The organism is Leucobacter rhizosphaerae (assembly GCF_022919175.1).
GTDB lineage: Bacteria > Actinomycetota > Actinomycetes > Actinomycetales > Microbacteriaceae > Leucobacter > Leucobacter rhizosphaerae.
In genome coordinates this window covers 3,198,595-3,255,714 of the sequence record NZ_CP095043.1, presented here as the reverse complement: position 1 = coordinate 3,255,714, position 57,120 = coordinate 3,198,595, and the positions used below count along the sequence as shown (strand labels likewise).

Sequence of the window (57,120 nt, the reverse complement as noted above, 5' to 3'; positions counted from 1 at the left end):
GCCGTCGCCGATCTTCGTGTTCTTCGTCTCGACGAAGGCGCCGAGCTTGCCGCCGTCGCCGAGTTCGGTGCCGGGACGGATGTACGTGAACGGCCCGATCTCCGCGCCCGCGCCGAACACGGCGAGCGTCGCCTCGCTCCGGCGCACGCGCACGCGCTCCCCCACTTCGCAGTCGACGAGGGTGGTGTCGGGGCCGATGATCGCGCCGGTGGCGATCGACGTCGCGCCGTGCAGAGTGGTGCCGGGCAGGATCTCCACGTCGGGTTCGATGGAGACGTCCGCATCGATCCAGGTGGTTGCGGGATCCTGGATCGTCACCCCCGCGCGCTGGTGGTCGCGGACGATACGCGCGTTCAGCTCACGACCCGCCTCGGCGAGCTGCACGCGATCATTGACCCCCGCGATGAGCCACGGATCATTCGTCGCCACGGCCTCGACGGCGCCGCCGCCCGCGAGGATCCGCGCGGCCGCGTCCGTGAGGTACTTCTCACCCTGCGCATTGTTGGTGTCGATCTCGGAGAGCGCCTGCTCGATGGCGCGGCGTGCGAAGACGTAGATGCCGCCGTTGATCTCGGTGATCCGGCGCTGCGCGTCGGTGGCGTCCTTCTCCTCGACGATGCCGGTGACGGCGCCGTCGGGATCGCGCAGGATGCGGCCGAGACCCGTCGGGTTGTCGAAGATCGCCGACAGCATCGTCATGGCGCGACCGCCCTCGAGATGCCCGCGCACGAGGCGTTCGATCGTGACGGCGTCGATCAGCGGCACATCGCCGGACAGCACGACGACCGTGCCGTCGAAGTCACCGGGCAGCGCTGCGACCGCCTGCTCGACCGCGCGGCCGGTGCCGGGCACCTCGTCCTGCCCGACGATGATCGTGTCGGGGGCGTGATCGATGATCGCTTCAGAGACGCGCTCGCGCTCGTGACGCACCACGGCAATCACCTGTTGCGGCGACACCCCCGCCGCGGTGTCGAGCACGTGGGCGATCAGGGACCTGCCGCCGATCCGGTGCAGCACCTTCGGCAGCGACGACTTCATGCGGGTGCCTTGGCCCGCCGCGAGGATGACGACCGCGAGTGAACGTTCTGTCATGTGCTGTTCTCCTTCTTGCATTCGGTCGGCCCACCTCGCTCCCAACACACTGAGAGGCTGCGCCTCCTCATTTCTCGGCGCCGTGGACGCCGTTTTCGGAGCGGTTTAACGGAGCATGGCTCCGCGAAGACCGCTCCGCCCCCAGGACTCGAACCTGGACCTCACAGCTCCAAAGGCTGTCGTGCTGCCATTACACCAAGGCGGATCGTGCCGATTTCGCACGCCTTACAGTCTGCCAGATCGACCGGGCTCGCGCGGACGCCCGCGGCTCCCCGATAATGGGGGGATGAAGCACGAGGACGAGGTCGACCGGATCATCGCGGACTGGAGCAACGCCCGCCCGGATCTCGACCTCGCTCCGCTCGCGGTGTTCTCGCGCCTCTCCCGGATCGGCAAGCACCTGGATCGCGCCCGCGCCCACGCCTTCGAGCGATCGGGCCTCAGCTCGTGGGAGTTCGACGTGCTCGCCGTGCTGCGTCGCAGCGGCGCCCCGTACCGGCAGAGTCCGAAGACGCTCGTGCAGCAGACCATGGTCTCGAGCGGCACGATGACGAACCGGATCGACCGCATGGCCGAGCGCGAACTCGTGCGGCGCCTGACGGACCCGAACGACGGTCGCGGGGTGCTCGTCGAGATGACCCCGCTCGGTCAGACGCTCGTCGACGCCGCCATGACCCGGCTGAGCGACGCCGAGGAGCGCCTCCTCGGCGGCTTGCCCCGATCCGAGCGGGATCGCCTCGCGGCACTGCTGCGTCGACTCGCCATCAGCGTCGACCGCTTCGAGCAGCCGATCACCGAGCCGATCATCCTGCCCGACCTGAGCTGACCCGAGCTGACCCGGCCTGACCGGACCAGAAGAGGTGAGGGGCGGCCGGCCCGAGCGCGCCGGCGAGACTACGCCGCGGGGCGATCCTCCGGCAGCGCGGGTGTGGATGCCGACGGCACCCGCAGCGTGCCCGAGCCGCCGCGCTCGAACGCGTCCGCGAACGCGAGCAGCGCGGGATCGCTGTAGGCCGCGCCGGCGAACGTCAGCCCGATCGGCATGCCGATGTCCGACATCAGCCCCATGGACACCGTCACGGTCGGGATCCCGAGGTGGCGGAGCGCGTAGTTGCCGTTCGAGAAGAAGACGCCGTTCGCCCAGGCGCGATCCGCGGCTGCGAGGTCGACGTCGGCATTCGCGGCCCCGACGTCGGCGTTCGCCGGGAACACCACCGCGTCGAAGCCCTGCTCCGCCAGCCAGGCTTCGAAGAGCTCCTCACGAAGCCGCACCAGGGCGCGCAGTCCGTCGGCGAAGTCCGCGCGCTCCCGCGGGTCCGAGATCCCGGCCTGCGCCGCCGCCACCGTCGCGCGGTAGCGATTCTCGTAGTCGTCGATCTCCTCGTAGCGGTCGGGCAGCGCACCGGGCGGCTGCGGGAAGATCTGATCGGGGTCGACCACGCCGAGATTCGGGATCGCGGGGTCGCCGTTCGCGCGGAGGAAGTCGTCCCAGCCGAACCCGAGGAAGTGCGTGAACTCGGTGTCCATCCAACCTTCGGGCAGCACACCCAGCGCGCCCACGTTCTCCTGGCCCGGGCGAGTGCCCTCGTAGCGCTCGATCAGCGGGAAGTCGGTGACGACGACCTCGGCGCCCAGCGCCTCGAGTCGCTCGGTCGCGAGCGCGAACTGCTCCAGCACCGAGGGGCGGACGTCGATCGGGAAGTTCGGTTCCTGGCCGAGGTACATCGCCGGCACGGCGAACCGCTTACCGCGGAGCGCTTCGGGGTCCCGGATGTCGAGGTACGACGCGGGCCGGTGCGCGCTCGGCGCCGGGAGCGCGACGACCTGCTGGTTGCGCCAGAAGTCGCCCCGAGTGATGGGATCGTCCTGCACGAGCACGTCGAGGAGCCGCAGCATGTCGGGCATCGAGCGGGTGTGCGGCACGACGACGTCCCGTGCCGGGAACAGCGGCCAGTTGCCGCGGATGCTGAGGATGCCCCAGCTCGGCGTGTACGCGCAGAGGCCGTTGTTCGAGGCGGGGCTACGGCCCGAGGACACCGTCTCCTCCCCCATCCCGAAGACCGCGAGGTTCGCCGCGGTGGAGACACCGGAGCCGTTCGAGGACCCGGAGGCGTAGGCGGCGGCGAGGAAGTCTCGGTTATACGGGCTCTCGGCGCGGCCGTAGACGCCGCGCTGCATGCCGCCGTCGGCCATCGGGGGCATGTTCGTCTTGCCGATCAGCACCGCCCCCGCCTCGCGGAGCATCGCGACCGAGAACGCGTCCCACTGCGCGATCAGGTGCTGGAACGCCGGAGAGCCTGAGGCGACCGTGAGCCCCGCGACCATGTACGAGTCCTTCACCGTGAACGGCACACCCTCGAGCGGCCGCGCGGTGCCGTCGCGCCAGCGACGGTCCGACTCGGCGGCCTGGGCGAGCGCCTCCGGGTTCGGCACGGGCACCGCGTGCAGCCCCTGCTCGCCGACATCGTAGGCGGCGATGCGCGCGAGATAGCGCTCGGTGAGCCAGGTGCTCGTGATCTCACCGCGCCGGAACGCGTCGAGCACCGCATCGATGCTCGTCTCGATCAGTTCGAACTCCGCCGCGCGATCCACCATGTCGTCCTCGATTCCGTGCCCAAAACGTCGTATCCTGAAAATAGTTTCAGTTCTCGGAGCCCCGGCTGTCAAGTGCGGGTTCCGGATCGACGCGCGAGAGGAGCACCGACGTGGCGGAGGACACGAAGGACCGGATCCTGCAGGCGTGCGCACGCACCATTGCGCGCGCGGGCCTGCATCGGTTCCGTATGCAGGACGTCGCGCGCGAAGCAGGCGTCTCCATCGGGCTGCTCTCCTACCATTTCGGCGATCGGGAGGGCCTCCTCCAGGCGGCCCTCGACCACGTGAACGCCAGCACCGCCGCACGCGCCGACCTGGCCGCCCAGCCGGGCTCGGAAGATCAATCGACGACGGCCGCCGAGCGTCTGAGCCTGCTGCTGTGCTCAGAGTTCGGCGACGAGACCGGGATCCGCGAGGGCTCGATCGCCTGGAACGAGCTGCGCGCGGTCGCCGTGTTCGAGCCCCCGAGCGCCGCGGCGCTCGCGCGGTCGACGGCGGATTGGCAGGCCTCGGTGCACAGCCTCATCGCGGAGGCGGATCCGACCCTCGGCGCGCAACGGGCCACGCACCTCGCGCTGATTCTGACCTCGCTGGTCGAGGGGCTCTCCGGCCGCTGGCTGACCGGCCAGCTCACGGCCGCCGACGCGCAGGCCGCAGTCCGGGACGCCCTGGTCGGGCTCGGGATCGCCGCGCCGCACCGGCCCGGAACCCGCACGTCGGGTCGCTGATCCGTTCAGCCCCGCGCCAGGCCGCGCTCCGCGACGATGCCGCGCAGGATCTCGCCGAGCCACGCCGCCGCGGGCGGGACCGTGCCCTTGCGGGTCGCGAACGAGACGTGCCGCTCTCCCAGGTCCTGCACCGCCGGGCGCAGCACCACGTCGTAGTCGGTGTCGACCGCCGCGGCGGTGCTCAGCGCGCATCCGAGCCCCTCCGCCACGAGGCCGTGGATCATGTAGAGGTCGTCGGTCCGCATGAGCTCCCGAACGGAGTACCCGAGGCTGTGGCAGACCCGCCGCAGCACCCGGTCGGAGGCCTCGCCGTCGCTGCGGCTGCAGACCCAGGCCACATCCGAGAGCGCCGCGAAGTCGACCGTCTCCTGGGCGGCCCACGGGCTGTCCCGCGACACCATCACCCGGTACGGTTCCGCGATGAGCGTCTCGAGCGCGAGATCCGGCGCGACGAAGACGGGTTCCTCGGACACGTCGTAGATGAGCCCCGCGTGCACCTCTCCGCTCCGGATCATGCGGACCACGTCCGTCGGTTCCGCTTCGATCACCTCGACCCGCACCGAGGTGCGCTGCTGGAGCTGCGCGATCGCCGCGGGGAGGAGCCGTGATCCGATCGACGCGAACGTCCCGACTCTGAGCGTCACCACCCCGGCATCGCGCTGATCGGCGACCGCCTGCTCGGCCCGCGCGATGCGGGTCAGCACGGGTGCGATCTCATCGGCGAATGATTCCCCGAGCGGCGTCAGCCGGGTGCCGCTCCGACTCGGCTCGACGAGCCGAACCCGCAGGTGCGCTTCGAGTCCGCGCAGGTGGTGCGTCACCGTGGGCACCCCGTAGTGGAGCGCGTCCGCGGCACGGGTCAGGCTGCCGGTCTCCCGCACGGCGAGCAGCACGCGGAACTGCTGCAGGGTCATCATGCGCCGAGTCTATGTCATAGTGCCTATGTTAGATGAACCGAATTCCTGATATAGCGACGGTGATGGGCGCTCCCTACGCTGGTCACCATGCCTGTGCCCCACACCCCCGTCGACCCCGCGCAGCTCGAGGCCCCGTACGCCGATGCACTCAGGTCGCTCTCGACCCACGACTGGCAGCGGATCCATGTGCCCGCCCACCAGGCGCACGCGGAGAACGCGCCCGGCGTCGCGAGCCTCGTGGGCGCCGACGCCCTGCGGATGGACTTCCCGATGCTCTTCAGCGGCGTGGACCAGCAAACCTGGCGGCTCGTGACACCCGGCCGAGTCACCCCGATCATGCGCGCCCAGCAGCTCGCCGCGGACGCGTGGGGCGCGAGCCGCACCTGGTTCCTCACGAACGGCGCATCCGGCGGCAACCACATCGCCACGACGGTCGCGCGCGGCCTCGGCGCCGAGCTCGTTGTGCAGCGCAGCGTGCACTCGAGTGTGATCGACGGCATCACCCACGTCGGGATCACACCGCACTTCGTCACCGGCGCCGTGGACACTGGGCTCGGATCCGCGCACGGGGTCACGGCCGCCCAGATCGAGGCGGCGCTCACCGAGCACCCCGCCAGCGCCGCCGTGTACATCGTCACGCCGAGCTACTTCGGCGCGGTCGCCGACGTCGCCGCGATCGCGGACGTCGCGCATCGCCACGGGGTGCCGCTCATCGTCGACGAGGCCTGGGGATCCCACTTCGGCATGCACCCGGCGCTGCCGACGAACGCCGCCCGGCTCGGCGCCGACCTCGTCGTCTCCAGCACGCACAAGGCTGCGGGATCCCTCACGCAGTCGGCGATGCTCCACCTCGGCCACGGCCCGTTCGCCGAGGATCTCGAGTCCCTCGTCGACCGGGTCATGCGCTCGTACCAGTCGACGAGCAGCAGCTCGCTCCTCCTCGCCTCGCTCGACGAGGCGCGGCGCCACCTCGCCACTCGACCCGACGCGATCGAGCGCGCGCTCGCCTCCGCCGAGGACGTCCGCGCCCGGGTGCGCGGCGATCGCCGATTCCGCGACGCGACGCCCGATATCCTGGCGAGTCCCGACGCCATCGCCAACGACCCCTTCAAAATCGCCATCGACACCCGCGGAGCCGGGATCACGGGCAGCGACGCCCACTACGAGCTGCTGCGCGACCACCGGATCTACTGCGAGCTCTCGACGCCGTCGGCCCTGCTGCTGCTCGTCGGCGCGACGTCGCCGCTCGATGTCGACCGGTTCTGGAACGCGCTCCAGGCGCTTCCGGAGGCCGAGATCGAGCCGGAGCGGCCCATCGCGCTCCCCGGCAACTGCAAGCGCGCCATGGGGCTCGGCGAGGCGTTCTTCAGCGGCGTCGAGACCGTCTCCGCCACGGAGGCCGTCGGCCGGGTCTCGGCCGACTCGCTCGCCGCGTACCCGCCGGGTGTGCCGAACGTGCTGCCGGGTGAGATCCTGAATGCCGAGGTCGTCTCCTTCCTGCGCGCCACCGCCGCAGCCCCGTCCGGGTACGTCCGAGGCGCGAGCGATCCCGCACTCGACACCTTCCGCGTCGTCGCCTGAACCCGCCCGATCCATCGCATCCGAACACTCGGCCGGACCCGGCCGCCACACGAGGGAGTGTCATGTCCACCACCGAGACCACCGCGCCGCACGGCGAGATGCAGCGCGGTCTCAAGAACCGGCATCTGCAGCTGATCGCCATCGGGGGTGCGATCGGCACCGGGTTGTTTCTCGGCTCCGGCAAACTCATCAGCGTCTCCGGCCCGTCGATCATCTTCGTCTACATGGTGATCGGATTCTTCGTCTTCTTCATCATGCGCGCGCTCGGTGAGCTGCTGCTCTCGAACCTGCACTACAAGACCTTCGGCGACATCGCGAAGGACATGCTCGGCCCGTGGGCCGGCTTCTTCGTGTCCTGGAACTACTGGTTCTCGTGGGTCATCGCCTGCGTCGCCGACATCGTGGCCATCACGGCGTACGTGCAGTGGTTCAACCCGGCGATCCCGAGCTGGCTGCCCGCCCTCATCACCGCGGTCGTGCTGACCGTGCTGAACCTGCAGCCGGTCAAGATCTTCGGGGAGACCGAATTCTGGTTCGCGATCATCAAGATCGTCGCGATCCTCGGGCTCATCGCGGTCGGCCTGATCCTCATCGTGACGCGATTCCAGAGCCCGGACGGCGACGTGGCCTCGATCGCGAACCTCTGGGAGCACGGCGGCATGTTCCCGATGGGGGCGAGCGGGTTCGTACTCGGCTTCCAGATGGGCATCTTCTCCTTCATCGGCGTCGAGCTCGTCGGCACCGCGGCCGCCGAGACCGAGAACCCGCGGAAGACGCTCCCGAAGGCGATCAACTCGATCGTCATCCGCATCCTCATCTTCTACGTGGGTGCCCTCGTGGTCATCATGAGCGTCACCCCGTGGCAGAAGATCGCACCGGATCAGAGCCCCTTCGTCTCCACCCTCGCGGTCGCGGGCTTCGGACTCGCGGCGTTCGCGATCCAGCTCGTGGTGCTCACCTCCGCCGCGTCGAGCGCGAACTCCGGCCTGTACTCGGGCACGCGCATGCTCTTCGGGCTGTCGAAGGACGGCCACGCGCCGCGTGCGTTCGCGTGGACGAACAACCGGGGCGTGCCGAGCAAGGCCGTGTTCTTCACTTGCGTGTTCCTGTTCTCCGCGATCCCGCTGCTCTTCGCGGGCGACGGGGTGATCGCGGCGTTCACCTTCGTGTCGTCGATGTGCGCCACGCTCATCCTCTTCACCTGGGGGTCGATCGTCGTGAGCTACATCGTCTACCGCCGACGCCACCCGGAGCGCCACGCGGCCTCGCAGTTCAAGATGCCGCTCGCGACCATCGCCCCGTGGCTCGTGCTCGGATTCTTCGTGTTCATCGCCGGCACGCTGCTCTACGGCGACGACACCCGCGCCCCGTTCCTCGCGGCTCCCGTCTGGTTCCTGATCCTGACCGCACTGTGGCAGCTGCGGAAGCGCCGGCTGCTCCGCGACGGACGCCCGCTGACCGCGGCGGTGCCGACGATCCCGCACCCGCTCGACGAGGACTGAGCTTCCGGGTGCGGCCGACGTTTGCGTTGCCGCACCCGGTTCGCTACGGTTCACAGGTCGGATGACATCGGAGGGGACGAGATCATGACACAGCACACGCCTGCCGGCGCGGGAACGAGCGCGCCCGGCGAGGAGCTCCAGCGCGGGCTCTCGAACCGGCACCTGCAGCTGATCGCGATCGGCGGGGCCATCGGCACCGGCCTCTTCCTCGGCTCCGGCAAGGTCATCTCCCTCACCGGCCCCTCGGTGCTCTTCATCTACGCGGTCATTGGCTGCATGATGTTCTTCCTGATGCGTGCGCTCGGCGAGCTGCTGCTGTCGAACCTCAACTACAAGACCTTCGGCGACATCGCGAAGGACCTCATCGGCCCGTGGGCCGGCTACTTCGTGTCGTGGACGTACTGGATCACCTGGGTCGTGATCTGCGTCGCCGACATCATCGCGATCACGAGCTACGTCGCCTACATCAACGCATCGATCCCCGCGTGGGTACCCGCGCTCATCACGGCCGCCGTGCTCACGATCCTGAACCTGCAGCCGGTGCGCTTCTTCGGCGAGTTCGAGTTCTGGTTCTCGATCATCAAGATCGTGGCGATTCTCGCGCTCATCGTGACCGGCATCGTCCTGCTCATGATCGGGTTCGAGAACCCCGACACGGGCACCCGCTCCTCGCTCGCGCACCTCTGGGATCACGGCGGCATGTTCCCGTTCGGCCTCGGCGGTTTTGTGCTCGGCTTCCAGCTCGGGATCTTCTCGTTCATCGGCGTCGAGCTCGTCGGCACGGCCGCGGCCGAAACCAAGGATCCGCACAAGAATCTGCCGCGGGCCATCAACTCGATCGTCGTGCGGGTGCTCATCTTCTACATCGGTGCGCTCACCGTGATCATGGCGATCACCCCGTGGGACAAGCTCGATCCGGATCAGAGCCCGTTCGTGACCACCTTCGCCTACGCCGGCTTCGGGGCCGCGGCATTCGCGATCAACATCGTGGTGCTCACCTCTGCGGCTTCCAGCGCGAACTCCGGGTTCTACTCGGGCACGCGCATGATGCACGCGCTCGCTCACGATGGGCACGCGCCCGGCGGATTCGCGCTGACCGACAGCCGCGGCGTGCCTCGCCGGGCCGTGTTCTTCTCCGCGGTGTTCGTCTTCTCGTCGGTGCCGATCCTGCTGCTCGGCGAGAGCGTGATCGAGGCCTTCACGTTCGTGACATCGGTCGCGTCGACCTTCATCCTGTTCATCTGGAGCATGATCGCGATCAGCTTCATCCAGTACCTGCGCAAGCACCCGGAGCGGCACGCGGGATCGAAATTCAAGACCCCGCTCCCCCGGATCGTGCCGTGGGCGGTGCTCGTGTTCTTCGCGTTCATCCTCGTGACGCTCGCCCTCGCCGACGACACTCGGATGCCGCTCGTCTTCACGCCGATCTGGTTCGTGGCGCTCGCCATCATGTGGCAGGTCACGAAGCGCCGGCTGACGCGGGAGGGCAAGCCCCTCACCGCCGCCGTCGCGATCCCGGGCACCGGCGAGGACGCCTAGGCGCCGTCGCTGCGCGTGGCGGCCCACCAGCCGCCACGCGCAGCGCGACGCGAGACCGCGCCCTAGGCGAACGCCGAGAGCCCGGTGATCTCGCGCCCGATGATCAGCGCCTGCACGGTCTCCGTGCCCTCGTAGGTGTGCAGCGCCTCGATGTCGGCGAAGTGGCGGGCCACCCGATTCTCGAGCAGGATCCCGTTGCCGCCGAGCAGATCGCGGGCGTTCGCCGCCATCGACCGCGCCGTGCGGGTCGCCGTGAACTTGCCGAGCGACGCCCCCGGCCCCGAGAGATCCCCCCGCTCCTCCGCGCGGGTGAGCTGCATGAGCAGCGTCTGCAGCGACGTGAGCTGGCTCAGCATCTCAGCGAGCCGCGCCTGGACGATCTGCGACGCGGCGAGGGGCCGCCCGAACTGGATCCGCTGCGCGGCGTAGTGCACCGAGGTCTCGTACACGGCGAGCGCGTGGCCGAGCGCCGACCAGGCCACCCCGAGCCGGGTCGCCTGGAGCACCCGTGCCGTGTCCGCGAACGAGTTCGCCCCCGGCATCTTCGCGTCGGCGGGCAGCCGCACCCCGTCGAACGCGATGTGCGCCTGCCAGATCGCACGCAGCGAGACCTTGCCCTCGATGGTCGTCGCGCGATAGCCCTCGCTGTCCTGCGGTACGAGGAACCCCTGGACCTTGCCGTCGTCGCCGCGCGCCCACACCACGGAGATCTGCCCGACGCTGCCCGAGCCGATCCACTTCTTGTGCCCGGTCAGCACGTAGCCCTCCGGCACCGTCTCGGCGCGGGTCTCGAGGCTCACGGAGTCGGAGCCGTGCGTCGGCTCGGTCAGGGCGAACGCGCCGAGTTCGGTGCCGCGGGCGAGCGGACCGAGCCAGCGCTCCCGCTGCGCGTCCGAACCGCAGAGCGCGATCGAGCGGAGTGCGAGTCCGCCCTGCACTCCGGCGATCGTGGCCACCGACCCGTCGCCGCGAGCAAGCTCCATCATGGTGAGGCTCGCCGCCAGGAGGCTCTGGTGCGGGAACCCCGGGACGTCGATGCCGTCGCGGAGGAGGTCGAGGTCGCCGAGGCGGCGCGCGAGATCCAGCGGGTACTCCGCGCGATCCCAGATGTCGGCGATCACCGGCCGGACCTCGTCCTGCACGAACGCCCGCGCGCGATCGCGGTACGCCGTATCCTCGGCGGAGATGTCGCGGAACACCCCGGCGACATCGGGGTCGAGCGGCTCCCACAGCCGGTACTCCGGCTCCTCGGTGCCCTGCGCTGTCGGCCGCGGCGAGTCCTTCGACATGGGTGATCCTCTCTCGAGTGGAAGCGTGCTCCCTCGAGCATGACTGAGACGCAGTCTCACGTCAAGTCACCGAAGCGCTCCGAATCTCTCAAGATCGCAGTACCCGACAGCCGCTGCGCCAATGAAACCCGGTGCCATTCTCCGAGATATGCTAGCTTCGGCGTATGCCCTCGACATCCGCTCGCGCCCGCCCGGCGCCCGAGAACTCGATCGCCGCGATCCGTCGCCTCTCGGAGCAGGGCTACGATGCCACCACCGCAGGCGACCTCGCGGACGCAATCGGCATGAGCCGCAGCACCTTCTTCCGCCGGTACGGCAGCAAGGACGACGTGGTGTTCGCCGACCACGATCACGCCCTCGCTCAGCTCGAAGCATTCCTCGGAGGCACGGCGCTCCCGGCACCCGACGCCCTGGTCGAGGGCACCTGCGACGTGCTGCGCCTCCTCACCCGTGATCCCGAGGCGGCGCGTTTGCGCTTCGAGCTCATGCGGCACACCCCGGCGCTGCGCGATCGCGAGCTGGTCATCACGCACCGCTACGAGCGAGTGTTCGCCCGGTACCTCCGCGCGGTGCTGCCCGAGGGATCGGTCTCGGCCTCGTGGCTTCCACCGGCGCTCTCCGCGGGGCTCGTCGCCGTGCACAACGCCACCCTGCGCGACTGGCTGAAGGGTGGCACCGCCGACGCCGTGCACACGCTCGGCCGGGATCTGCGCCAGCTCGTGGCCCTCTACCGCGCGTGGCTCACACCCGACGCCGATCCCGCGGCGCACCGCGTGGTCGTCGCCGTCTACGACGCGGCCGCGTCGCCCGAGTCGGTGCTCGAGTCGATCGCGGCCACGCTCCCCTAGTTCGGCCTAGTGCCCGCGGCCGATCCACTCCTGCAGGTGCGGCGCCTCGGCACCGATCGTCGTGGTGTCGCCGTGCCCGGTGTAGACCACGGTCTCCTCCGGCAGCGCGAGCAGGCGGTCCCGGATCGACGTGATGATCGTCGGGAAGTCGCTGTACGAGCGGCCGGTCGCCCCGGGTCCCCCCTGGAACAGGGTGTCGCCCGAGAACACCGCGTCGAGCCGAGGGGCCACGAACGAGGTGGACCCGGGCGAGTGCCCCGGGGTGTGCAGCGCCTGCAGGTCCACGTCGGCGACGGTGATCCGAGTACCGTCCGCGAGCTCGACGTCGGGGGCGGCGTCGTGCACGCTGTCCCAGAGCATGCGATCGGCGGGATGCAGGTGGATCGGCGCCCTGAGCAGCTCGGCCGTCTCGCGCGCGGCGCGGACGTGATCGTCATGCCCGTGCGTGAGCAGGATCGCCCGAACAATGCGGTCCCCCACCGCGGCGGCGATGGCGGCGGGATCGTGCGCGGGGTCGATCACCACGACCTCGGTGTCGTCCCCCACGATCCACACGTTGTTGTCGACGTCCCACGTGCCGCCGTCGAGCGAGAAGGTGCCGCTCGTGACGAGGCGTTCGATGCGCGCTGCCGGCTCGACCCCGCTCACAGCACGACCACCGATCGGAGCACGGTGCCCTCGCCCATGCGGGCGAACGCGGCCTCCACGTCGCCGAGGCCGATGCGCTCGGTGACGAACCCGTCGAGGTCGAGGCGGCCGAGCTTGTACTGGTCGATCAGCATGGAGAAGTCGCGGCTGGGCAGGCAGTCGCCGTACCAGGAGGACTTCAGCGATCCTCCGCGCCCGAAGACGTCGAGGAGCGGCAGCTGGAGCTGCATGTCGGGCGTCGGCACTCCGACGAGCACCACACGACCCGCGAGATCACGCGCGTAGAAGGCCTGCGTGTAGGTCTCGGGCCGGCCGACCGCGTCGATGACGACGTCGGCGCCGTGGCCACCGGTCAGCTCGCGGATCGCCTCGACCGCGTCCTGCTGCCGCGAGTTCACGGTGTGGGTCGCGCCGAAGCGCTTCGCCTGCTCGAGCTTCGCGTCGTCGATATCCACGGCGATGATCGTGGTCGCCCCCGCGAGCTGCGCGCCCGCGATCGCGGCCGTGCCGACGCCGCCGCACCCGATGACCGCCACCGACTCGCCGCGCTGCACCTCGCCCGTGTTGATCGCCGCGCCGATCCCGGCCATCACCCCGCAGCCGAGCAGCCCCACGGCCGCCGCGTCCGACTCCTCGTCGATCTTCGTGCACTGGCCGGCAGCGACGAGCGTCTTCTCGATGAAGGCACCGATCCCGAGCGCCGGCGACAGCACGGTGCCGTCCTCCAGGGTCATCTTCTGCGTCGCGTTGTGCGTCGCGAAGCAGTACTGGGGCTGGCCCTTCGCGCACGCGCGGCAGGTGCCGCAGACGGCGCGCCAGTTGAGGATGACGCGATCCCCCACCGCGACCTCGGTCACGCCCTCGCCGACCGCGGCGACGCGGCCCGTCGCCTCGTGGCCGAGGAGGAAGGGGAAGTCGTCGTTGATGCCGCCCTGCTGGTAGTGCAGGTCGGTGTGGCAGACGCCGCTCGTGAGCACGTCGACGACGGCCTCGCCCGGGCCCGGATCCGGCACGATCACCGTTTCGATGGTCGCGGGGGCGTTCTTCTCGCGAACGACAACACCCTGAACTCGGTACACCATGTGGATTCCTTTCGTGACGCGGCTGCGCAGCGGGAGTGCCGCCGCGCAGGAGGATCTGTCTCCAGGCTATCGATGATCGATGGCCATCGGGAGGCGTGTCAGCCGACCCGCGCTGGATCGTGGGCTGGGGATCCCTGCTCGTCCACGGCGCCCAGCACACCCTCGAGCCACTCGACCGCGGCATCGGAGGCGTCCGTCGAGCCGCCGGCGTCGTGACGGCCGTACTCCCCGACCCGCTGAGCGCCGCGCTCGGCGAGCGCCGCGTCGAGCAGCTCGCTGCCGCGGGAGTAGGTGTGGGCGTAGCTGCGATCGCCCATGCCGAAGACGGCATATGCAAGGCCGGCGAGGTCCAGTTCGCTCTTGAGAAGCGCCGCGTGCAGCGCTCGCGCGCCCGTCGGCAGCTCTCCGTCGCCGTACGTCGAGCAGAGCACGAGGTGCAGGCGGTCGGGATCGAGGTCGTGCGGTTCCGTCTCGGACGCGTCGAGCACCCGGACGTCGGCACCCGGAGCGAACTGGCGCCGCAGGTCCTCGGACGCGAGCTCGGCGCCGCCCGACTCGGTGGCGAAGAGGATCGTGACCGGCCGTTCCCAGGCGTGCGCGCTGCCACGGTGCGCGGGTGCGGGCGGCAGCTCCAGGTCCGTGCGGCCTGCCGCCGCGACCTGCTCCGCGCGGCTCGGCAGTTTGGCGCGCACGCGGCCCGGGGCGGCTCCGAGGCGTTCGAGCACGTCGATGCGCCGCCAGCCGGTGAAGTCGACGGCGTGCGCGGGCGGCGTGAACCCGCCGGGGTCGGCCGTGCCCCGCAGCGTCGGCGCCAGTTCCTCGGCGATGAGGCGCGCCAGCTGCCTGGCGTCGTCGCGCTGATCCGGGATCGTTCCCCGCGGTCCGCGGCGCAGCCATCCCGCGGTGTAGCGCCGGTCGCCGGCGCGGCCGTCGGGGTGCGCGCCCGCCGCGACCGGGATCGCCGCCACCTGCGCAGCCGTGGCCGCGAAGCCGGTCGCCGTGATCACCGCGTCGACCCCGAGGGTCCGCTCCCCGTCGGCGGTCGCGATCCGCACCCCGGTGACGCTATCGCCGCCGAGCACCTCGACCGGTCGGGCCCCGAACCACCACTCCACCCGCAGCGTCGGCGATGCCGGATCGGGCTGCTCGGCAAGATCCCGGATCGCGTCGAGCCGGGCGTGCTTGCCGACCGGGGCGGCGCCGAAATCGACGCCGTGCACCGTGTGGGCGACGCCCGGCAATGACGCGAGCTCCCGCACCATGACCGGGTCGAACTTCGCCTCGTCGGGAGCGCTCCGCCCGATGAGGTGGAGTTCGCGGAGCCCCTGCGCCAACCGCTCGTGCGCGGCGTCATCGATGTCGCTGCCCGTGAAGTCTCGTCTCGCCGTCAGGCGCGCGAGGTCCATCGCCACGTTGCCGTGGCCGATGATCGCGGCGGAGCGGCCGAGCGGCTCGGCGGGCGGGGCATCGGGGTGTCCGTTCAGCCGGCGCGTCAGCTCTCCGGCGCAGCGCACGCCCGGCGTGTCGATGCCGGGGATCTCGGGCACCCGGTCACCCGCGAGCCCGGTTGCCACCACCACCGCGTCACTGCACGCGGCGAGCTGCTCCAGAGTGGCGTCTCCTGAGCCGTCGGCGGCGACCCGCACATTGCCGTGGAAGCGCACGTCGGGGTCGTCGAACACGCGCTCGAATTGCCGCGCGACCGACTTGGTGCCCTGGTGATCGGCGGCGACGCCGTAGCGCACGAGACCAAACGGAACCGGCTGCTCGTCGATGAGGTCGATCCGGGCGTTCGGCAGCGCCCGCCGCACCGCCTGGGCGGTGAAGCATCCCGAAGGCCCCGCGCCCACGATCGTGATGCGCGCTGCGCGCTCCGGTGCGGCCTCGACCGCGGCGGCCGCCCGCGGTGCCGAGCCGGCCGTGACCGCGTCCCAGGTGACCGGGAGCTTCGTCATGCCGCGGAACACCCACCCCGCGATCTCCGCGGGATCCTGCTCCCGCAACGCGAGCCCGGAGAAGCGCCCGAAGAGCTCGGGGAGCCCGACCGCGGCGACCTCGGCCTTCGCCACCCAGGCGCCGAGGCAGACGTGCACTCCCTTGCCGAAGGCCAGGTGCGGGGCGACCTCGCGGTGGATGTCGAAGCGGTCCGGGTCCGGCCAGATACGCTCGTCGCGGTTGGCCGAGAGGATGCAGATCCCGAGACGCGCACCGGCAGGGAGGTGCACACCCGCGAGCTCGGTGTCCCGCGTCACCTGGCGCGAGTAGAGCCCGATCGGGGCGACCCACCGGATCGTCTCCTCGAACACGGCGGGCCACAGACCCGCGTCCGCGAGCACGGCGTCCCGCTGCTCCGGGTGGCTCAGCAGCGCCCAGGCCGCCACCCCGATGGCATCGCGGGGCTCGTTGAGGCCGCCCCCGATCGACATCTTCATGTTCGCGCGGATCCGTTCGAGCGGCATCGTCTCACCCGGGGCGCGGAGGAGCTGCGCGATGAGTGTCGGGTTGTCGTCGAGGTGCGCGGCGTGCCAGGCCAGCATCTCGTCGAGCGCGATGTCGACCTCGTCGAACGACGCCTTGCCGAGCGCCCACACCTCGGGGTCGTCCGCGTAGTTGCCGGTCGCGTCGATCATGGTCTGCGACCAGCGCTGCAGGTCCGACTGATCGGCGTTGTGCAGACCGAGCAGTTGCCGCAGGTTCTCGGCGGCGTAGGGAGCGGCGAAGTCCCAGATGAGATCGGCCCCGGGTCCCTTCTCGGCGAGCTCCGAGAGGTACCGGTCGGCGTTGCGCTCGAAGACCCCGGTCCACGTGCGCTTCACGATGCCGGGGCGCAGCGCGGGCTGCCAGGCGCGACGCTCGACGTAGTGCTCGGGATCGTCCCGCCGCAGCATCGAGTGTCCCATCGCCCGAATCTGGAGGGACCCCTCCTCGTTCGCGGAGTAGATCTCCTGGTCGAGCTCGGTCTCGTGCACGGCGGCGTAGCTCGTGATGAGGTAGCGCCCGACGGCCGGCACCCAGTGCACGCCGCCCTCGGCGCGAAGACGCTCGTAGATCGGGAACGGATCGCGATGCAGTTCGGCGATGGTCACCCAGTCGGCGACGGGTGCGGGTCGTGCGGCCATGATGTCTCCTCATCCTCGAGTGCACAGCGCTCCCTTCCGAGTATGATCGTCCCAACACATCGGCAAAAGCGGGGATTGTCGATCAAAGAGAACGGAAGATCCGAGTATGTCTCACACGCGCGCACCCGATTACACGTTGCGTCAGCTGTCGTATCTCGTCGCGGCGGCCGACGCGGGGAGCATCGCGGCGGCCGCCGCAGCGCTGCACGTGTCGCCGTCCGCGCTGTCGGAGGCGCTCTCCGAGCTGGATCGCGCCCTCGGCACCCCCCTGACCGTGCGCCGACGCGCGCACGGCCTCACCCTCACGAGCAGCGGCAAGGCGATCCTCGCGCAGGCGCGGCGTCTTCTGGAGTCGGCCACCGCGCTCGCTGCGGGCGTGCAGGCGCCCGCGGGTGAGCTCGCGGGGCCGATCACCATCGCCTGCTACCCCACACTCGCGCCCGTGATCCTGCCCCCGCTGCTCGCGGAGTTCGGCGGCGCGCACCCGCTCGTGCAACTGGAGATCTCCGAGGTGACGCACGATCAGCTGCGCGGGAGGATCGAGTCCGGCGAGGTGGATCTCGCGTTCGTCTACAGCACGCTGGTACCGGGCGCACCGCTGCGTCGGCGGCTCTACGAGGTGCCCGCGCACGTGCTCCTGCCCGCCGACCACCGGCTCGCTGCGCACGGGACCATCGAGCTGCAGGAACTCGTCGACGACGACCTGATCCTCTTCGACGCCCCGCCGTCGAGCGAGCACACCCTGTCCATGTTCGCCGACCGGGGCCTGACCCCGAGGATCCGGCACCGTACCGCGAACTTCGAGGCGGTGCGCACGCTCGTGGGGCGCGGGCTCGGGTACGGCGTGCTCGTGCAGCGGGTCGCGAATGATCGGAGTTACGAGGGCACTCCGGTCGTGACGCGCGAGATCTCGCCGCCGGTCGCGCCCGTGGGCATCGACGTCGTCTGGTCGTCGTCGTCCGAGACGCCGGATCGGGTCTCCGCGCTCATCGAGTTCGCCGGATCGATCGCCTGGCCGGGAGCCGCGTGAGCGCGCTGCACTGGGGCATCAAGGCGTCGTTCCTCGGGTACATCCGCGCGATGGCCGACGGCTCGGTGACCGCGGAGGCGGGTGCGGAGCTGCAGGAGTCTGGCGCGGTGTTCCCGCTCGCTGCGGCGCCGAGCGGCGATGCGGGTGCGGGAACCAGTGCAGGAGCGGGTGTTCCCGCGGCGAGCGCGCACACGACCGGGAGCCGGCGCTTCCGCGGCACCGTGCGATTTCTCGGTCACGGCGGGGTGCTCGACCTCCGGATCGCCGACCCCGCGGTCGAACCGCGCGCCGGAGGGTGGGTGCTCTCGATCCGGGACCCCTACGACCCGGACGCACGTGTCGACCTCGCCACGATCGCGGCGTTCCATCCATCGGGCCAGCAGTGCATCGGATCCGGCCTCGCGCTCACGGCGGACGGCGCGGACCTCTTCTTCGGCCCCTACGTGGAGGGCACCCCGCTCGACGACTTCGAGATCGTCGACACACCGCCCACCCCCGCGCACCCCACTCACAAGTGAACGCAAGTGCACCGTGCGGACGATCACACGGTGCACTTGCGTTCACTCGATGGGAGGGGGGCTGTGGCCGGCGCGCCCCAAGCGAGGGCCTAGCGGTCCGCGAACGAGGCCACGCAGGCGCTCGTCGCGTCGTCGTAGGCGACGTCGTCGTACTGCTCGAGTCCGGCGATGTACTCGTCGAGCACCCCTTCCGCGTCCTGCAGCCCCTGCTCGGTCGCGAGGTCGATCCACATCTGCTGCCCCGATTCGCCGAGCGCGTCCTTCCACGCCTGCGTCGCGTCGTCCGACCACGCGGAGAGCGAGTCCACCGACGGCGAGTCGAGCATCTGCTGGCACTGGCCCGCGGCCACCTCGTTGAACGCCTCGATCCCGGCACCGGTGTTGAGCTCCTCCGCCACCTGATCGAACTGCTCGCGCAGGTCATCCGGCAACCCGTTGTACGCCTCGGCGTTCACCCACATGCCGAAGGTCGAGTACTGTCCGATCCCGGGGTCGGTCCAGGCGGGCAGCAGCTCCATGAGCTTGTAGTTCACCGGGAAGTCGATGGCTCCCCCGACGTTCGACACCACCCCGCGCTCCACCGCCTCGTAGGTCTCGGGTGCGGTGATCGCCACGATGTTCGCCCCGGCATCGCCGATCGCCTGCTGGATGATCGGCCCCGACACCCGCACCTGAGCCCCGGAGAACTGCTCCGTGCTCTCGATGGGGTCGTGGCCGCCCAGGAGGAATCGACCGACCGGCCACGTCGCGACGTGGTGCAGCCCGTTGCGCTCCATGATCTCCACGGCCGGCTCGTAGTCGTTGTGGAGATCGTAGATCGACTGCATCGCCGCCTGCGCGTTCTGACTCAGGAACGGGATGCTGACCATGCTGGTCGAGGGGAAGTACTGCGGGGTGTAGTCCGGGACCGTGACCCCGATCTGCGCGCGTCCGTCGCGCACGCAGTCGGCGACCTCCGCCGCCTTGCACAGCGCCTCGGTTGCGGTGCGCTCGAAGGTGATCCGTCCCTCGGTCACCTCTTCGACCCGATCCATGAACCACTCCTGCACGGCGGCGTTCGGGGTGTCGGCCTGGGCACCCGTTGCGAGGGTGAACGTCACCGTCTCCCCCGAACCGCCGCCGGAGCCGTCGCCCGAGCCGCCGCCGGCGTTGGTGATGCCGGAGCATCCCGCGAGGGCGAGGCCCGCGACCGCCATCATCGCGGCCGCGGCGCTCAGGCGGCCGATCCGCCGGGTGTGTGTGGGTGATGAGAACATCGTTGTCCTTTCGTGGTGTCCCGCCGCCGGGGATCCGGGGCCGCCAGGCGCCGATCGGAACGGCGGGGTGATTTCATTCTTGGGTGGTGCGGGTCGCCCGAGGTTGCTGAACGGCGCACGCTGGTGCGGCGTTCGCGCACGAGCGCGGACGCCGCCGGTCAGCCCGCGCTCTGGGCGACGAGCGAGGGCAGGAAGAGCGTGATCGCCGGAACGAAGAACAGCACCGCCGAGACGGCGAGGTCCATCAGCATGAGCGGCAGCACCCCCTTGAAGACCGTCTCCGTGGGCACCCCCGTTGTTCCGGATACGACGAAACACGTCATGCCGACCGGTGGAGTCACCATGCCGATGGCCGTGAGCTTCACGATCATCAGCCCCAGCCAGATGCCGTCGAAGCCGAGTTCCATCGCAATCGGGTAGATGATGGGGATCGTGATGATCAGCACGGAGATCTCGTCGAGGGCCGTGCCGAGCGGCAGGAGCAGTAGGAGGAGCAGCCCGATGGTGAGCAACGGCGGGATGTCGAGCCCGGCGACCCAGGTGGTCACGGTGTCGGGCACGTGCGCCGCGATCAGGAACGTCGAGAACACACTCGACCCGACGAGGATCATGAACACCATCGAGGTGGTCTGCGCGGTGTCGAGCAGGGCGCCCTTCACGTTGAACCACATCGTGTTCCAGCCGTCGCGCCGGAACTCCCAGAGCAGGATCAGCAGCGCGACGAACGCCGCGATCGCGGCCGACTCGGTCGAGGTGAAGACCCCCGAGAACATCCCGCCGAGGATGATCAGGAAGATGATCCCGAGACGGAACAGCCCGCGCCAGGGCAGATTCCGCACCGTGCGCCCGTAGGCCTGCTTCACCGCGGTGGTGTTCGGGGTGTTCGGGAGCACCGTGGCGGGTGCGGCGCCGAAGGATCCCGATCCCGACCCGGACCCCGATCCCGCCGACCCCGCCCCTGACGTCGCGCCGGTTGCCGCGGCCTCGCGCGACCCTGCCCGCACCGCGGCGTCCGCGTGCGCCACCGAGACGACCTCGGGCAGCGTCGTCTCCGGCCGCACGATCTGCCGGTGCCCCACGACGAGGATGTAGACGATGTAGCCGAGCGCCGATAGGATCCCCGGGATGATGCCCGCGGCCAGGATCTGCGCGACCGATTCGCCCGTCATGATCGCGTAGAGCACGAGGAACGTGCTCGGCGGGATCACGACCCCGAGCGTGCCAGCGATCGCGACGATGCCGGTGGCCAGCGCGGCCGGGTAGCCGTACGCGCGCATCTGCCCGACGGACAGTTTCGACATCGTCGCGGCCGTGCCGATGCTCGATCCGGAGACCGCGGAGAAGCCCGCGCACGCCATCACGGTGGCGACGCCGAGCCCGCCCGGGAACCGACTCACGACGTGGTTGGCGATAGCGAAGACGTGCTCCGCGATGCGCGCCCGCATGGCGAGCATGCCCATGAGGATGAACATCGGGATGATGGTGAGCGAGAAACTCGCTGTGGCGGTGAACGGCACCGAGCCGAGCACGTTGGTGGCGTAGTTGGTGCCCTGCAGGATCCCGAGACCCAGAGCCCCCGAGAGCGCGAGCGAGAGCGCCACTGGCATCCGGAGCATCAGCAGCACGATCAGCAGCACCACGATCGTCAGCACGATCATCGAGATCAGCATGGGGTGCGTCCTTTCACAATGGTGTGCGGGGAATTACACATCTGCGATGACCTCCGTGTCTTCGCCGTAGGCGGTTCGGCCGCCGAGCACGCGGACCAGGTTCACGATCGCGACGACCGTCCAGAGGAGCAGGCCGACCGCGATGATCCAGCGCAGCGGCCAGACCGACCACTGCACGAGCCCGAACCGTGTCTCGTTGAGGGTCGTCGACTGGATCGCGCGCAGCACGGAGGCGACCGTCATCCAGGCGAGCATGCCGGCGTTCAGCAGCCAGATCAGCGAGGAGACGATCCGCGCCATCCGCGGGCGGAGCCGGTCGGTGACGATGGTGACGGCCACGTGGCCGCCCTGCATCGAGGTCCAGGCGAGGCCGAGGAACACCGAGGTGACGAGCGCGGTCTCAGCGACCTCGATCATGCCGGGCACACTGGACCGCGAGATCCAGCGGACGAGCACGTCGACGACCGTGGCGAGCATCAGCACGACGAGCGCACTCGCGGCGAGCACACCGAGTCCGGCGCTCAGGCGCTGCAGCGCCCGGTCGATGCCGGTCGCGGCGGCCGCGGTGCCAGGTGCCCCGGCGGCGAGCGCCGTGGAGTCGGGAACAGGTGACGTGGACATGTCAGCGATCCCGCCAGAACTCGAAGGCATGGGTGTGGTCGACGTTGCCGAGCGCCTCGAGCGCGTCGCCCATCGCCCCCGTCACCGCATCGCAGACGGGCGCGCTCCGGTTCGCGGCCTGCTGCACGCGCTGCGCGATCCGCACGTCCTTCGTGAAGAGCGGGAGTGCGAACCCGCTCCCGTAGGCTCCACCGACAACGTGATCCGGCAGCACGTGCGTCGTGACGAAGCTCTGCCCGGTCGACGCGTTGAAGATCTCGGTCATGACGGCGGGATCGAGCCCGAAGTCCTGTCCCGCGATGAGGGCCTCCGAGGCGGCGGTGAACGCGGCCGCGGCGACGAAGTTGTTCAGCGCCTTCATGGTGTCACCGGTACCGAGCCCGCCCGTGCGGAAGATGCGCGAGCTCATCGTGTCGATCACCGGGATCGCGCGCTCGGCGGCCGCGTCGTCGTCGGCGCCGAGCATGATGGCGAGGGTGCCGGTCATCGCCCGCTCCCGCGCTCCCGAGACCGGCGCATCGACGAGCGCATAGCCCGCCTCGGCGAGGAGCCGACCGGTCTCGACGGTCTCGAGGGGATCGGACGAGCTCATGTCGACGAACACGGTGCCGGGTGCCGCGGGGATCCGGGGTCGGCCGGTGTCGTCGAGCAGGGCGCCGCGGACGATCGCGCTCGTCGGAAGCATCGTGACGATGACGTCCCGGTCGGCAAGACCCGCGATATCGGCGACGGCCGAGACCCCGAGTCGCGCAGCGAGCTCCGCCGCGCGGGCGGTGTCGACATCGAAGAGTGCGAGGTCGAACGTCCCGGAGGCCGCGATGTTCGACGCCATCGGCTCGCCCATGACGCCGAGCCCGATGAATCCGACTCGTGTGAGCGGTGTGTGCATGGTGGGTGTTCCTTTCCCCTCAGAGATTCAGTGGTCGCGCGAGGCTTCGCCGTCGAGGTCGAACGACCGGTCCTGCTCGACGAGCACCTCCTCCAGCGCCCGCAGTCCCTCCACCGCCGCGGGGATGCCGCAGTAGAGGATCGAGTGGACCACGACCTCGCGGAGTTCGAGCACGCTGACCCCGTTGGCGAGCGCCCCCCGGGCGTGCACCCGGAGCTCGTGCGACTTGCCCTGCGCGATCAGCATGGCGAACGTGATCCGACTCCGCTCAGCATAGGAGAGCCCGTCGCGCTGCCAGATGTCGCCGAAGCAGACGCGGGTCACGAAGTCCTGCAGCTTGTCGTTCAGGTCCGTCGTGTGCTCGACCTGATCCTCCGCCCCCGCGGATCCGAACATCACACGGCGCTGCCCCAGGCCGAGGTCGTACGCATTGTCGAGAATCACATTCCACTCCTTTGGGGTCCGGGTGCACGGGATCCCCGATCCCGGCATGCCACTCAGTGTTGTGGATGCCGGTGGGGTGCAGCTTGTCTGCTGCCGCACACAAACCGGCCATCGGCGCACGGGCCTCAGAGCAGACGTCTCACGGCCTGACCAACCCGCGGACGATGCTCTACGCTGGGGGCGAGCGAGAACATTCACGTCGTGCAAGGAGGCGGACGAGATGTCTGAAGTGTCCCGGTTGTCCATGGAGACGCATGAGTCAGTGGGGTTCACCGAGTGGGTGCAACTGGTCGGGAACCGGTTCGTCCCGCTGTCGATCTCCTCGGGATCACCCGAGGACTTCTCGGGAACGCTGCGCACGCGCGTGGTCGGCGGGACCTGCCTCACCGACATCTCCGCGTCGTCCCACAGCGTGCACCGGCTGGCGCACGCGATTCGGCGCGATCACAGCGACCACCTGAAACTGAGCCTCCAGCTCGAGGGCACGGGCCTCGTGATGCAGGACGGGCGCAGCGCGCACCTGGCCCCGGGCGACGCGGCGATCTACGACACGTCCCGGCCGTACACGCTCGAGTACGCGAGCAACATGCGCTCGCTCGTCATGCTGTTCCCGCACGCCATGCTCGGTCTGTCAGCGAACATGGTGCACACCGTGACGGCGGTCCGCCTCGCGGGTGACACCGGCATCGGGCGAGTGATCTGCCCGTTCATGCAGCACCTGGCCGAGAACATGGAGCAGCTCGACGGGGTGAACGGCTCGCGGATCATGCACAGCGCGTTCGAGCTCATCACCGCACTGCTCTCCTCCGAGATCCAATCGGCCACCGAGACCGATCCCGCCGCACTCACCTTCGAGTCGGTGCGCCACTTCATCGATTCGCACCTCGGCGACCCGGAGCTCAACACCGACGCGATCGCCCGCGCCCACTACGTCTCGACCCGCCACCTGCAGTACCTCTTCCAGGAGGAGGGGCTCACCGTGTCGAGTTACGTTCGGGGACGCCGATTGGAGCGGGCGCGGATCGACCTTGAGGATCCGGCGCTCCAGGCGCAGTCGGTGCTGCAGATCGCGCAGGCCTCCGGGTTCATCGATCTCAGCCATTTCAGCCGGCTCTTCAAGTCGACGTACGGCCGCAGCCCGCGGGAGTACCGCCTCTCGACGCTCCGCACCGCCGCGTGACGCGCCGGGCGATCTCAGGCATCGCGCTCGATAGACTGCTGCCATGCCGACGTCGCCCTCGTTCCACGCCGGCGTGACCCCGGACCGGGTCGTCGACGCCGCGAGCGACCTGACGCGCGAATCCGGGCTGTTCTCGTGGTCGATCCGGGATCTCGCGAAGCGGCTCGGCGTCACCCCGTCGGTGATCTACCACCACGTCGGCGGCAAGGATCTGCTCTGCCGGCGGGTCGTCGAGCGCGCGATGGCGGAGTTGCCGGTGCCCGACCCCGCGCTGCCGTGGCAGGACTGGTTCCGCGAGCTGCTGTTCTCGGCGGTGCCGGTCGCCCACCGCTACCCGGGCGTCGCCCGGTGGCTCGTGATGCACGGGCCGACCATCCCCGCGGCGCTCCCGATGATCGAGGCCGGCATCGAGTCCCTGCGCCGCGCCGGGTTCGGCGACGCGATCGGCTCCGCCTACGGGGTGCTGCTGAACAACGCCATGCTCACCCTGTCCGTGCACGACGAGCGGCAGCAGTTGGAGGAGGACGGGCCGCGGGATCACGTCGCGATGCTGCAGGAGTTCGCGCACCTCGCGGCGCCCGGGCCCGGCCTCGAGACGCTGACCCGCACGCTCCTCGCCCCCTACGCTCGCGGCGGCGAGGACGCGAAATCTGCGCGGGCCGCGTACTACCGGTTCAACGTGGAGACGACGATTGCGGGACTCGAGTCATGGCTCGAAACCGCGGATGCACCCACACGAACACCGCGACGACCAGCATGATCCCGGCCCCGATCGCGATCGGAAGCGCGGGGGCGAGGCCGTAGAGCGCCGTGCCGGCGGTCGGTGCGATCACGAACGTGAGCCCGTTCGTGGCGCCGATCAGCCCGGCCAGGCCGCCCTGCTCGTCGCGGTGCATGAGCAGGGAGGGGCCCGCGGTGTAGCCCGGCATGGCGAGGCCGAGCCCCGCGCCGATGAGCAGGATCGCGAGGAACAGCGGCACCGCACCGAGATCCGGGATCAGCGCGACGAAACCGATGAGCGCGATCCCGGAGCCGACCCGGAGCAGCGTCGGCGGCGTCCACCGCGAGCGGGGAACGATCACCGCCTGCGAAACGACCATGCCGAGCCCGGCCGCGAGCAGCGCTCCCCCGGTCACGAGTCCCGTGGTGCGGGCGTCAAGACCGAGGCGATCTTGCACGATGAACCCCGTGATCACCTGGATGAACCCGAGCGCCGTGAACATGCCGAAGCCGGCGAGCAGGAACGGCCAGACCCGGGTGTCGAATGGGCGCACCCGGGCGGGGCGCTCGATGAGCTCGGCCCGTGACTCACGGCGCAGGACGCACACGACGGCGACCAGACCGAGGGCGAGCAGGATCGGCACCACGATCAGCGGCGATAGCAGCCCGAGCACCGAGAGCGCTCCGCCCAGCACGGCGCCCGCGACCATCGCGATGCCCTGCACGGCGCCGATCCCGGCCATGCCCTTGACCCGGGTCGCCTCGTCGGTCGTGACATCGGCGATGTAGGCCTGGGCCGTCGGCGCGACCGCGGCGACGGCCGATCCGAAGCCGACGCCGCGCAGCAGCACGAACAGCGCGAACAGCGCGGGGCCGGCGAGCGCCCCCGAGATCCCGAGCGACGCGACCCAGGCGAAGCCCGCCATCGTGAGCGTTGCGAGTGCGAGCACACTCACCAGCACGGGCTTGCGGCCCCACGACTGCGACCTGCGACCCCAGAACTGGCTCGTCACGACGATCATGAGCGCCGCGACGCTGATCGTCACGCCGATCTGCCACTCCGCGAGGCCGACCTCGCGCGAGAGGGGCGCGATGATCGGGTTCAGGGTCATCTGGCCGAGATAGACGAGGAAGACGGTGCCGAGCAGGAGCGGAATCTGGGGCCGGCGCGCAGCGTCGTCCGAGGGTGTCGTCATGGGGTCCTCTCGACTGCGGGTGCCCGGGTATCGTGCACTCCGAGCATTAGAACAGTGTTCTAATGCAAGCCTAGTGATCCCGGCGCCGGCCCCGCAAGGGTCTGGCAGCGTGCGTCTCTCGGCTTCAGGGTGCGTGTGCGTTCACGCGCGGAGGGGGCGGGAGGGGGGCGAAGTCCCGCAGTGGGACTCCCGTCCTACCCGAGCTGCTCGGAGAGCTCCAGCCAGCGCTCTTCGAGCGCGTCCACCTCGGCCTCGTGGGCGCGCAATTCCTCGCCGATCCCCGCGAGACCCTCGTAGTCGCTCTGATCGTGATCCGCCATCCGCTGATGCAGCGCCGTGATCTCGGTGTCGAGCTTCGCGAGCCGGCGCTCGGCCGCCTGGCGCTCCTTCTCGACGGAGCGACGCTCGGCACCGCTGAGCGCGGATCCCGAACCCGACCCCGATCCCGAGCCGGCTCCGGATCCGGCATCACCACCAGCCCCACCACCCGGCACCGACACGGCCCCGCGGGGCCCGGTCGCCGCGCGATCCCGATCCTCCGCTGCCCGCAGCTTCAGGTACTCGTCGACCCCGCCGGGCAGGTGCCGCAGATGCCGCTGCAGGATCGCGTACTGCTGGTCCGTGACGCGCTCCAGGAAGTACCGGTCGTGCGACACCACGATGAGGGTGCCCGGCCACGAATCGAGAAGATCCTCCATCGCGGCGAGCATGTCGGTGTCGAGGTCGTTGGTCGGCTCATCCAGGATCAGCACGTTCGGCTGGTTCAGCAGGATGAGCAGCAGCTGCAGACGACGCTTCTGGCCACCCGAGAGATCCTTCACCGGCGTCGACAGCTGCGCGCTCGTGAACCCCATGCGCTCGAGCAGCTGCCCCGGCGTGAGCTCCTGGGCCTTCGATCCGGTGCCCACCGTGAAGCTCGTGCGCAGCCGCGAGATCACCACGCGCACTGGGTCGTTGAGGTGCTCCTCGAGCTCGTCGAGGCGCTGCGTCAGCGTGGCGATCTGCACCGTCTTGCCGCGCTTCACCCGCCCCGACGTCGGCTCGACCGCCCCGGAGATGAGCCCGAGCAACGTCGACTTCCCGGCGCCGTTCACGCCGAGGATCCCGGTGCGCTCCCCTGGTGCGAGCAGCCACTCGACGTCCTCGAGCACCACGCGATCGCCGTACGCCACTCCGGCCTCGACGATGTTGACGACCTCCTTGCCGAGTCGCGCGACGGCCATCGACTGGAGCGACACACGATCCCGGATCTCGGGGACGTCGGCGATCAGCTCGTTCGCCGCGTCGATGCGGAACTTCGGCTTGGACGTGCGCGCGGGGGCCCCGCGACGCAGCCACGCGAGCTCCTTGCGGGCGAGGTTCTGCCGCTTCTGCTCGATGGTCGCGGCCTGGCGATCCCGCTCCACGCGCTGCAGGATGTACGCGGCGTACCCGCCCTCGAACGGCTCGACGATGCGGTCGTGCACCTCCCAGGTGGTGGTGCACACCTCATCGAGGAACCAGCGATCGTGGGTCACGACGAGCAGGGCGCCCTGCCCCTGCGGCCAGCGCCGCTTCAGGTGGTTCGCGAGCCAGGCGATGGCCTCGACGTCGAGGTGGTTGGTCGGCTCATCGAGGAAGAGGATCTCGTCGTCACCCGCCAGCACTCGCGCGAGCGCGACGCGGCGCTGCTGCCCACCGGAGAGCGCATCCACCGGCGCGTCCCACGCGAGGTCGCCCACGAGCCCCTCGATCACGTCGCGGGTGCGGGGATCCCCTGCCCACTCGTACTCGGGGCGCTCGCCGACCACCGCGTGCCCGACGGTCTCACCCGCGGGGAACACGTCGGCCTGATCCAGCACCCCGATCGTGGTGCCACCGCGCATCGTGACCTGACCCCCGTCGGGCTCCCGCCGACCGGCGAGCATCATGAGCAGGCTGGACTTGCCGTCGCCGTTGCGGCCGACGATGCCGATGCGGTCGCCCTCGCCGACGCCGAGCGTGACGGCATCGAATACGACCTTGGTCGGAACCTCGAGGTGGAGGGCCTCAGCCCCGAGAAGATGCGCCATGAGGGTCCGAGAGCTCGTTTCTGCCTGATGGTCAGGCGGTGCGTGGGATCGCAGCGGTGCGCTGCAGCTGGGTCGGGGGCGGATCGCGGCCGGCGAACCGAGGAGACGTCGAGGGGATGACCACGGGCCGTGCCCCGGATCCCCCGCCGACCTCCAGCGTAGTCGATCGTTCGCACGGCCCCTGAGGGCGCCCGAAATATGCCACAGTAGATCCAGCACGCCGTTCGAACTCGGGGGACATGAATGAGCACTGCAGACCAGGACGCTTCCGGCGCCGACACATCCGGCCCTGACACGTCGGGCACCGACTCGTCTGGCACCGACACGACCGGCACCGGCGCCGATCGTCCGAGTGAGCCCAGTCGGCGCGGATTCCTCCGCGGCGGCGGGATCCTCGCCGCGGGGCTCGCGGTCGGCGGCGGGATCGGCGCCGCCGCGGTCGCGGCGACCCACCGGCCCGAGGTCGGCACCCCGTACATCCCCGAGGAATTCGCGATCCCGAAGCCGCGCTCGGAGCCCGGGTTCGACCACCTCGTGGTGGTGATGGGCGAGAACCGCTCCTTCGACAACCTGCTCGGGTACGTCTACACCCCCGACGCACCCCCGGCCGCCGGCACCTTCGAGGGGCTCGCGTTCGGCGACTACGCGAACACCGCGTCCGACGGCACGGTGGTGCCCGCGCAGCCCTATCGCGGCACGACCGACCACATCATGGGCCGGCCCGATCCCGATCCCGGCGAAGAGTACCCGCACGTGAACACGCAGCTCTTCGGCCGCATGGACGATCACAACCGGGGCAAGGAGGTCGCCGACATGACGGCGCCCTACAACGCGCCGGAACCCGGCGCCAAGGCCGAGATGGGCGGCTTTGTGCTCGACTACGAGGTCGACTTCGAGCATCAGCGCGGGAAGAAGCCGACGGCGCGCGAGCGCGATCAGATCATGGGCTCCTTCACCCCCGGGATGCTCCCGGTGATCTCGACCCTCGCGCGCGAGTTCGGCGTCTACGACCACTGGTTCTGCGCGGTCCCGAGCCAGACCTTCTGCAACCGCAGCTTCTTCCACGCCTCGACGTCGCACGGCTTCGTCACGAACCAGCAGGGCGGCGGCTACCGGAAGTGGCTCGATGCGGCCCCGACCCCGACGGTCTTCAACCGCCTCGAGGAGGCGGGCCGGAGCTGGCGCATCTACTTCGACGAGATGCAGCTCGTCTCCTTCACCGGGTTCATCCACGCCCCGGTGCTCCGGAAGTACTGGAAGACCGAGCGCTTCGCGACGATGGCGCAGTTCCACACGGACGTCGAGAACGGCACGCTGCCCGACTACGCCTTCGTCGAGCCGCGCATGATCTTCAACCACAACGACTTCCACCCGCCGGTCGGCGTCGTCCGCGAGGGCGAGATCGACGGCGAGGAGGTGTTCAACGGCGCGGTCTCCGACGTGCGCGCGGGCGACGCGCTGATCCACGAGATCTACTCGGCGATCCGCACCTCGACCTCCGAGCACGGCTCCAATTACCTCAACACGGCGCTGCTCATCACGTTCGACGAGCACGGCGGCACCTACGACCACGTGCCCCCGCCCGCCGCGACGCCGCCCGACGACAGCGGTGCCGGCGAGATGGGCTTCACGTTCGACCGCCTCGGATGCCGGGTGCCCGCGGTCCTCGTGTCGGCGCACGTCGAGCGGGGCACGGTGTTCACCCACCGCATGCACCACGGCTCGCTCGCCTCGACCCTCTCTGAGCGGTTCGGGATCGAGTCGCTCACGCGCCGCGACCACGGCGCTCCGACGCTGTTCGACTCGTTCAACCGGAAGGTGCCGCGCCACATCGCCGACTGGCCGCAGACCTCCCCCGCCTACGTGCCGCCGAACCCGGAGGCGGGACCGCACCCGGCCGACGCGTTCCCGGACCGCCCCCTGAGCCCGCCGGCGCGCGGCCTGATCGGGCTCCTCATCGAGCTGTACGGCACCGCGGCGGAGAAGGCGGACCCACCGAAGACGTTCGCGGCGGCCTACAAGGTGCTCACGACCTACGGAGACGGCCTGTTCGGGAAGTAGCCGCGGCGCGCCCCCACTCGCTAGGCTGAGGCGAGGCTGCGAGGGGGACATCCGTGCGACATCACACTCGGGCGCGCTGGGGCGCCCCGCTCTCGATCGTCGTGGGCCTGGCGGCGCTCGCGGTCGGCGTGCTGCTCATCGTCGCCGCGCTGCCCGTGCAGACCATCGCGGTCATCACCGGCGTCGGGATCGCGCTGCTCGGGATCGCCGCGCTCGTGGTGCCGGTCGATGTCGAGGCTCCGGCGGACTCGGGACCGGACTCGGGACCCGGATCGGCTTCGGCGTCGGGATCCGGTGACCCCGGAGCCGCCGAAGCACCGCGCGCGACCCGTCGCACCCTGCTCCGCGGCGCGGTCGCGGCCGCGAGCGTGGCGATCGGTGCGGTCATCGCCCTCTGGCCCGACGCCGGGGCTCCCTGGCTCGCGTTCCTCGTCGGTGCGGGACTGATCGTCCACGGCGTCACCTCCGCGGTCCGTGCGATCCGCGGGTCGGCGGATCAGCGGGTCGCCGCCCTCATCGGCGCCGCCGCGACGATCATCGTCGGCGTCGTCACCTTCTCGTGGCCGGTGCTCACGCTCGTGGTGTTCCGCCTGAGCGTCGGAGCCTGGTTCGTCTTCTTCGGGCTGCAGCTGCTGGTCACGACGCTCGTGCGGTGGCGCCGTCACCGCGCCGCGCTCCGCCACGGCGACGGCACCGCATCGACCGGGGCACCCACGGACCGCGCATCCGCGGACCACACGCCCGCGGACCGTGCACCGCACCGCGGCCGTCTCGCCCGCTGGGCGCGCACGGCCGGTGCCGCCGTCTCGCTGGTGCTCGCCGTGCTGCTCGCCTACGGCAGCGGCTCGATCCTCGGCGGCGTCCCGCTGCCGGCCCCCGGCGCGTTCTACACGGCGCCCGCCGAGGTGCCCGACTCCCCCGGGCAGCTGATCCGCAGCGAGCCCCTCACCACCGGGGTGCCGGCCGGCGCCCGCGCCTGGAAGATCCTCTACACGACCACGCACCCCGACGGCAGCCCCGCGATCTCGAGCGGCACGGTCATCGCGCCGAGCGAGGGGGCCGCGGGATCCGCTCCCCTGCCGCTCCTCACGGTCGCCCACGGCACCACGGGTGTCGAACCGAAGTGCGCCCCGTCGATGAGTGCGACTCCCTTCGCCGACGGCGCGGGAACGGCCCTCGCCGACATGGTGACGAAACACGGCTGGGTCGCGGTCATCTCGGACTACATCGGACTCGGCACGGCCGGCCCCCACCCCTACCTGATCGGCGACGCCGAGGCGCGCAACGTGCTCGACGCCTCACGCGCGGTGCAGCGGTTCGACGAGATCTCCACCACCACCGACACCGTCGTGTGGGGCCACTCGCAGGGCGGCCAGGGTGCGCTCTGGACCGGGCAGGTCGCCGAGTCGTACGCCCCTGAGCTGTCCGTCCTGGGGATCGCTGCGTTCGCTCCGGCCGCCGACCTCTACGGGCTGGCCGAGGCCGACAAAAACGACGCCCCGGGCAAGACCGTCTCCGCGTACATCGCATCGACCTGGAACGACATCTTCCCGGAGCTCGAGCTGGAGTCTCAGTTGACCCCGGGCTCCGCGGGCGGCGTCGAGCGGATCGAGCAGCTCTGCTTCAACGGCAAGGACGCACTCTCGGCGATCCTGACCGGCACGCAGATCCCGAACCAGGTCTTCCCCGACGAGGTGCTCGACGGCCCGTTCGGCACGACGCTCAAGGCGCAGACCCCGACGGGCCCATTCCCCGCGCCCGTGATGGTCGCGCAGGGGCTCGCCGATCCGCTCGTGAAGCCGCAGCTCCAGCACGACTGGGTGGAGGCGCGCTGCGAGGCCGGCGTGCCGATCGACTACCGGACCTTCCCCGGTCTCAGCCACAACACGCTCGTCGACGCCGATTCGCCGCTCACGCCCGAGATCGTGTCGTGGACGCTCGACCGGTGGAACGGCTCTGCGCCGACCCCGAACTGCACCGACCTGCCGAAGTAGCGGAGCCGATCAGGCGCTGCAGCAGCTCCCCCCGCAGCAGGAGCCGCCCTGCGAGTCGTTCAGCAGGTTCAGGATCTCCTGGCTCTCCGCGCTCGCGAAGGCCGCCGCAGAGCCGAGGCCGGCGGCGGGGTCGGTGACGAACCCGGTCGCAGGGGCCGTGGTCTCGGCTGCGGCGGGAGTGGTGTCGGTGCGCTCGCTCATGGGGTGCCTTTCGATGTCAGTGACGTGAGGTGAGGTGAGGTTACTGGGGCGGTACGGCGTCGCCGCGGGAGTACGCGAGGACCTGCTCGAAAGCACCGGCGAACGCGTCCGAGGACTGCGCCCCGGAGACGCCGTACTTCTCGTCGATGAGGAAGAACGGGACCCCGGTCACGCCCAGCATGCGGGCACGGGTGATGTCCCGGTCGACGGCCTCGCCGTACCCCTCGTCGTCGAGCGAGCGGCGCACCTCGTCGGGATCGAGCCCGACCTCGGCACCGAGCTCGGCGAGCGTGTCGGGATCCGACATGTCGCGACCCTCCTCGAAGTACGCGCGGAACAGGCGCTGAAGCAGCTCCTGCTGCAGCCCGCGCTCCTTCGCGAGGTGGATCACCCGGTGCGCCCGCGCGGTGTTCGCGTGCCGCACCCGGTCGAAGTGGAAGGTGAGCCCCTCGGCCGCCGCCATCTCCGTCATCTGGCCGAGCATCTGCGCGACCTGATCGCGCGGCATGCCCTTGTGCGTCACCAGGAAGTCGACCTCGCTGCCCTGGAAATCGAGCGGGGTGTCCGGGGCGAGCTCGTAGCTGTGGCTCTCGACCTCGAACTGCACCTCGGGGTGCTGCGCTTGGAACGTCTGCACGCCGGCCTCGAAGCGACGCTTGCCGATGTAGCACCACGGGCAGGCGATGTCGGACCAGATGTCAACGCGGATGGTGTCACTCACGGTGGTTGCAACCGAGCAGTGGTCGCCGGTATTCCCGTCGCGGCGGGATCGACGCGCGGGATCGGTCAGCGGTGTCTCAGCGAGCGCGGAGATTGGGCGGAGCTGCCTCAGCGGGCGTCGAGCACGCGGGCGCCCGCGACGGGGCCCGTCACGGTGAGCGCGCGGTGCCCGGCTCGGGTGAGCACCCCGAGCAGCTCCGCGGCCTCCTGCGCGCTGCCCACGAGGAACGCGACGGTGGGACCCGATCCGGAGACGATGCCCGAGAGCGCCCCGCGCGACTCCCCGAGTTCGAGGAGCCGCGTGAGTTCGGGGGCGAGCCGCAGGGCCGCCGCCTGGAGGTCGTTGTGCATGGCCTCCGCGAGGGATCCGGCGTCGCCGACCCGCACCGCCTGCAGCACGGCCGTATCGACCTTCACGAGCTCCGGCTGCGGTCCGAGGTCCACGATGTGGTCCTCGCGGTGCTGGTCGAGGGTGCGATAGACCACGGGGGTGCTGAGTCCCGCGTCGGAGAGGGCGAGCACCCAGTGGAATCCGCCGGTGGCGAGGGCGGGGCTGAGCTCGTCCCCCCGTCCAGTGCCGACCGCGGTACCACCCTCAAGCGCGAAGGGCACGTCGGCGCCGAGCCGCGCGGCGAGCGCGTGCAGCCCCGAGCGCCCGACCCCCGTGCCCCACAGCTCGTCGCAGGCGACCAGGGTGGCTGCGGCGTCCGCCGAGCCGCCGCCCATGCCGCCCGCGATCGGCACCCGCTTCAGCACGGTGAGATCGGCGCCGCCCGTGAACCCGGTGTGCGCGGCCAGCAGCTTCGCCGCCCGCATCGCCAGGTTCGTGTCGTCGGTCGAGAGTCCACTGCAGTCGATCGGGCCGCTGAAGCGCAGCGAGAACCCGTCCGCTTCCGTCGCGGTGACCTCCTCGAAGAGCGACACCGCCTGGTAGAGCGAGGCGACCTCGTGATAACCGTCGTCCTGCAGAGCCCCCACCCTGAAGAACACGTTGATCTTGCCCGGTGCTCGCACCGTGACCGATCGTCGTTGATGTACCCCCATGAGTCCCACGCTAGCGCACCAGCGCCGCCGGATCCGACGTGCCCCGCGCGTGCGCGCGAGCGATGCCCAGGTAGTCGGTGATGCTCAACTGCTCGGCGCGGTCCGTGGGTGCGACCCCGGCGGCCTCGAGCGCCGCCACCGTCTGCTCCAGCGTGCCGAGCACGGGCTGCAGCGCCTGGCGCAGCATCTTCCGCCGGTGGGCGAACGCCGCGTTCACGAGTGCGAAGGTGAGCGCGCGCTCCCCCTCGTCGCCGAGCGGTTCCGCGCGACGGGCGTAGGAGACGAGCACGGAGTCGACCCCCGGCACCGGCCAGAAGATGCGCCGGCTGACCGTTCCCGCGATCCGCCAGTCGCCATACCAGGCCGCCTTCGCGCTCGGCGAGCCGTACTCTTTCGACCCGGGGCCGGCCGCGATGCGGTGTCCGACCTCGGCCTGCACCATCACGAGGCCGCCGCGGAGCGCCGGGATGAGTTCGAGGAGGTGCATCAGGATCGGCACCGAGACGTTGTAGGGCAGGTTCGCGACGAGGACCTCGGGATCCGCGGAGCCCAGGTGCGCTTCGGTGACCTCGAGCGCATCGCTGCGCACCACGCGGAGGCGCGGCGCGGACTCGTCGGCGAAGATCTCCGGCTGCATCGCGCGGGCGGTGTGCAGCAGCTCCGCGGCGAGGCGATGATCGATCTCGACCGCCGTCACGTCGGCGCCGGCCTCGGTGATGCCGAGGGTGAGGGACCCGAGGCCGGGGCCGACCTCGATGACCCGGTCACCGGCGTCTACCCCCGCGAGCCGCACGATCTTGCGCACGGTGTTGGGGTCGATCACGAAGTTCTGCCCGAGCTTCTTCGTCGGTGAGACGCCGAGTCGCTCGGCGAGTTCGCGCACCTCCTTCGGACCCAGCAGCGCGGATCGCTCCGGCTCGGGAGCATCGCTCTCGCGCGCGATCCGCGGCGGCCCGACCGGGTCGCCCGCGCCAGTGGTGGGTGCGTCGGACTCGTGGGTCACGCCGCGGACTCCACCGGGTCCCAGGAGCCGTACACCCGCTCCGTGTTCGCCGCGATGCGGGCGCAGAACTCGTCGAGCGGCACCCCCACGGTCTCCGCCATGCGGCGCACCGTGTGCGGCAGCAGGTACGGCGCGTTCGGTCGGCCGCGGAACGGCTCTGGTGTGAGGAACGGGGAGTCGGTCTCGGCGAGCACCAGTTCGGGTTTCGCGACGGCGAGCGCCTCCCGCAGGGCGGGGGCGTTCTTGAAGGTGGTCGTGCCCGAGAACGACATGAACCAGCCGTGGTCGTTGCAGATCCGCGCGAGCTGGGCGTCCCCCGAGAAGCAGTGGAAGACGGTGCGCTCGGGGGCTCCGACGCGCTTCAGCGTCGCGACGACCTCGTCGTGCGCGTCGCGATCGTGGATCTGGAGGGCGATGTGGTTCGCCCGAGCGATCTCGATGTGGGTCTCGAACGACTCGATCTGGGCGGCGCGGCCGTCCTCCCCCGTGCGGAAGAAGTCGAGACCGGTCTCCCCGACCGCGCGCACGCGCGGCTGGGCCGCGAGGCGGGAGATCTCGGAGAGGTGGGCGCTGAGCTGCCCCTGCGCGAAGAGTTTCGGGGCCTCGTTCGGGTGCAGCGCGACGGCCGCGAGCACGCGGGGATCCGAGGCCGCGAGGGCCGCGCCCCACCGACTCGTCTCCAGGTCGGTACCGACCTGGACGACGCCGCGGACGCCGACCGCAACCGCGCGGTCGAGCGACTCCGACGGGTCGAGCTGGTCGACGCCGTCCTCGAACTCGAGGTGGGTGTGGTTGTCGTACAGCGGGAACGGCAGCGGCTCCGGGCTCGCGGGCCGCGTCAGATCACGTCCCTCCGTCTGCGTGCGCTTCCGGAGTCCGCCGGGAGGAGGTGTACTACTCACCCGTCGCACTTCCGGTTTCGATACGCGGGAAGAGCGCGTCGATCGGGTGCTGCTCGGTGCCCGGGGCGAGCCGACCCCAGGCGCCCGCCTCGCGGATCGGCTGCGCGGTGAGCGCGCCGAGGGTCTCTTCGGCCCCGAGCGCGGTCCAGAGCTTCGCGGCGGCCTCGGGAATCACGGGCGAGAGCAGCACGGCGAGCGCACGCAGCCCCTCGGTCGCGGTGAAGAGCACCGTGGCGAGGCGCTCGCGCTGCGCGGGATCCTTCGCGAGGGCCCATGGCTCCTGCTCGGTGATGTACCCGTTGAGGGCGTCGACGAGCTCCCAGACCGCGGCGATCGCCTCGTGGATCGCGAATGCCTCGATGCGCTCATCGGCACGCCCGGCCACCGTCGCCGCGAGCTCGCGAATCGCCGCGTCTGACGACGTCTCCGCGCCCGGCTCGGGCACCCGGCCATCGAAGTACTTGGCGTTCATCGCGAGCACGCGGCTCGCGAGGTTGCCGAAGCCGTTCGCGAGCTCGGCCTGGTAGCGCGCGGCGAGATCCTCCCAGCTGAACGAGCCGTCGTGCCCGAAGGAGATGGCACGCATGAAGTAGTAACGGAACGCGTCCGCGCCGAACGTGTCGGTGATCTCGTTGGGCGCGATACCCGTGAGCTTCGACTTCGACATCTTCTCGCCGCCGACGAGCAGCCAGCCGTGCGCGAAGACGTGATCCGGCACCTCCAGGCCCGCGGCCATGAGCATCGCCGGCCAGATCACCGCGTGGAAGCGCAGGATGTCCTTGCCCACGATATGGGTCGCCGGCCAACGGCGCGCGAACTGCTCCTCGTCGACGCCGTACCCGGTCGCCGTGACGTAGTTGAGCAGCGCGTCGAACCAGACGTAGGTGACGTGCGAGTCGTCCCACGGAATCGGGACGCCCCAGTCGAACGAGGTGCGCGAGATCGAGAGGTCCTCGAGCCCCTGCTGCACGAACGCGACGACCTCGTTGCGGGCGCTTGCGGGCTGCACGAAGTCGGGGCGCGACTCGTACAGGGCAAGCAGGCGGTCCTGGAACGCGCTCATCTTGAAGAAGTAGTTCTTCTCCTGCAGCAGCTCGAGCGGCTTGGAGTGGATCGCGCAGACCTTCTGGCCCTCGAACTCACCCGTGCCGTCGACGATCTCGCTCTTCGGCTTGAACTCCTCGCAGCCGACGCAGTAGAGCGCCTCGAACTCGCCCGCGTACACGTGACCGTCGTCGTAGAGCTTCTGGAGGAACGTCGCGACGCCGGACTCGTGGCGCGCGTCGGTCGTGCGGATGAAGTCGTCGTTCGAGATGTTGATCGTGTCGAGCAGCGGCTTCCACGCCGACTCGACGAGGCGATCCGCCCACTCCTTCGGCTCGACGCCGTTCGCCGTGGCGGTGCGCAGGATCTTCTGCCCGTGCTCGTCGGTGCCGGTGAGGAACCAGGTGTCGTCACCCGCCTGCCGGTGCCAGCGGGCGAGCACGTCCGCGGCGACCTCCGTGTACGCGTGCCCGATATGGGGGGCGTCGTTCACGTAGAAGATCGGCGTGGTGAGGAAGAACGAGGAGGGCGTGGCCATGAGTGCCATTCTATTCGGAACCGCGGACACTCCACGCCCGCATGACGCTCCGCGCGCTACGCGTCGGCGGCCACCAGGATCTCGGGCTCGTGGTGCACGGGGAAGTTCACCGAGTTCGCGATGAAACACGCGTCCCGCGCGTCGGCGTGGGCGGCGCGCGCCGCGTCCACCATCGACGCCTCGGCGACGACCACCCGGGGCCGAAGCGTCACCGACGTGAACGCGCCGCCCAGGCCCTCCTGCTGCATGATCCCGGTCGCCGCGTCGGTGTAGTCGGTGACGACGACCCCCGCCCGCACCGCCATGTGGAGGTACGACAGCATGTGGCACTGGGACAGCGCGGCCACGAGCAGCTCCTCCGGATTCCAGCGCTCGGCGTTGCCGTGGAAGGTGGGATCCGCGGATCCCTCGAGCGGCGGCTTGCCGTCGGCGTGGATCAGGAGTTCGCGACCGTAGGTGCGGTACCCGCTCGTCCCCGTGCCGCGGTTGCCCGTCCATTCGATCCCGATCCGATACTCGTGCGCACCCGTCATGCCACCAGGGTAGCGCGAGACGATCCGAGGCGGGCCGGGCACCGGATTCCGTCGCGCCGCGCCCGGGAGTAGGATCGAACGCATGAGCGAAGCGACCCTGACTCCCGTCGATGCCCCCTCCGCAGCCTCCGGTGCCGCCGCACCCGCTGCGCCCGCTCAGGGAGCGGCGATCCCGCAGGAGCGACGCCTCGTCACCGAGATCCCCGGGCCCCGCTCCCGCGAGCTGCAGGAGCGTCGCCGAGCTGTCGTCCCGCCCGGCGTCCACAGCGTGCTGCCCGTCTACGTCGACCGCGCGCACGACTCGATCATCGTCGACGTCGACGGCAACCACATCATCGACGTCTGCGGCGGGATCGGCGTCACGACGATCGGCCACACCGACGACGCCGTCGTGGCCGCCGCGACGGCCCAGCTCGGCAAGGTCACCCACACCCTCTTCACCATGACGCCCTACGAGCCCTACGTGCAGGTCGCCGAGCACCTCGCCCGGAGCATCGCCGGCGCCGAGGGCTACAAGACCCTGCTCATGAACTCGGGCGCCGAGGCGGTCGAGAACGGCGTCAAGATCGCCCGGAAGTTCACGGGCCGCCCCGGCGTGGCCGTGCTCGAGCACGCCTACCACGGCCGCACCATGCTGACCTCGACCATGAACTTCAAGGCCGCTCCCTACGCCCTCGGCTACGGCCCGCGCGCCAGCGACGTCTACAAGGCGCCGAACTCCTACCCGCTGCACGACGGGCTGAGCGGCGCCGAGGCCGCTGCGCGCACCATCGCGTACCTGGAGAAGACCGCGGGCGCCGAGGATCTCGCCTGCCTCGTCGTGGAGCCGATCCAGGGCGAGGGCGGGTTCATCGTGCCCGCCGACGGCTACCTGCCGGCGCTGGCCGAGTGGTGCCGCGACAACGGCATCGTCTTCATCGCGGACGAGGTGCAGGCCGGCATGGCGCGCACCGGCACCATCTTCTCGATCGAGCAGTTCGGCGTGGTGCCCGACATCGTGCTCTCCGCCAAGGGCATCGCGGGCGGACTGCCGCTCGCCGGTATCACGGGTCGCGCCGACATCATGGACAAGTCGCAGCCCGGCGGGCTGGGCGGTACGTTCGGCGGCAACCCGGTGTCATGCGCCGCGGCGGTCGCGGTGTTCGAGCAGATCGCGGAGCACGACCTGCTCGCCGAGGCGACGCGCATCGGCGCGACGTTCACCGCTGGCCTCACGGCGCTGCAGGCGAAGTACCCGGCCATCGCCGAGGTGCGCGGCAAGGGTGCGATGCTCGCGATCGAGATCCTCAAGCCCGGCACCCTCGAGCCCGACGCTGACCTCGTGGCCCGCGTCATCGACGCGGCGGCCCAGCGCGGAGTGCTGCTGCTCGGCACCGGCGCCTACAACCAGGGCATCCGCTTCCTGCCGTCGCTGAAGATGAGCGACGCGCTGATCGCGGACGTGCTGTCGGTGCTCGACGAGGCGTTCGCCGCGAGCGTCTAGCCGGGTGCGCGGGCGCGCGCGGCGTGTGTCGTCTCGCTGCGCTCGCTCGGTCAGCACCATGAGTCCGGCGCCCACGCCGTCACTCAGATACAGAGATCTGCGTTCCTGCTGAGCGATTCGATCCGTCGAGTCAGCAGGAATGCAGATCTCTGTGTTTGTGTCTGTGTACGCCGGCACGGTGAGCCCAGCGCTTCTTGGCGCACAAAAGTTCCGACTCGCTGCGCTCCCTCAGCAGGCGACACCGCACCCTCCCCCGGAGTGCTACGCGATGTCGTCGAGCGCGATCCCCGCGGCCTCGAGGCTGCCGGTGTCGATCACGTCCCCGACGGAGTGCACGTCGATGACCACCACGGTCACGTTGTCGCGCCCCGCGTTCTCGAGCGCCTGGTTCACGAGCATCCGCGCCGCGTCCTCGACGGTCCGCTCGGTCGCCAGGAAGTGCTGGATCCCGATGTCGGTGAGCTCCTTCGTCAGCCCGTCGGAGCAGATCAGGATCCGCTGGCCCGGAATCAACGCGAGCGACGTGTAGTCGGGCACCGGCGCCTCGTTGAAGCCCACGGCACGGGTGATCACATTGGCGTGGGGGTGAACCTCGGCCTCTTCCTCCGTGATCGCCCCGGTGTCGATGAGGTGCTGCACCACCGAGTGATCGACCGTGATCTGGCTCAGGGCGCCCTTGAAGTACTGGTAGACGCGGGAGTCGCCGATGTTGAAGACCTTCCACGTCGGCTCGTCGGCCTCGGTGCCGATGATCACTCCCGTGACCGTCGTGCCGGCGCCGAGTTCGGTCTCCCCCGTGTCGAGTTCGATGTCCTCGACCGCGTCGCTCAGCACCTCGTCGATGTCGTGCTCGGAGACGGTCCGGCTGCCGCCGAGTTCTGAGAGCCGGCGGACCACCGCGGCCGAGGCCACCTCACCCGCGGAGTGCCCGCCCATGCCGTCGGCGACGGCGAAGATCGGGGGCAGGGTGACGTAGCTGTCCTGGTTCGTCTCGCGGCGCCGTCCGACGTCGGTCATCCCGAACCACGACAGCTCGATCTCGAGCTCGCAGTTTTCGCGGTAGCGCAGGCGACGTCGCACGGCGTTCTCACCGCGCGCGGTCACTGCATTCTCCGCATAGGCACCCGAGTATCCTACCGCGCCGCGCCGCGTGCTCCGTCACCGGGCGACCTGGCCCGGCACCCCGAGCTCCGTCACGAGGGTCAGCGGCCCGTCCGAGTCGGGTCGTCCGAGCGATAGTCCATGCTCCGATGCCCAGGCGATGAGGTCGGCCTCCGATTCGATGCGCGCCTCTGACGCTGCGAGCCGGCGCACCAGGTCGCCCTTGGCGGCCTTGTTGAAGTGATTCAGGGCGCGCACCTCCCCCGACGCACTCCGCTGCGCCACGTGGAGCGCGGCACCGGCGCCCTCGGGAAGGGGCGCGAGCTCGGCGTAGTCCTTCGAGCGGAGATCGAGCACCCAGCCGAACGCAGCCCAGTCGACCTCGGCGTGCGCGTCGCGCCACACCGCTTTCAGGCTGCCGTCGAGCTCCGGAAGGCGCGAGCTCGCCGACAGACGGTACGCGGGGATCGCATCGGCGACGCTGATGAGCCCGAAGAGCGCCGACTGCACGGCGACGTGCGCATCGAGCCAGGCGCGGGCCCCGGGGGCGAGCGACGGAACGTCGAGGGCGTCGTAGAGCACCCCCGAGTAGCGCTCGCCGGCCGGCAACCGCCCGGAAGAGTCGAGCACCCGGTTGTGCGCGATCTCACCCCGCGCTTTGACCCCGAGCTTCAGCGCCTTCGCGGCCGCGTCCTCGTCGAGGCTCACGGCCTCGAGTGCACGGCGCACCCGCGACCGTGCACTGCCGAGGGGATCCTGGTGCCGGAGCTCCGGGTCGCGGGCGGCTCGCGAGCCCCCCGTGCGCTTGGTCTCGGACGGGGGCAGGATGATCAGCATGATCCCTCCAGGCTATCGGCTGCTGGAGCGCTCGACAGGCCGTCCACGCTCACGTGAGACCGACGGCGGTTATCTCCGCCCACGTGGGCATCGACGAGGTCGCACCCGCCCGGGTCACGCTGATGCCCGCACCGACCGTGGCCCACTCGATGGCGCGGGGCAGCGGATCCCCGGCGACCAGGCGCGCGACGCACACCCCCACGAAGGTGTCCCCCGCGCCGGTCGAGTCGACGGTCGCGACCGCCGGTGCCGCGAAGCGCCGCACGATCTCGCCGTGCGCCGCGAGCAGGCAGCCGTCGGCGCCGAGGGTGGTGATCACGGTGCGGGATCCGCTCAGCGCGCGGGTCGCGTCTTCGATGTCGGGGAGGCCCGAGAGCCGGGTCACCTCATGCTCGTTGAGCACCACGATGTCTATGAGATCGAGGAGCCCCGGCACGGGGTCGAGCACGGGGGCCGGGGTGAGCACGGTCCTCACGCCGTGACGGCGCGCGTGCGCAGCGGCCTCGAGCAGCACCGACTGCGGCAACTCGAACTGCATCACCAGGGCGGCGGCCCCCGCGATCAGCTCGGCGGCGGGTGCCGAGAGGGTCGTGACACTGGCGTTCGCCCCCGGAACCACGATGATCGAGTTCTCGCCAGAGCCCTGCACAGTGATGTGCGCGGTACCGGAGTCGCCGGGCACTGTGGCGAGGGTCGACACATCGACGCCATCGGCCCTGAGCGTGTCACGGAGCACCTCGCCCCAGGCGTCCATGCCGACGGCACCGCACATGCACACGGCCCCGCCGGCGCGACGAGCCGCGATGGCTTGGTTCAATCCCTTGCCACCGGGCACCGTCGTGAAGGCGGAGCCGAACACAGTTTCGCCGGGCCCGGGTCGCGCGGGAGTGCGAACCACGAAGTCGAGGTTCGCACTCCCGAGCACGACGATCGGGCCCGGCATGTCGTTGGAGGACCTACGCGACGGAGGCCTTGCCGGCGACGATGGTGATGGTGTCGTGATCCACCGAGAGGAATCCACCCTCGGCTTCGACCTTCACCTTCTCACCGCTGGCGGTCGTCACGCGCACCTCGCCCTGCGCGAGCAGCGCGAGGAGGGGCTCATGCCCGCCCAGGATGCCGATCTCGCCCTCGACGGTCTTCGCGATGACCTGGGAGGCAGTGCCCTTCCAGACCTCACGATCGGCCGAGACGACGCTCACGTTGAGGGATGCCATGGCTTAGTCCAGATCCTTCTGCATCTTCGCCCAGTTCTCCTCGACGTCGGAGATACCACCGACGTTGAAGAAGGCCTGCTCGGCGACGTGATCGAACTCGCCCTTGGCGATCGCATCGAACGACTCGATGGTCTCCTTGAGCGGCACGGTCGAGCCCTCGACACCGGTGAACTTCTTCGCCATGTAGGTGTTCTGCGAGAGGAACTGCTGGATGCGACGAGCGCGTGCCACAGTGATCTTGTCCTCTTCGGAGAGCTCATCGACACCGAGGATGGCGATGATCTCCTGCAGCTCCTTGTTCTTCTGGAGGATCTGCTTGACGGTGGTGGCCACGCGGTAGTGATCCTCGCCCAAGTAGCGGGGATCGAGGATGCGCGAGGTCGAGGTCAGCGGATCCACGGCGGGGTACAGACCCTTCGACGCGATCTCACGGGAGAGCTCGGTCGTCGCATCGAGGTGCGCGAAGGTCGTGGCCGGAGCCGGGTCGGTGTAGTCGTCCGCGGGGACGTAGATCGCCTGCAGCGAGGTGATCGAGTGGCCACGGGTCGAGGTGATGCGCTCCTGCAGGATGCCCATCTCGTCGGCGAGGTTCGGCTGGTAGCCCACGGCGGAGGGCATACGGCCGAGCAGCGTCGAGACCTCGGAACCCGCCTGCGTGAAGCGGAAGATGTTGTCGATGAAGAGCAGCACGTCCTGCTTCTGCACATCGCGGAAGTACTCCGCCATGGTCAGCGCCGACAGGGCGACGCGCAGACGCGTTCCCGGCGGCTCATCCATCTGGCCGAACACGAGTGCGGTCTTGTCGAAGACGCCGGCCTCTTCCATCTCGTGGATGAGGTCGTTGCCCTCACGGGTGCGCTCGCCGACACCGGCGAACACCGACACGCCGCCGTGATCCTGAGCCACGCGCTGGATCATCTCCTGGATCAGCACGGTCTTGCCGACACCGGCACCACCGAACAGACCGATCTTGCCACCCTGCACGTACGGGGTGAGGAGGTCGATGACCTTGATGCCGGTCTCGAAGAGCTGCGTCTTCGACTCGAGCTGATCGAAGGCCGGGGGCGTGCGGTGGATGCTCCAGCGCTCGGAGACCTCGATCTGCTCGCCGTCGGGCAGGTTCAGCACGTTGCCGGCAACGTCGAAGACCTTGCCCTTGGTGATGTCGCCGACGGGAACGGTGATGGGGCCGCCCGTGTCGGTGACCTCCTGGCCGCGGACGAGGCCGTCGGTCGGCTTCAGCGCGATGGCGCGGACGAGGTTGTCACCGAGGTGCTGTGCAACCTCGAGGACGAGCGTGAACGCCTCCTGGCCCTCGCCGAGGCTGATGGCGGTCTCGAGCTTGTTGTACACGGCGGGGATGGCATCGTGGGGGAACTCGATGTCGACGACGGGGCCGGTTACTCGAGCGATCCGCCCGACAACCTGGGTGGCCTCAGTCGCCACTGCGGCGGTTTCGGTCATGATTCTCTCTCTTCGTAGCGTTTAGCCGGACAGCGCGTCAGCGCCGCCCACGATCTCGGAAATCTGCTGGGTGATCTCCGCCTGACGCGCGTTGTTCGCGAGGCGGGTGTAGTCGCGGATCAGCGTGTCTGCGTTGTCGCTCGCCGACTTCATCGCCTTCTGCGTCGCAGCGTGCTTCGCTGCGGCGGACTCGAGCATCGCGTTGAACACGCGCGACTCGATGTAGGCGGGAAGCAGACGATCGAGCACCGCGTCAGCGTCCGGCTCGAACTCGTACAGCGGGGCGGGGCCGTCGGAGGCCTCGGCGACACCCTCCACGATCTGCAGCGGCAGCAGTCGGTGCACCTGGGGCACCTGGCTGACCATGCTGATCAGGCGGTTGTACACGAGGTGGATCTCCTGCGCGCCACCCTCGGCGGCGGGGCGGGAGAACACCTCGAGCAGTGCCTCGGCGACCTCGCTTCCCGTCTCGAAGGTCGGGTTCTCGGTGTCACCCGTCCAGACGCGCTCGGAAGCCCGGCGGCGGAACGAGAAGTACCCCTGGGCCTTGCGGCCGATCAGGTAGTACACGACGTCCTTGCCCTCTTCGCGGAGCAGCTCGGTGAGCTCCTCCGCCTCGCGCAGCACCTGCGAGTTGAAGGCGCCCGCGAGACCGCGGTCTGAGGTGAAGATCACCACGGCCGCCCGCTCGACCGTTTCGGCCTCGGTGAGCAGCGGATGATCGGTGTTTGAGTGCGTGGCGACGGCCGAGACGGCGCGAGTGATCGCGGTCGCGTACGGGGTTGAGGCCTCGACGCGTGCCTTCGCCTTCTGAATGCGAGATGCCGCGATCAGCTCCATCGCACGGGTGATCTTCTTGGTCGTCTGGGCAGAACGAATCTTCTGCCGGTAGACCCGAAGTTGCGCTCCCATGTCTCTCCTGTTTCGGTTGGGGCTGGCTGGGTGTCTGGAGTGCGGGTGCGGCGGGGGCCGAGGCCCCCGCCAGACGCGCTACTTCTTGGTGACGACCAGCTGCTCCTGCTGGATCTCGGCCTCGTCGATGGCGTCGAACTGCTCGGCCAGGCTCTGGCCAGCCGAGGTGCGGAACTCGCTCGTGAAGGTCGCGATCTTGCTCTCGAGCTCGGCGACGGTGTCGTCATCGAGGACGTTCGTCGCGCGGAGCGTGGCGAGCACCTCGGAGTTGCGAGCCAGGTAGTCCAGGAACTCGCGCTCGAAGCGGAGGATGTCCTCCACCGGCACGTCGTCCAGGAAGCCCTTGGTACCGGCCCAGATCGACACGGTCTGCTCTTCAACCGGGTACGGGGTGTACTGCGGCTGCTTGAGGAGCTCGGTCAGGCGAGCGCCACGTGCGAGCTGCTTGCGGCTCGTCGCGTCGAGGTCGGATGCGAACATCGCGAAGGCCTCGAGCGAGCGGTACTGCGCGAGCTCGAGCTTGAGCGTACCGGAGACCTTCTTGATCGACTTGACCTGCGCGTCGCCGCCGACTCGGGACACCGAGATGCCCACGTCGACCGCGGGACGCTGGTTCGCGTTGAACAGATCCGACTGGAGGAAGATCTGGCCGTCGGTGATCGAGATCACGTTGGTCGGGATGTACGCGGAGACGTCGTTCGCCTTCGTCTCGATGATCGGGAGACCCGTCATCGAACCGGCGCCCAGCTCGTCGGAGAGCTTCGCGCACCGCTCGAGGAGACGCGAGTGCAGGTAGAAGACGTCACCCGGGTAGGCCTCGCGGCCCGGCGGACGGCGCAGAAGGAGCGACACGGCGCGGTAGGCCTCGGCCTGCTTCGACAGGTCGTCGAAGATGATGAGGACGTGCTTGCCGCCGTACATCCAGTGCTGACCGATGGCCGAACCGGTGTAGGGGGCGAGGTACTTGAAGCCCGCGGGATCCGATGCGGGGGACGCCACGATGGTGGTGTACTCCATCGCGCCGGCGTCCTCGAGTGCGCCCTTCACCGAAGCGATGGTCGAGCCCTTCTGACCGATCGCCACGTAGATGCAGCGCACCTGCTTGGTGACGTCGCCGGACTCCCAGTTGGACTTCTGGTTGATGATCGTGTCGATCGCGATCGCCGTCTTGCCGGTCTGGCGGTCACCGATGATGAGCTGACGCTGGCCGCGGCCGACAGGGATCATCGCGTCGATGGCCTTGATGCCGGTCTGCAGCGGCTCGTGCACCGACTTGCGCTGCATGACGCCGGGCGCCTGGAGCTCGAGCGCACGGCGGCCCTCGAGGTTCGTGATCTCGCCGAGGCCGTCGATCGGCTTGCCCAGGGGGTCGACCACGCGGCCGAGGTAGCCCTCGCCGACGGGGACGGACAGGACCTCACCCGTGCGGGTGACCTCCTGGCCCTCGGCCACATCGGTGAACTCGCCGAGGACGACGACACCGATCTCGTCCTCTTCGAGGTTCTGCGCGAGTCCGAGCGTGCCGTCCGCGAAGCGGATGAGCTCGTTCGCCATAACGCCCGGGAGACCGGCGACGTGCGCGATGCCGTCAGCGGCGTCGAGCACCGTTCCGACCTCGGTCTTGTTCGCCTGGGCCGGCTCGTATGACGCTGCGAAGTCTTTCAGCGCGTTCCGGATCTCGTCCGGGCTGATGGAGAGTTCTGCCATTTCGTTTCCTCTGTCTGAACCGGAAGCGCCGCCCCCGGAGGTGAAAGTTGGTGCCCTATGCTGCGAGCTGCTGTCGGAGGTCATCCAGGCGCGCCCGGATGCTCCCGTCGATGACGTCATCGGCGAGCTGGATGCGCACACCGCCGATGAGGGTGGGGTCGATCACGGTGGTGACCTTCACGGGTCGACCTGCGCTCTGCTCAAGCAGACGTGCGAGCCGGGTCTGCTGCTCCGAGGAGAGCGGTGCCGCGACGGTGACCGTGGCGAGCTCGCTGCCCTCCTGGTCAGCGACCACACGCGCCGCGCGGCGCAGCGAGGCGTCGAGACGACGGCCGCGCGGCTGAGCGACGAGGTGGCTGACGACGGCGACGGCGGAGGCCGAGACCTTGCCGTTCAGCAGCTGCTGGACGAGGCTGACCTTGCCCTCTGCGCCGATGAGCTTGCTGCCGAGGCTGAGCTGCAGCTCGTGGTTGCGATCGACGAGATCGGCAACCGCGAGCAGCTCGTCGGCGAGCTCGGGGTTGGTCAGCGCCTCGGCGCGAAGGCCGAGCTCCTCAACACCCTCGACGAACTCATCGGTGGTGGACCAGCGGCCCGAGACCGCAGCGACGAGCACGCCGCGCGCGCCAGCGGAAAGCGCGCCGAAGAGACGCTCGACCACCTGGGTCTTGCTCTCCACCGGTGCCGACGGATCCCCGAGGGCGCTAGCGAGGGCTGGAGACTGGGCGATCTGGCCGACCGCGGTCAGCAGCTCGGTTCCGGCGCTCTGGCCGATCCCGGCATGCACCGACGTGCGGGCCTGGGCCAGTGCTTCACGTGACGCGCTGCCCATTACTGAGCCGCCTTCTCGGACGCTTCGAGATCCGCGAGGAAACGATCGACCAGCGCGGACGCCTTCTGATCGTCGGCCAGCGTGACTCCGACCACACCGGAGGCGAGGTCGATGGCGAGGGATCCGACGTCCTTGCGCAGCGAAACCGCGGCGCTCTGGCGCTCGGCCTCGATCTGCGCCTGGGCGGCGTGGGCGATGCGGGCCTGCTCGGCCGTGGCATCCTCCTTGGCCTTCGCCACGATCTTGGTGGCGTCGGCGCGAGCGGACTCGCGGATCTCGCCAGCTTCCTGGCGAGCGCTGGCCAGCTGCGCGGTGTACTCCTGCAGCGCAGCTTCGGCTTTCGCCTGGGCCTCGTCTGCCTTGGCGATGTTGCCTTCGATGGCTTCAGCACGTGCATCGAGCATCGCCTGCAGCTTCGGAAGGAAGATCTTCCAGAAGGCAACGAGGATGATGATGAATGCGACGGACGACCAAATGATGTCGTACCACGCGGGAATCAGCGGGTTCGGAGCCGCGCCTTCCTCAGCAGCGGCAAAGATTACTGCGTTGAGCATCAGTGCCTCCCTTTCGAGACTTGAGGAGGTGGACTACGAGGTGAAGATGAAGTACGTCGCGATACCGATGAGCGCGAGCATCTCGGTGAAGGCGATACCGATCCACATCAGGACCTGGAGGCGGCCGGCGAGCTCGGGCTGACGAGCGACGCCCTCGATCGTCTTGCCGACAACGATACCCACACCGATGGCGGGGCCGATGGCAGCGAGACCGTAACCGACGGTTGCGATGTTGCCCGAGATTTCAGCGAGAACAGACACAGTATGTGTTTCCTTCCGTGTGTGAGCGCGACGGTTGCCGCGCCCTGTAGGGGTTGTTAGTGCTCTTCAGCCAGCGCGAGCTGGATGTAGACGGCGGTGAGGAGTGTGAAGACGTAGGCCTGCAGCACAGCGACGAGGATCTCGAAGAGGGTGAAGGCGAAGCCGAAGGCGAAGGTGCCGACACCGAACAGCTTGAAGATGCCGTCCGCGCTGAAGAGGAAGAACTGGGTGGCTGCGAAGAACAGCACCAGCAGCAGGTGGCCGACCAGCATGTTCATGAGCAGTCGGAGGGCCAGGGTGACCGGGCGCATGATGAAGGTCGAGAGGAACTCGATCGGGGTCACGATGATGTACATGACCCACGGCACACCGGCCGGGAAGAGGGAGTTCTTGAAGAACTTGCCCGGGCTCTTCTTGACACCGGCGTAGATGAAGACCACGTAGGAGATGATCGCCAGGACCAGCGGGAACCCGACGACCGATGAGGCCGCGATGTTCATGAACGGGATGATGCCCGTGATGTTGAACGCCAGGATGAGGAAGAACATCGTCATCAGGATCGGGAGGAAGCGACGCGCGTCCTTCTTGCCGAGCAGGTCCTCCGCGATGTTCACACGGACGAAGTCCATCGCCATCTCGGTCAGCGACTGACCGCGGGTCGGGATCACGCGCATCTTGCGGGTGCCGAGCCAGAAGAGGACGAGCAGCACCACGACCATGATGATGCGGATGAGCATGATGCGGTTGATCTCGAAGGGCGTACCTTCGAACCAGAGCGCTTCGGGGAAGAACTCGTTCAGGGACGGCGGGTGGAACTCACCATCCTCGGCGGCGGGCAGACTGGGGGTCACGAATTGCACAGCGTTAGCGAACAGCGCCATTCTCCTGATTCGGGGTGCAACGCACGGCTGCACAGCGTCGAACGATGGTCGTGCCCCCGGCGCTCACAGACACACAGCGATAGCGCGGCCTGGCTAGGGAACTTTTCAATGTTATCAAGGATTTCACTTCAGGCGAAACCCAAACGAGAACTAAGCGGCATCGGATACATATGGAATGCGCGATTTTGCGATGACCAGCACGTCGATCACGATCGACACGAGCACCCCGGAGATGATCCCGAAGAACATGACGGTCGGGTCCAGCCACGGCTGATCCCGCAGCAGCACTGCTGCCACGATGAAGCCGATGAACTTCAGCAGCCACGCGCCGAGCACGATCACGAAGAACACGACGATGTACGAGGGGCTCGCGATGTAGCGGTTCGCGAAGGCGATGCTCCCCACGGTGATCCCGAGCAGCACTCCCCCGATCGCGGCGCCGAGCACCCCGCCGGCGAGCCCGCGGTTCTCGGAGACGAGCCAGCCGATCCCCGCGAACAGCACGATGAGTGCGACGGTTGCGATGATCCCCCAGCGCAGCGCGCGCACCAGGAGGGGCTGCGACGTGGGCATCCGGACGGGGCCCGGCTCGTCCTGTCCCGCGGCGTGGGAATCGGGCAGAGCTGGGTCACTCACTCGGGAGTCCTTTCGTTCGCGCGACCCGGGATCGGTCGAGCTGCGGTCTGAGAGTCGGCATCGGCCGCGCGCACGGCGGAGTCCGAGTGCACTCGTCGTGTCAACGGTAGCAAGCCCCGCTGGGCGGCAGCAGCACGCACCCGCTGCAGCGGGAAGCACAGCAGCACGGCGCACACGGCGCCGCCGGCGACGAGCACGATGATCGGCAGGGTGAAGCTCTGCATGGTGAAGACGAGGAGCACGGCCACCGAGAGCACCGCCGTGCCGAGATAGAAGATGAGCACGGCCTGCACGGGCGAGTGGCCCATGTCGAGCAGGCGGTGGTGCAGGTGGAGGCGATCCGCGGTGAACGGGCTCGTACCCGCCTTGAGGCGCCGGATCACGGCGAGTGAGAAGTCCGCGAGGGGCAGCGCCAGCACCGCGATGGGGAGGATGATCGGGATGTAGGCCGCGAGCACGAGCTTCTGGTCGAGCAGCGCCGGATTGAGCTGGCCCGTCACCGACACGGTCGAGGTCGCCATGAGGAGGCCGACGAGGAGCGCTCCCGTGTCCCCCATGAACATGCGCGCGCGGTGCCAGTTGAACGGGAGGAACCCGGCGCAGATCCCGACGACCACGGCCGCGATGAGGCTCGCGAACGTCACCGAGTCGACCTGGCCCATCTGGGCGCTGAGCAGCAGCGTGTAGATGAAGAACAGGGAGTTCGCGATGATCGCGACCCCGGCGACCAGGCCGTCCAGGCCGTCGACGAAGTTCACGGCGTTCATCACCAAGGTCATGAGGAATACCGTGATCACGAAGTTCACGACGGGCGATCCCACGATGAGGGTGTCTCCGAACGGCAGGGACACGATCTGCACGCCGTTCCAGGCGAGCAGGCCGGTCGCGGCGAGCTGGGCCGCGAGCTTGATCATCCAGTCGAGGTCGAGCAGATCGTCGAGGATCCCGACCGCGGCCACGATGGCGCAGGCCCCGAGCAGCGCCCAGATCTGAGTGCCCTCGGTGAAGAGCGATTCGAACGCCCGCTGCGTGCTCGCGATCCCGAACGCGGCGAGCAGTCCGATGAGCATCGCGATGCCGCCGAGCCGAGGGGTCGGGGTGCTGTGCACATCGCGGGCGCGCACCTCGGGCGCGAGCCCGAACCGTCGACTGACCCGGAGCACCGCGTACGACGCCACCGCGGTCACGGCCGCCGCGACGACGAAGGCCACCAGGTACGCCAGCACGTCAGTCGCCGATCGTCACCTGCGGCAGCACCGCGGCGATCGCCTCGCGGCTCACCGCGCCCTGCCGCAGGATCCGCAGCGCGCCGCCGTCACCCGTGAGCGCGGTCGCGTCGACGATGGTCGAGGCCTCGCCGTCGCCCGCGGCCTCCCCCGCCTCGAGGTACACGGCCACGGAGTCCCCGAGCATCTCGCGGGCGGCCTCCGCGGTGCGGGCCGCCGGTTCACCGGTCTTGTTCGCGGAGGAGACCGCGAGCGGCCCCGTCTCCTGCAGCAGTTCCAGTGCGAGGGGCTGGTTCGGGATCCGGAGCGCGACCGTGCCGCCGGTCTCCCCGAGGTCCCAGCTCAGCGAGGGATTCGCGACGGTGATGATCGTGAGGGCCCCCGGCCAGAAGGCGTCGGCCAGCGCGGTGATGGAGTCGTTCACCTCGGCGGCGAGGGCGCCGAGCGTCGCCGTGTTCGGGATCAGCACGGGCGGCGGCGACTGGCGTCCGCGGCCCTTCGCGTCGAGGAGCTTCTGCACGGCCGCCGGGTTGAACGCGTCGGCGGCCACCCCGTAGACCGTGTCCGTCGGCAGCACGACGAGCTCGCCGCGCCCCAGTGCCTGCCGGGCCGTGCGGGTCCCCGACAGCAGCTGCGAATTCTCAGAGCAATCAAACACCTCGGCCATAACTGGCTAGTTTAGGGCACGATGCCCGGCAGCTCCCCGTTCACCGCGGTCGTCGTGCGATCCCGACCCGTGAGATCCGGGTGGGTGGCGGGCGACCGCCAGCCGTCGGCGGCGAGCAGATCCCGGATCGCGCGCCCCTGCAGCTCCGCGTGCTCCAGCACGAGCGTGCCGCCCGCCACGACGAGTCGCCGACCGATGCGGCTGATGACGCGGACGAGATCGAGTCCGTCGGCGCCCCCGTAGAGGGCCAGCTCGGGATCGTGGTCTCGCACCTCGGGATCGCGCGGCACCATGTCGCTCGGCACGTACGGGGGGTTCGAGACGAGGACGTGGATCCGCCCGCGGAGCGGGGTGAACGCGCGGGTCAGGGGGGTCTGGGGTGCGGCGGGTGCGGTGGCGGTGGCGTCTACGCCAACCGTTGCGTCAGCGGCGGCGGGTGCGGGTGCGTCCGCGTCGGTTTCCGCGTCAACATCAGCAGCTTCCAACTCGGCGATGTCGCCGAGGATCAGCTCGACGCGCCCGTCGCCCCACTCGGCGACGTTGCGCGCGGCCCAGGCGTGCGCCTCGCGACTCTTCTCCACCGCCCACACGCGCGCCGTGGGTACCTCGTGCGCGAGCGCCAGCGCGAGGGCTCCGCTGCCGGTGCAGAGGTCCACGGCGAGCGGCTCGGGATCCGGCACCCCGCGCAGCGCGTCGATCGCGAACTGCGCGACCGACTCGGTCTCGGGCCGCGGCACGAACACGCCAGGTCCGACCGCAAGCTCGAGACCCCGGAACGGGGCTCGGCCCGTGAGGTGCTGGAGCGGGATCCGGCGCGCGCGCTCCCCCGCGAGATCCCCGATCGCCTCGGCCTGCCCCGGTTCGACGGCGGTGCCCATGATCGCGAGCGCCTGCAAGCGGCCGCGGGAGACGCCGAGCACGTGCCCGGCGATCAGTTCAGCGTCGGCGGCGGGATCCTCGATGCCGGCCTCCCCCAGGCGTCCGCGGACCTCCGAGAGCAGGTCGGCGAGGTCGTTCGGGTGGTTCGGGTCGTTCGGGTCGTTCAGCTCGGCGTGCACCGCTCCACTCTGCCACAGGGCCCCGCAGCTGGCACTCGCAGCTGCAGTTCGCTCCCGCGCTCCGCATAACCGCAGAGATCTGCATTCGCGCTGAGCCGGAGCGCCAGATCCCTCTGCGTGAGTGCAGATCTCTGTTTCTGGCGCGCGGCAGGCAGGCGGGCGGGCGCGCGAGCGCTGCGCGCGCTGTGCAGACTCGGGCGCTGTGCAGACGCGGGCCCTGTGCAGACGCGGGCGCTGTGCAGACGCGCGGGAGCGGGCAGTCCGGGCCGCGCACCGCGGGCAGAGCCCCGCACCGCGATCCCTGTCACAGACCGTCGCAGACCATAACCTTCCCGGACTCCTCGAATAACTCCACGCTATAGTTTGAGGAGGTTTTGTTGCGACACTTCAGGAGGACTTGCACCATGGCACGGACGTACGAGAACATCACGCAGGCATTCGGCAACACCCCTCTGGTGCGGCTCAACCGCGTCACCGACGGCGCCGAGGCCGAGGTCTACGCGAAGCTCGAGTTCTACAACCCCGCGGGCAGCGTCAAGGACCGCATCGGCATCGCGATCATCGACGCGGCGGAGGCCTCGGGCGAGCTGAAGGAAGGCGGCACGATCGTCGAGGGCACGAGCGGCAACACCGGCATCGCGCTCGCGTTCGTCGGTGCGGCTCGCGGCTACCGCGTGATCCTCACCATGCCGGAGACCATGAGCGTCGAGCGCCGCAAGCTGCTCGCCGCCTACGGCGCCGAGATCGTGCTCACCGAGGGCCCCCTCGGCATGAAGGGTGCCGTCGCGAAGGCCGAGGAGATCGCCGCGAACACTCCCGGAGCCGTGCTGGCGAAGCAGTTCGCGAACCCGGCCAACCCCGCGATCCACCGCGCCACGACCGGCCCCGAGATCTGGAACGACACCGACGGCACGATCGACATCTTCGTCGCGGGCATCGGCACCGGCGGCACCATCACCGGCGCCGGCGGCTTCCTCAAGGAGCAGAACCCCGAGATCCGGGTCGTCGCGGTCGAGCCCATCGACTCCCCGCTGCTCACCGAGGGCAAGGCCGGCCCGCACAAGATCCAGGGTCTCGGCGCGAACTTCGTGCCCGACATCCTCGATCGCGAGATCTACGACGAGGTCATCGACGTGACCCTCGCCGACTCGATCGCGAAGGCTCGCGCGCTCGGCACCGACGAGGGCATCCTCGCGGGCATCTCGGGCGGCTCGGCCGTCTGGGCCGCGGTGAAGGTCGCGAAGCGCCCCGAGAACGCCGGCAAGAAGATTGTCGTGGTCGTGCCCGACTTCGGCGAGCGGTACTTCTCCACCGTGCTCTTCGAGGACCTCGCGGTCTAATCGAACGACGGGGCCCGCGAGTCGACGCTCGCGGGCCCCGCTCTGCGTTCCCTCCCGCACGCCCACCCGAAGGACTCCCGTGGCACTCTTCTCCCGCCTCCACGAGGACATCGCCGCTGCGCGCGCGCACGATCCCGCGGCGCGCGGATCCGCGGAGGTCTTCTTCATCTACTCCGGTCTGCACGCGGTGTGGTGGCATCGGCTCTCCCACCGGCTGTGGAAGCGGGGGCTGAGGTTCCTCCCCCGAGCGATCTCGCAGCTGACGCGGTTCACCACCGGCATCGAGATCCACCCCGGAGCGACCATCGGCCGTCGGCTCTTCATCGACCACGGCATGGGTGTGGTGATCGGAGAGACGGCGGAGATCGGCGACGATGTGCTGATCTACCACGGGGTGACGCTCGGCGGCACCGGGCACCAGGGCGGCAAGCGCCACCCGACCATCGGGGATCGCGTCGTCATCGGCGCCGGGGCGAAGCTGCTCGGCGACATCGAACTCGGCCACGACTGCGCCGTCGGCTCGAACGCCGTGGTGGTCCACTCCGCCCCGCCGTGGACGACCCTCACCGGCATCCCCGCGCACGGCCGCCCGCGCCGCGGTGCCCCGGCAGAGCTGCCGGACGCCGCTGACTTCTACGTGATCTAGCAGGCCCGGCTGGGCGCTGCGGCTGATCCCGCAGCTGCGCTCGTGCCTCAGCGGAGCGTGCGCCCGTGCCGCTCCATCCAGCGCCTCGTGCGCCGCTGCTCGATGAAGATCATCGTGAGACCGAGCGCCCAGAACGGGATCTGCACGGCGAACGCCACCTTGAAAGCCCCGAGCGAGTAGTGCTCGGGCGATCCGGCGCCCTGCAGATCCAGCACCAGACCGACCAGCAGGATCGTCAGCAGCGACGCCGTGAACCCGGCCGTGTTGATGAGGCCGGTGCCGAAGCCGATGAAGCTGCGCGGCGTGTGCGAGCGCGAGACCTCGAACGCGATCATCGACGCGGGGCCGCCGAGCGGCATCACCACGAGCAGCACGATCACGAGCCACAGCGGGGGTGGTCCGGGCCACACGATGATCGCCACCCAGGTCAGCGCGATGGCGAGGGTGATCCCCACGTTGATCCAGACCCGACGCTCGATGAAGCGCGAGCTGAGCGGCCCGAGCACGAGCCCCGCGAACATCGAGGACAGCACCGTCAGGGTGAGCAGGCCGCGCGCAGCCGACGGATCGAGCCCCACCCCGCCCGTGAGGAACGGCATGCCCCAGAGCAGCAAAAACACGTTCACCGCGAAGGGCGACGTGAAGTGCACCCAGTACGACAGCCGCACGCCGGGCAGGCTGAGCAGTCGCCGCGCCTTCGCCCAGAACCGCAGGGGCCGCATCCCCTCGATGGGGTGCGCGGCGATCATCTCGGTCGCCGGCGGACCCACGGTGACGACCCCGGTGGCCGGTGGTGTCGCGAGGGATCGCGCGGTGCGGCTCAGACGCCCGAGGCGGCCCGTCAGGCGCTCGAACGCGGAGCCCTGCCCGGGGCGATCCCGAACCACGAAGAACGCCACCAGCGACACGAAGAAGGCCGTCGCCGCGATCCCGTTGAACCCGGCCGTCCACCCGAACGTACCGACCGCCAGCGCGAGGGGCACCACCGAGATGAGCTGCCCCGCCTGTCCGATGAGGCCCGTGAGCTGGCTCACGGTGGGAAGCTGCCGGATCGCGAACCACTCGGGCAGCAGTCGCATCACGCTGATGAAGATGCAGGCGTCCCCGGCCCCGACGAGCACCCGCGCGAGGATCGCGAGTCGAACGTCGGCGACGGTCGCCATCACGACCTGGCCGAGGGTCATCAGGACGCCGCCCGTGAGGATCAGCACGGTCGCGCCGAAGCGGTCGAGCAGCATGCCGACCGGGATCTGCAGCCCCGCGTAGACGACGAGCTGGATCACCGGGAACGCCGCGAGGGTCGTCGCGTCGATGCCGAAGTGCTCCTGGGCCGCGGGGCCGAGCGCCGAGAGCGAGGACCGGTTGATGATCGCGATGGCGTACGCCAGCGCGGCGATACCCCAGACGACCCACGGGAGGAGGGGTCGAACGCGGCGCATACTGCCCATGCTACTGCCCTGGCTCCTCCGCTACGGGTGCTTCGGCCGGGGTGCTCCGGGGCGTTGCTGGGCCCGCGGGTGACACCCCCGCAGCCTCGCAGCTCCCCGGCTCAGTCGCGCGGAGGCAGCGGCGGTCCGTCGGGGAAGTCGCTGCGCGTGAGATCCATGAAGAGCGCGTCTTCCAGGTGGCCGCCGGGGCGCACCTGGTAGTCGCGGAGGATCCCGATCCGGCGGAAGCCCAGGCGCTCATAACTGCGGATCGCGCCGGCATTGTTGGCGTTCGGGTCGAGGGTGACGCGCGTGA

General features: G+C 69.8%; 53 protein-coding genes and 1 tRNA gene (2 of these 54 cut by a window edge). 15 read left to right on the top strand and 39 right to left on the bottom strand.

The genetic code is table 11. The features are described from left to right. Both glmU and MUN76_RS14970 read right to left on the bottom strand, forming a co-directional pair. Positions 1-1,092, bottom strand: the 5' portion of a protein-coding gene (gene glmU / locus MUN76_RS14975) for a bifunctional UDP-N-acetylglucosamine diphosphorylase/glucosamine-1-phosphate N-acetyltransferase GlmU (RefSeq protein ID WP_244685848.1). Its footprint begins 366 nt before the window's first position; only the first 1,092 of its 1,458 coding nucleotides appear in the window; it begins with the start codon at positions 1,090-1,092; the stop codon falls past the left edge of the window. Positions 1,093-1,225: 133 nt separating this feature from the next. After that, positions 1,226-1,297 (bottom strand) — tRNA-Gln (locus MUN76_RS14970). A gap of 81 nt (positions 1,298-1,378) precedes the next feature. On the opposite strand from MUN76_RS14970, the gene MUN76_RS14965 reads away from it, so the two are divergent. Further along, the gene (locus tag MUN76_RS14965) at positions 1,379-1,918 is read left to right on the top strand and encodes a MarR family winged helix-turn-helix transcriptional regulator (protein ID WP_244685846.1); all 540 of its coding nucleotides are present in this window, start codon (positions 1,379-1,381) and stop codon (positions 1,916-1,918) included. A 68-nt stretch (positions 1,919-1,986) separates the two neighbouring features. Here MUN76_RS14965 and MUN76_RS14960 read toward each other — a convergent pair whose 3' ends face one another. After that, complete coding sequence (locus MUN76_RS14960) at positions 1,987-3,687, bottom strand: amidase (protein ID WP_244685844.1); 1,701 nt, start codon at positions 3,685-3,687, stop codon at positions 1,987-1,989. 110 nt (positions 3,688-3,797) lie between these two features. On the opposite strand from MUN76_RS14960, the gene MUN76_RS14955 reads away from it, so the two are divergent. After that, positions 3,798-4,415 carry a TetR/AcrR family transcriptional regulator gene (locus tag MUN76_RS14955; RefSeq protein ID WP_244685842.1) on the top strand — a complete coding sequence of 206 codons (618 nt, stop codon included), beginning with the start codon at positions 3,798-3,800 and terminating at the stop codon, positions 4,413-4,415. Between the two features lie 5 nt (positions 4,416-4,420). Here the strand turns inward: MUN76_RS14955 and MUN76_RS14950 are convergent, their stop codons facing one another. After that, positions 4,421-5,332, bottom strand: a complete 912-nt coding sequence (locus MUN76_RS14950; protein WP_244685841.1) for a LysR family transcriptional regulator — start codon at positions 5,330-5,332, stop codon at positions 4,421-4,423. Positions 5,333-5,419: 87 nt separating this feature from the next. Here MUN76_RS14950 and MUN76_RS14945 point away from each other — a divergent pair, with 87 nt between their 5' ends. The 3 genes from MUN76_RS14945 (at position 5,420) to MUN76_RS14935 (ending at position 9,954) form a co-directional block, all read left to right on the top strand. After that, a complete protein-coding gene (locus tag MUN76_RS14945; RefSeq protein WP_244685839.1) occupies positions 5,420-6,913 on the top strand; it encodes an aminotransferase class I/II-fold pyridoxal phosphate-dependent enzyme in 1,494 nt (497 codons plus the stop codon). Positions 6,914-6,975: 62 nt separating this feature from the next. Then, complete coding sequence (locus MUN76_RS14940; RefSeq protein ID WP_244685837.1) at positions 6,976-8,415, top strand: amino acid permease; 1,440 nt, start codon at positions 6,976-6,978, stop codon at positions 8,413-8,415. Between the two features lie 84 nt (positions 8,416-8,499). Continuing rightward, positions 8,500-9,954, top strand: a complete 1,455-nt coding sequence (locus MUN76_RS14935; protein WP_244685835.1) for an amino acid permease — start codon at positions 8,500-8,502, stop codon at positions 9,952-9,954. Positions 9,955-10,016: 62 nt separating this feature from the next. On the opposite strand, the gene MUN76_RS14930 is transcribed toward MUN76_RS14935, so the two are convergent. Then, on the bottom strand, positions 10,017-11,243 hold the full coding sequence (locus MUN76_RS14930; protein WP_244685833.1) for an acyl-CoA dehydrogenase family protein: 1,227 nt from the start codon (positions 11,241-11,243) through the stop codon (positions 10,017-10,019). A gap of 164 nt (positions 11,244-11,407) precedes the next feature. Here MUN76_RS14930 and MUN76_RS14925 point away from each other — a divergent pair, with 164 nt between their 5' ends. After that, entirely contained in the window at positions 11,408-12,091 is a 684-nt protein-coding gene (locus MUN76_RS14925; protein ID WP_244685831.1) for a TetR/AcrR family transcriptional regulator, read from the top strand. Between the two features lie 6 nt (positions 12,092-12,097). On the opposite strand, the gene MUN76_RS14920 is transcribed toward MUN76_RS14925, so the two are convergent. The 3 genes from MUN76_RS14920 to MUN76_RS14910 form a co-directional block, all read right to left on the bottom strand. Further along, entirely contained in the window at positions 12,098-12,739 is a 642-nt protein-coding gene (locus MUN76_RS14920) for an MBL fold metallo-hydrolase (RefSeq protein ID WP_244685829.1), read from the bottom strand. Further along, a complete protein-coding gene (locus MUN76_RS14915) occupies positions 12,736-13,821 on the bottom strand; it encodes an S-(hydroxymethyl)mycothiol dehydrogenase (protein WP_244685827.1) in 1,086 nt (361 codons plus the stop codon). Before MUN76_RS14915 ends, MUN76_RS14920 begins: the two co-directional genes overlap by 4 nt. 98 nt (positions 13,822-13,919) lie before the next feature. Continuing rightward, complete coding sequence (locus MUN76_RS14910; protein WP_244685825.1) at positions 13,920-16,940, bottom strand: cytochrome P450; 3,021 nt, start codon at positions 16,938-16,940, stop codon at positions 13,920-13,922. A 106-nt stretch (positions 16,941-17,046) separates the two neighbouring features. On the opposite strand from MUN76_RS14910, the gene MUN76_RS14905 reads away from it, so the two are divergent. Further along, a complete protein-coding gene (locus MUN76_RS14905; protein WP_244685823.1) occupies positions 17,047-17,970 on the top strand; it encodes a LysR substrate-binding domain-containing protein in 924 nt (307 codons plus the stop codon). Continuing rightward, the gene (locus MUN76_RS14900; protein ID WP_244685821.1) at positions 17,967-18,488 is read left to right on the top strand and encodes an HtaA domain-containing protein; all 522 of its coding nucleotides are present in this window, start codon (positions 17,967-17,969) and stop codon (positions 18,486-18,488) included. The genes MUN76_RS14905 and MUN76_RS14900 overlap by 4 nt, the downstream gene beginning before the upstream one ends. An 89-nt stretch (positions 18,489-18,577) precedes the next feature. Here the strand turns inward: MUN76_RS14900 and dctP are convergent, their stop codons facing one another. From dctP to MUN76_RS14875, 5 genes are all read right to left on the bottom strand, one after another. Then, the gene (gene dctP / locus MUN76_RS14895) at positions 18,578-19,744 is read right to left on the bottom strand and encodes a TRAP transporter substrate-binding protein DctP (protein ID WP_244685820.1); all 1,167 of its coding nucleotides are present in this window, start codon (positions 19,742-19,744) and stop codon (positions 18,578-18,580) included. A 158-nt stretch (positions 19,745-19,902) separates the two neighbouring features. Next, positions 19,903-21,414 (bottom strand): TRAP transporter large permease, encoded by a 1,512-nt coding sequence (locus MUN76_RS14890; protein WP_244685818.1) that lies wholly within the window; start codon positions 21,412-21,414, stop codon positions 19,903-19,905. Between the two features lie 33 nt (positions 21,415-21,447). Continuing rightward, a complete protein-coding gene (locus MUN76_RS14885) occupies positions 21,448-22,035 on the bottom strand; it encodes a TRAP transporter small permease (RefSeq protein WP_244685816.1) in 588 nt (195 codons plus the stop codon). 1 nt (position 22,036) lies between these two features. Continuing rightward, the gene (locus MUN76_RS14880) at positions 22,037-22,924 is read right to left on the bottom strand and encodes an NAD(P)-dependent oxidoreductase (protein ID WP_244685814.1); all 888 of its coding nucleotides are present in this window, start codon (positions 22,922-22,924) and stop codon (positions 22,037-22,039) included. Between the two features lie 27 nt (positions 22,925-22,951). Next, positions 22,952-23,368 carry a carboxymuconolactone decarboxylase family protein gene (locus MUN76_RS14875; protein WP_244685812.1) on the bottom strand — a complete coding sequence of 139 codons (417 nt, stop codon included), beginning with the start codon at positions 23,366-23,368 and terminating at the stop codon, positions 22,952-22,954. 220 nt (positions 23,369-23,588) lie between these two features. On the opposite strand from MUN76_RS14875, the gene MUN76_RS14870 reads away from it, so the two are divergent. Both MUN76_RS14870 and MUN76_RS14865 read left to right on the top strand, forming a co-directional pair. Beyond that, on the top strand, positions 23,589-24,548 hold the full coding sequence (locus tag MUN76_RS14870) for an AraC-like ligand-binding domain-containing protein (RefSeq protein ID WP_244685810.1): 960 nt from the start codon (positions 23,589-23,591) through the stop codon (positions 24,546-24,548). Between the two features lie 43 nt (positions 24,549-24,591). After that, positions 24,592-25,308: a TetR/AcrR family transcriptional regulator gene (locus tag MUN76_RS14865; RefSeq protein WP_244685808.1), complete on the top strand. Its 717-nt coding sequence runs from the start codon at positions 24,592-24,594 to the stop codon at positions 25,306-25,308. On the opposite strand, the gene MUN76_RS14860 is transcribed toward MUN76_RS14865, so the two are convergent. Both MUN76_RS14860 and MUN76_RS14855 read right to left on the bottom strand, forming a co-directional pair. Continuing rightward, complete coding sequence (locus MUN76_RS14860) at positions 25,223-26,464, bottom strand: MFS transporter (protein WP_244685806.1); 1,242 nt, start codon at positions 26,462-26,464, stop codon at positions 25,223-25,225. The two genes, MUN76_RS14865 and MUN76_RS14860, sit on opposite strands and share 86 nt — an antisense overlap. Before the next feature lie 194 nt (positions 26,465-26,658). Next, positions 26,659-28,515, bottom strand: a complete 1,857-nt coding sequence (locus MUN76_RS14855; protein ID WP_244685804.1) for an ABC-F family ATP-binding cassette domain-containing protein — start codon at positions 28,513-28,515, stop codon at positions 26,659-26,661. A gap of 243 nt (positions 28,516-28,758) precedes the next feature. Here MUN76_RS14855 and MUN76_RS14850 point away from each other — a divergent pair, with 243 nt between their 5' ends. Continuing rightward, on the top strand, positions 28,759-30,576 hold the full coding sequence (locus MUN76_RS14850; protein WP_244685802.1) for an alkaline phosphatase family protein: 1,818 nt from the start codon (positions 28,759-28,761) through the stop codon (positions 30,574-30,576). Between the two features lie 53 nt (positions 30,577-30,629). Further along, positions 30,630-32,570, top strand: a complete 1,941-nt coding sequence (locus tag MUN76_RS14845) for a lipase family protein (RefSeq protein ID WP_244685801.1) — start codon at positions 30,630-30,632, stop codon at positions 32,568-32,570. A gap of 9 nt (positions 32,571-32,579) precedes the next feature. Here the strand turns inward: MUN76_RS14845 and MUN76_RS14840 are convergent, their stop codons facing one another. The 7 genes from MUN76_RS14840 to MUN76_RS14810 all read right to left on the bottom strand — a co-directional run bounded on the left by MUN76_RS14840 (position 32,580) and on the right by MUN76_RS14810 (position 38,555). Further along, the gene (locus MUN76_RS14840; protein WP_244685799.1) at positions 32,580-32,771 is read right to left on the bottom strand and encodes a hypothetical protein; all 192 of its coding nucleotides are present in this window, start codon (positions 32,769-32,771) and stop codon (positions 32,580-32,582) included. 40 nt (positions 32,772-32,811) lie between these two features. Further along, positions 32,812-33,492 (bottom strand): DsbA family oxidoreductase, encoded by a 681-nt coding sequence (locus MUN76_RS14835; protein ID WP_244685797.1) that lies wholly within the window; start codon positions 33,490-33,492, stop codon positions 32,812-32,814. Between the two features lie 107 nt (positions 33,493-33,599). Beyond that, complete coding sequence (locus MUN76_RS14830) at positions 33,600-34,535, bottom strand: 4-(cytidine 5'-diphospho)-2-C-methyl-D-erythritol kinase (RefSeq protein WP_244685795.1); 936 nt, start codon at positions 34,533-34,535, stop codon at positions 33,600-33,602. A 10-nt stretch (positions 34,536-34,545) separates the two neighbouring features. Further along, positions 34,546-35,478, bottom strand: coding sequence for a 16S rRNA (adenine(1518)-N(6)/adenine(1519)-N(6))-dimethyltransferase RsmA (gene rsmA, locus MUN76_RS14825; protein ID WP_244688810.1), 933 nt, complete (start codon positions 35,476-35,478; stop codon positions 34,546-34,548). A gap of 56 nt (positions 35,479-35,534) precedes the next feature. After that, positions 35,535-36,440: a TatD family hydrolase gene (locus MUN76_RS14820; protein ID WP_244685794.1), complete on the bottom strand. Its 906-nt coding sequence runs from the start codon at positions 36,438-36,440 to the stop codon at positions 35,535-35,537. Beyond that, positions 36,433-38,022, bottom strand: a complete 1,590-nt coding sequence (metG, locus tag MUN76_RS14815) for a methionine--tRNA ligase (protein WP_244685792.1) — start codon at positions 38,020-38,022, stop codon at positions 36,433-36,435. The genes MUN76_RS14820 and metG overlap by 8 nt, the downstream gene beginning before the upstream one ends. Positions 38,023-38,078: 56 nt before the next feature. Next, positions 38,079-38,555, bottom strand: coding sequence for an OsmC family protein (locus MUN76_RS14810; protein ID WP_244685790.1), 477 nt, complete (start codon positions 38,553-38,555; stop codon positions 38,079-38,081). Positions 38,556-38,637: 82 nt separating this feature from the next. On the opposite strand from MUN76_RS14810, the gene MUN76_RS14805 reads away from it, so the two are divergent. Then, positions 38,638-40,038, top strand: a complete 1,401-nt coding sequence (locus tag MUN76_RS14805; RefSeq protein ID WP_244685788.1) for an aminotransferase class III-fold pyridoxal phosphate-dependent enzyme — start codon at positions 38,638-38,640, stop codon at positions 40,036-40,038. Positions 40,039-40,299: 261 nt separating this feature from the next. On the opposite strand, the gene MUN76_RS14800 is transcribed toward MUN76_RS14805, so the two are convergent. The 15 genes from MUN76_RS14800 to prmC form a co-directional block, all read right to left on the bottom strand. Then, positions 40,300-41,142: a PP2C family protein-serine/threonine phosphatase gene (locus tag MUN76_RS14800; RefSeq protein ID WP_244685787.1), complete on the bottom strand. Its 843-nt coding sequence runs from the start codon at positions 41,140-41,142 to the stop codon at positions 40,300-40,302. Between the two features lie 54 nt (positions 41,143-41,196). Further along, on the bottom strand, positions 41,197-41,976 hold the full coding sequence (locus tag MUN76_RS14795; RefSeq protein WP_244685785.1) for a YaaA family protein: 780 nt from the start codon (positions 41,974-41,976) through the stop codon (positions 41,197-41,199). Between the two features lie 49 nt (positions 41,977-42,025). Continuing rightward, entirely contained in the window at positions 42,026-42,919 is an 894-nt protein-coding gene (locus tag MUN76_RS14790) for a ribokinase (RefSeq protein ID WP_244685783.1), read from the bottom strand. A gap of 13 nt (positions 42,920-42,932) precedes the next feature. After that, entirely contained in the window at positions 42,933-43,193 is a 261-nt protein-coding gene (locus MUN76_RS14785) for a F0F1 ATP synthase subunit epsilon (RefSeq protein ID WP_244685781.1), read from the bottom strand. A gap of 3 nt (positions 43,194-43,196) precedes the next feature. Then, on the bottom strand, positions 43,197-44,657 hold the full coding sequence (atpD, locus tag MUN76_RS14780; protein WP_244685779.1) for a F0F1 ATP synthase subunit beta: 1,461 nt from the start codon (positions 44,655-44,657) through the stop codon (positions 43,197-43,199). A gap of 21 nt (positions 44,658-44,678) precedes the next feature. Continuing rightward, positions 44,679-45,569 (bottom strand): F0F1 ATP synthase subunit gamma, encoded by an 891-nt coding sequence (locus tag MUN76_RS14775; protein WP_244685777.1) that lies wholly within the window; start codon positions 45,567-45,569, stop codon positions 44,679-44,681. 78 nt (positions 45,570-45,647) lie between these two features. Then, positions 45,648-47,276 (bottom strand): F0F1 ATP synthase subunit alpha, encoded by a 1,629-nt coding sequence (atpA, locus tag MUN76_RS14770; RefSeq protein WP_244685775.1) that lies wholly within the window; start codon positions 47,274-47,276, stop codon positions 45,648-45,650. Positions 47,277-47,331: 55 nt separating this feature from the next. Beyond that, a complete protein-coding gene (locus MUN76_RS14765; RefSeq protein ID WP_244685773.1) occupies positions 47,332-48,108 on the bottom strand; it encodes a F0F1 ATP synthase subunit delta in 777 nt (258 codons plus the stop codon). Next, complete coding sequence (locus MUN76_RS14760) at positions 48,108-48,662, bottom strand: F0F1 ATP synthase subunit B (protein ID WP_244685771.1); 555 nt, start codon at positions 48,660-48,662, stop codon at positions 48,108-48,110. Before MUN76_RS14760 ends, MUN76_RS14765 begins: the two co-directional genes overlap by 1 nt. A gap of 33 nt (positions 48,663-48,695) precedes the next feature. Beyond that, the gene (gene atpE, locus MUN76_RS14755) at positions 48,696-48,923 is read right to left on the bottom strand and encodes an ATP synthase F0 subunit C (protein WP_244685770.1); all 228 of its coding nucleotides are present in this window, start codon (positions 48,921-48,923) and stop codon (positions 48,696-48,698) included. Between the two features lie 56 nt (positions 48,924-48,979). After that, positions 48,980-49,804, bottom strand: a complete 825-nt coding sequence (atpB, locus tag MUN76_RS14750; protein ID WP_244685768.1) for a F0F1 ATP synthase subunit A — start codon at positions 49,802-49,804, stop codon at positions 48,980-48,982. A 150-nt stretch (positions 49,805-49,954) separates the two neighbouring features. Beyond that, on the bottom strand, positions 49,955-50,440 hold the full coding sequence (locus tag MUN76_RS14745) for a Cg1360 family ATP-synthase-associated protein (RefSeq protein WP_244685766.1): 486 nt from the start codon (positions 50,438-50,440) through the stop codon (positions 49,955-49,957). After that, positions 50,437-51,666: an MraY family glycosyltransferase gene (locus MUN76_RS14740; protein WP_244685764.1), complete on the bottom strand. Its 1,230-nt coding sequence runs from the start codon at positions 51,664-51,666 to the stop codon at positions 50,437-50,439. The genes MUN76_RS14745 and MUN76_RS14740 overlap by 4 nt, the downstream gene beginning before the upstream one ends. A 1-nt stretch (position 51,667) precedes the next feature. Then, positions 51,668-52,333 carry an L-threonylcarbamoyladenylate synthase gene (locus MUN76_RS14735; protein ID WP_244685762.1) on the bottom strand — a complete coding sequence of 222 codons (666 nt, stop codon included), beginning with the start codon at positions 52,331-52,333 and terminating at the stop codon, positions 51,668-51,670. A gap of 11 nt (positions 52,334-52,344) precedes the next feature. Beyond that, positions 52,345-53,391, bottom strand: coding sequence for a peptide chain release factor N(5)-glutamine methyltransferase (prmC, locus tag MUN76_RS14730; RefSeq protein WP_429952867.1), 1,047 nt, complete (start codon positions 53,389-53,391; stop codon positions 52,345-52,347). A gap of 404 nt (positions 53,392-53,795) precedes the next feature. Between prmC and cysK the strand changes: the two genes are divergently transcribed. Together cysK and cysE are read left to right on the top strand one after the other, a co-directional pair. Further along, a complete protein-coding gene (cysK, locus tag MUN76_RS14725) occupies positions 53,796-54,731 on the top strand; it encodes a cysteine synthase A (RefSeq protein ID WP_244685760.1) in 936 nt (311 codons plus the stop codon). 79 nt (positions 54,732-54,810) lie between these two features. Then, positions 54,811-55,377, top strand: a complete 567-nt coding sequence (cysE, locus tag MUN76_RS14720; RefSeq protein ID WP_244685758.1) for a serine O-acetyltransferase — start codon at positions 54,811-54,813, stop codon at positions 55,375-55,377. Positions 55,378-55,424: 47 nt separating this feature from the next. Here cysE and MUN76_RS14715 read toward each other — a convergent pair whose 3' ends face one another. Next, positions 55,425-56,816 (bottom strand): MFS transporter, encoded by a 1,392-nt coding sequence (locus MUN76_RS14715; RefSeq protein WP_244685756.1) that lies wholly within the window; start codon positions 56,814-56,816, stop codon positions 55,425-55,427. 110 nt (positions 56,817-56,926) lie between these two features. Next, positions 56,927-57,120: the end of a GNAT family N-acetyltransferase gene (locus MUN76_RS14710; protein ID WP_244685754.1), read on the bottom strand. The gene runs 358 nt beyond the window's last position; only the last 194 of its 552 coding nucleotides appear in the window; the start codon falls outside the window, past its right edge — the gene reads right to left on this strand; its stop codon occupies positions 56,927-56,929.

Coding starts and splice junctions, on each gene's coding strand:
- atpB (WP_244685768.1), bottom strand. CDS start 49,804: ATGGCGCTGTTCGCTAACGCTGTGCAATTCGTGACCCCCAGTCTGCCC.
- MUN76_RS14805 (WP_244685788.1), top strand. CDS start 38,638: ATGAGCGAAGCGACCCTGACTCCCGTCGATGCCCCCTCCGCAGCCTCC.
- MUN76_RS14810 (WP_244685790.1), bottom strand. CDS start 38,555: ATGACGGGTGCGCACGAGTATCGGATCGGGATCGAATGGACGGGCAAC.
- MUN76_RS14715 (WP_244685756.1), bottom strand. CDS start 56,816: ATGCGCCGCGTTCGACCCCTCCTCCCGTGGGTCGTCTGGGGTATCGCC.
- MUN76_RS14735 (WP_244685762.1), bottom strand. CDS start 52,333: ATGGCCGAGGTGTTTGATTGCTCTGAGAATTCGCAGCTGCTGTCGGGG.
- MUN76_RS14915 (WP_244685827.1), bottom strand. CDS start 13,821: ATGGTGTACCGAGTTCAGGGTGTTGTCGTTCGCGAGAAGAACGCCCCC.
- MUN76_RS14870 (WP_244685810.1), top strand. CDS start 23,589: ATGTCTGAAGTGTCCCGGTTGTCCATGGAGACGCATGAGTCAGTGGGG.
- MUN76_RS14930 (WP_244685833.1), bottom strand. CDS start 11,243: ATGTCGAAGGACTCGCCGCGGCCGACAGCGCAGGGCACCGAGGAGCCG.
- MUN76_RS14890 (WP_244685818.1), bottom strand. CDS start 21,414: ATGCTGATCTCGATGATCGTGCTGACGATCGTGGTGCTGCTGATCGTG.
- atpA (WP_244685775.1), bottom strand. CDS start 47,276: ATGGCAGAACTCTCCATCAGCCCGGACGAGATCCGGAACGCGCTGAAA.
- MUN76_RS14880 (WP_244685814.1), bottom strand. CDS start 22,924: ATGCACACACCGCTCACACGAGTCGGATTCATCGGGCTCGGCGTCATG.
- MUN76_RS14905 (WP_244685823.1), top strand. CDS start 17,047: ATGTCTCACACGCGCGCACCCGATTACACGTTGCGTCAGCTGTCGTAT.
- MUN76_RS14960 (WP_244685844.1), bottom strand. CDS start 3,687: ATGGTGGATCGCGCGGCGGAGTTCGAACTGATCGAGACGAGCATCGAT.
- MUN76_RS14885 (WP_244685816.1), bottom strand. CDS start 22,035: ATGTCCACGTCACCTGTTCCCGACTCCACGGCGCTCGCCGCCGGGGCA.
- atpD (WP_244685779.1), bottom strand. CDS start 44,657: ATGACCGAAACCGCCGCAGTGGCGACTGAGGCCACCCAGGTTGTCGGG.
- MUN76_RS14950 (WP_244685841.1), bottom strand. CDS start 5,332: ATGATGACCCTGCAGCAGTTCCGCGTGCTGCTCGCCGTGCGGGAGACC.
- MUN76_RS14965 (WP_244685846.1), top strand. CDS start 1,379: ATGAAGCACGAGGACGAGGTCGACCGGATCATCGCGGACTGGAGCAAC.
- MUN76_RS14940 (WP_244685837.1), top strand. CDS start 6,976: ATGTCCACCACCGAGACCACCGCGCCGCACGGCGAGATGCAGCGCGGT.
- MUN76_RS14935 (WP_244685835.1), top strand. CDS start 8,500: ATGACACAGCACACGCCTGCCGGCGCGGGAACGAGCGCGCCCGGCGAG.
- cysK (WP_244685760.1), top strand. CDS start 53,796: ATGGCACGGACGTACGAGAACATCACGCAGGCATTCGGCAACACCCCT.
- MUN76_RS14830 (WP_244685795.1), bottom strand. CDS start 34,535: ATGGGGGTACATCAACGACGATCGGTCACGGTGCGAGCACCGGGCAAG.
- MUN76_RS14855 (WP_244685804.1), bottom strand. CDS start 28,515: ATGGCGCATCTTCTCGGGGCTGAGGCCCTCCACCTCGAGGTTCCGACC.
- MUN76_RS14910 (WP_244685825.1), bottom strand. CDS start 16,940: ATGGCCGCACGACCCGCACCCGTCGCCGACTGGGTGACCATCGCCGAA.
- MUN76_RS14925 (WP_244685831.1), top strand. CDS start 11,408: ATGCCCTCGACATCCGCTCGCGCCCGCCCGGCGCCCGAGAACTCGATC.
- MUN76_RS14760 (WP_244685771.1), bottom strand. CDS start 48,662: ATGCTCAACGCAGTAATCTTTGCCGCTGCTGAGGAAGGCGCGGCTCCG.
- MUN76_RS14850 (WP_244685802.1), top strand. CDS start 28,759: ATGAGCACTGCAGACCAGGACGCTTCCGGCGCCGACACATCCGGCCCT.
- MUN76_RS14865 (WP_244685808.1), top strand. CDS start 24,592: ATGCCGACGTCGCCCTCGTTCCACGCCGGCGTGACCCCGGACCGGGTC.
- dctP (WP_244685820.1), bottom strand. CDS start 19,744: ATGTTCTCATCACCCACACACACCCGGCGGATCGGCCGCCTGAGCGCC.
- MUN76_RS14775 (WP_244685777.1), bottom strand. CDS start 45,569: ATGGGAGCGCAACTTCGGGTCTACCGGCAGAAGATTCGTTCTGCCCAG.
- MUN76_RS14785 (WP_244685781.1), bottom strand. CDS start 43,193: ATGGCATCCCTCAACGTGAGCGTCGTCTCGGCCGATCGTGAGGTCTGG.
- MUN76_RS14860 (WP_244685806.1), bottom strand. CDS start 26,464: ATGACGACACCCTCGGACGACGCTGCGCGCCGGCCCCAGATTCCGCTC.
- MUN76_RS14790 (WP_244685783.1), bottom strand. CDS start 42,919: ATGCCGGGCCCGATCGTCGTGCTCGGGAGTGCGAACCTCGACTTCGTG.
- MUN76_RS14765 (WP_244685773.1), bottom strand. CDS start 48,108: ATGGGCAGCGCGTCACGTGAAGCACTGGCCCAGGCCCGCACGTCGGTG.
- MUN76_RS14795 (WP_244685785.1), bottom strand. CDS start 41,976: ATGCTGATCATCCTGCCCCCGTCCGAGACCAAGCGCACGGGGGGCTCG.
- metG (WP_244685792.1), bottom strand. CDS start 38,022: ATGGCCACGCCCTCCTCGTTCTTCCTCACCACGCCGATCTTCTACGTG.
- MUN76_RS14840 (WP_244685799.1), bottom strand. CDS start 32,771: ATGAGCGAGCGCACCGACACCACTCCCGCCGCAGCCGAGACCACGGCC.
- MUN76_RS14945 (WP_244685839.1), top strand. CDS start 5,420: ATGCCTGTGCCCCACACCCCCGTCGACCCCGCGCAGCTCGAGGCCCCG.